Source organism: Burkholderia sp. Bp9143 (assembly GCF_003853645.1).
Classification (GTDB): domain Bacteria; phylum Pseudomonadota; class Gammaproteobacteria; order Burkholderiales; family Burkholderiaceae; genus Burkholderia.
Window position 1 is genome coordinate 57,672 of sequence record NZ_QTPO01000005.1, and the last position, 57,091, is coordinate 114,762.

At 67.1% G+C, this 57,091-nt stretch carries 52 protein-coding genes (2 of these 52 only partly in view); 21 read left to right on the forward strand and 31 right to left on the reverse strand.

The features are described 5' to 3' along the window. The 10 genes from DIE23_RS05000 to DIE23_RS05050 form a co-directional block, all read right to left on the reverse strand. Positions 1-142, reverse strand: the beginning of a protein-coding gene (locus tag DIE23_RS05000; RefSeq protein WP_124611092.1) for a chemotaxis response regulator protein-glutamate methylesterase. The gene continues 878 nt to the left of window position 1, outside the view; only the first 142 of its 1,020 coding nucleotides appear in the window; its start codon is at positions 140-142; the stop codon falls past the left edge of the window. Continuing rightward, a complete protein-coding gene (locus DIE23_RS05005) occupies positions 139-2,448 on the reverse strand; it encodes a hybrid sensor histidine kinase/response regulator (RefSeq protein ID WP_124611093.1) in 2,310 nt (769 codons plus the stop codon). The genes DIE23_RS05000 and DIE23_RS05005 overlap by 4 nt, the downstream gene beginning before the upstream one ends. Continuing rightward, a complete protein-coding gene (locus DIE23_RS05010) occupies positions 2,445-3,149 on the reverse strand; it encodes a chemotaxis protein CheW (protein WP_124611094.1) in 705 nt (234 codons plus the stop codon). Before DIE23_RS05010 ends, DIE23_RS05005 begins: the two co-directional genes overlap by 4 nt. 45 nt (positions 3,150-3,194) lie before the next feature. After that, positions 3,195-4,622 (reverse strand): protein-glutamate O-methyltransferase CheR, encoded by a 1,428-nt coding sequence (locus DIE23_RS05015; protein ID WP_124611095.1) that lies wholly within the window; start codon positions 4,620-4,622, stop codon positions 3,195-3,197. After that, positions 4,619-5,131: a chemotaxis protein CheW gene (locus tag DIE23_RS05020; RefSeq protein ID WP_124611096.1), complete on the reverse strand. Its 513-nt coding sequence runs from the start codon at positions 5,129-5,131 to the stop codon at positions 4,619-4,621. The genes DIE23_RS05015 and DIE23_RS05020 overlap by 4 nt, the downstream gene beginning before the upstream one ends. Further along, a complete protein-coding gene (locus tag DIE23_RS05025) occupies positions 5,128-6,804 on the reverse strand; it encodes a methyl-accepting chemotaxis protein (RefSeq protein WP_124611097.1) in 1,677 nt (558 codons plus the stop codon). The genes DIE23_RS05020 and DIE23_RS05025 overlap by 4 nt, the downstream gene beginning before the upstream one ends. 123 nt (positions 6,805-6,927) lie before the next feature. Next, complete coding sequence (locus DIE23_RS05035; protein WP_124611098.1) at positions 6,928-8,061, reverse strand: hybrid sensor histidine kinase/response regulator; 1,134 nt, start codon at positions 8,059-8,061, stop codon at positions 6,928-6,930. A gap of 505 nt (positions 8,062-8,566) precedes the next feature. Further along, positions 8,567-10,150, reverse strand: coding sequence for a Na+/H+ antiporter (locus DIE23_RS05040; RefSeq protein WP_124611099.1), 1,584 nt, complete (start codon positions 10,148-10,150; stop codon positions 8,567-8,569). A 243-nt stretch (positions 10,151-10,393) separates the two neighbouring features. Next, entirely contained in the window at positions 10,394-11,827 is a 1,434-nt protein-coding gene (locus tag DIE23_RS05045; protein WP_124611100.1) for an aldehyde dehydrogenase family protein, read from the reverse strand. 28 nt (positions 11,828-11,855) lie between these two features. After that, entirely contained in the window at positions 11,856-13,496 is a 1,641-nt protein-coding gene (locus tag DIE23_RS05050) for an acetolactate synthase large subunit (protein ID WP_124611101.1), read from the reverse strand. A 393-nt stretch (positions 13,497-13,889) separates the two neighbouring features. On the opposite strand from DIE23_RS05050, the gene DIE23_RS05055 reads away from it, so the two are divergent. Both DIE23_RS05055 and DIE23_RS05060 read left to right on the forward strand, forming a co-directional pair. Continuing rightward, complete coding sequence (locus DIE23_RS05055; RefSeq protein WP_124611220.1) at positions 13,890-14,207, forward strand: type II toxin-antitoxin system RelE/ParE family toxin; 318 nt, start codon at positions 13,890-13,892, stop codon at positions 14,205-14,207. A gap of 3 nt (positions 14,208-14,210) precedes the next feature. Continuing rightward, on the forward strand, positions 14,211-14,510 hold the full coding sequence (locus DIE23_RS05060) for an addiction module antidote protein (RefSeq protein WP_006750245.1): 300 nt from the start codon (positions 14,211-14,213) through the stop codon (positions 14,508-14,510). A 51-nt stretch (positions 14,511-14,561) separates the two neighbouring features. Here DIE23_RS05060 and DIE23_RS05065 read toward each other — a convergent pair whose 3' ends face one another. The 5 genes from DIE23_RS05065 to andAc form a co-directional block, all read right to left on the reverse strand. After that, positions 14,562-15,848: a DUF445 domain-containing protein gene (locus DIE23_RS05065; protein WP_124611102.1), complete on the reverse strand. Its 1,287-nt coding sequence runs from the start codon at positions 15,846-15,848 to the stop codon at positions 14,562-14,564. A 164-nt stretch (positions 15,849-16,012) separates the two neighbouring features. Beyond that, positions 16,013-17,233, reverse strand: a complete 1,221-nt coding sequence (andAa, locus tag DIE23_RS05070; RefSeq protein WP_124611103.1) for an anthranilate 1,2-dioxygenase system ferredoxin--NAD(+) reductase — start codon at positions 17,231-17,233, stop codon at positions 16,013-16,015. Continuing rightward, on the reverse strand, positions 17,223-17,549 hold the full coding sequence (andAb, locus tag DIE23_RS05075) for an anthranilate 1,2-dioxygenase ferredoxin subunit AndAb (RefSeq protein WP_124611104.1): 327 nt from the start codon (positions 17,547-17,549) through the stop codon (positions 17,223-17,225). The genes andAa and andAb overlap by 11 nt, the downstream gene beginning before the upstream one ends. Before the next feature lie 17 nt (positions 17,550-17,566). Further along, entirely contained in the window at positions 17,567-18,055 is a 489-nt protein-coding gene (gene andAd / locus DIE23_RS05080; protein WP_059601577.1) for an anthranilate 1,2-dioxygenase small subunit AndAd, read from the reverse strand. 14 nt (positions 18,056-18,069) lie between these two features. Beyond that, the gene (gene andAc, locus DIE23_RS05085; protein WP_124611105.1) at positions 18,070-19,341 is read right to left on the reverse strand and encodes an anthranilate 1,2-dioxygenase large subunit AndAc; all 1,272 of its coding nucleotides are present in this window, start codon (positions 19,339-19,341) and stop codon (positions 18,070-18,072) included. Positions 19,342-19,551: 210 nt separating this feature from the next. Between andAc and andR the strand changes: the two genes are divergently transcribed. Next, entirely contained in the window at positions 19,552-20,508 is a 957-nt protein-coding gene (gene andR / locus DIE23_RS05090; protein ID WP_124611106.1) for an anthranilate 1,2-dioxygenase regulatory protein AndR, read from the forward strand. Between the two features lie 197 nt (positions 20,509-20,705). Here andR and DIE23_RS05095 read toward each other — a convergent pair whose 3' ends face one another. After that, positions 20,706-21,596, reverse strand: a complete 891-nt coding sequence (locus tag DIE23_RS05095; RefSeq protein ID WP_124611107.1) for a LysR family transcriptional regulator — start codon at positions 21,594-21,596, stop codon at positions 20,706-20,708. 91 nt (positions 21,597-21,687) lie between these two features. On the opposite strand from DIE23_RS05095, the gene DIE23_RS05100 reads away from it, so the two are divergent. The 4 genes from DIE23_RS05100 (at position 21,688) to DIE23_RS05115 (ending at position 24,503) form a co-directional block, all read left to right on the forward strand. Further along, complete coding sequence (locus tag DIE23_RS05100; protein ID WP_124611108.1) at positions 21,688-22,821, forward strand: muconate/chloromuconate family cycloisomerase; 1,134 nt, start codon at positions 21,688-21,690, stop codon at positions 22,819-22,821. Positions 22,822-22,857: 36 nt separating this feature from the next. Further along, positions 22,858-23,760, forward strand: coding sequence for a catechol 1,2-dioxygenase (gene catA, locus DIE23_RS05105; RefSeq protein WP_124611109.1), 903 nt, complete (start codon positions 22,858-22,860; stop codon positions 23,758-23,760). 43 nt (positions 23,761-23,803) lie between these two features. After that, positions 23,804-24,094, forward strand: a complete 291-nt coding sequence (catC, locus tag DIE23_RS05110; RefSeq protein WP_014900139.1) for a muconolactone Delta-isomerase — start codon at positions 23,804-23,806, stop codon at positions 24,092-24,094. 67 nt (positions 24,095-24,161) lie between these two features. Beyond that, positions 24,162-24,503, forward strand: coding sequence for a hypothetical protein (locus DIE23_RS05115; protein WP_311767802.1), 342 nt, complete (start codon positions 24,162-24,164; stop codon positions 24,501-24,503). 9 nt (positions 24,504-24,512) lie between these two features. Here the strand turns inward: DIE23_RS05115 and DIE23_RS05120 are convergent, their stop codons facing one another. Continuing rightward, positions 24,513-25,298 carry an NAD(P)H-dependent oxidoreductase gene (locus DIE23_RS05120; protein ID WP_124611110.1) on the reverse strand — a complete coding sequence of 262 codons (786 nt, stop codon included), beginning with the start codon at positions 25,296-25,298 and terminating at the stop codon, positions 24,513-24,515. Between the two features lie 86 nt (positions 25,299-25,384). Here DIE23_RS05120 and DIE23_RS05125 point away from each other — a divergent pair, with 86 nt between their 5' ends. Then, the gene (locus DIE23_RS05125; protein ID WP_124611111.1) at positions 25,385-26,278 is read left to right on the forward strand and encodes a LysR family transcriptional regulator; all 894 of its coding nucleotides are present in this window, start codon (positions 25,385-25,387) and stop codon (positions 26,276-26,278) included. A 187-nt stretch (positions 26,279-26,465) separates the two neighbouring features. Further along, positions 26,466-26,870, forward strand: coding sequence for a DUF2471 family protein (locus DIE23_RS05130; protein ID WP_124611112.1), 405 nt, complete (start codon positions 26,466-26,468; stop codon positions 26,868-26,870). A 192-nt stretch (positions 26,871-27,062) separates the two neighbouring features. Here the strand turns inward: DIE23_RS05130 and DIE23_RS05135 are convergent, their stop codons facing one another. Continuing rightward, positions 27,063-29,096 carry an NADPH-dependent 2,4-dienoyl-CoA reductase gene (locus DIE23_RS05135; RefSeq protein ID WP_124611113.1) on the reverse strand — a complete coding sequence of 678 codons (2,034 nt, stop codon included), beginning with the start codon at positions 29,094-29,096 and terminating at the stop codon, positions 27,063-27,065. A 76-nt stretch (positions 29,097-29,172) separates the two neighbouring features. Here DIE23_RS05135 and DIE23_RS05140 point away from each other — a divergent pair, with 76 nt between their 5' ends. Together DIE23_RS05140 and DIE23_RS05145 are read left to right on the forward strand one after the other, a co-directional pair. Then, entirely contained in the window at positions 29,173-30,255 is a 1,083-nt protein-coding gene (locus DIE23_RS05140) for an AraC family transcriptional regulator (protein WP_124611114.1), read from the forward strand. Positions 30,256-30,299: 44 nt separating this feature from the next. Next, positions 30,300-30,467 (forward strand): hypothetical protein, encoded by a 168-nt coding sequence (locus DIE23_RS05145; protein ID WP_185646389.1) that lies wholly within the window; start codon positions 30,300-30,302, stop codon positions 30,465-30,467. Positions 30,468-30,487: 20 nt separating this feature from the next. Here DIE23_RS05145 and DIE23_RS05150 read toward each other — a convergent pair whose 3' ends face one another. The 3 genes from DIE23_RS05150 to DIE23_RS05160 all read right to left on the reverse strand — a co-directional run bounded on the left by DIE23_RS05150 (position 30,488) and on the right by DIE23_RS05160 (position 32,673). Next, positions 30,488-30,937 (reverse strand): aconitase X swivel domain-containing protein, encoded by a 450-nt coding sequence (locus tag DIE23_RS05150; RefSeq protein WP_124611116.1) that lies wholly within the window; start codon positions 30,935-30,937, stop codon positions 30,488-30,490. Continuing rightward, the gene (locus DIE23_RS05155; RefSeq protein WP_124611117.1) at positions 30,930-32,177 is read right to left on the reverse strand and encodes an aconitase X; all 1,248 of its coding nucleotides are present in this window, start codon (positions 32,175-32,177) and stop codon (positions 30,930-30,932) included. Before DIE23_RS05155 ends, DIE23_RS05150 begins: the two co-directional genes overlap by 8 nt. 67 nt (positions 32,178-32,244) lie before the next feature. Continuing rightward, positions 32,245-32,673, reverse strand: a complete 429-nt coding sequence (locus tag DIE23_RS05160) for a MarR family winged helix-turn-helix transcriptional regulator (RefSeq protein ID WP_124611118.1) — start codon at positions 32,671-32,673, stop codon at positions 32,245-32,247. Between the two features lie 110 nt (positions 32,674-32,783). Here DIE23_RS05160 and DIE23_RS05165 point away from each other — a divergent pair, with 110 nt between their 5' ends. The 5 genes from DIE23_RS05165 to DIE23_RS05185 all read left to right on the forward strand — a co-directional run bounded on the left by DIE23_RS05165 (position 32,784) and on the right by DIE23_RS05185 (position 38,437). Further along, positions 32,784-33,704 (forward strand): LysR family transcriptional regulator, encoded by a 921-nt coding sequence (locus DIE23_RS05165; protein WP_124611119.1) that lies wholly within the window; start codon positions 32,784-32,786, stop codon positions 33,702-33,704. A gap of 107 nt (positions 33,705-33,811) precedes the next feature. Continuing rightward, positions 33,812-34,243, forward strand: a complete 432-nt coding sequence (locus tag DIE23_RS05170; protein WP_124611120.1) for a MarR family winged helix-turn-helix transcriptional regulator — start codon at positions 33,812-33,814, stop codon at positions 34,241-34,243. Between the two features lie 64 nt (positions 34,244-34,307). Beyond that, positions 34,308-35,396 carry an HlyD family secretion protein gene (locus DIE23_RS05175; RefSeq protein ID WP_124611121.1) on the forward strand — a complete coding sequence of 363 codons (1,089 nt, stop codon included), beginning with the start codon at positions 34,308-34,310 and terminating at the stop codon, positions 35,394-35,396. Positions 35,397-35,409: 13 nt separating this feature from the next. Continuing rightward, positions 35,410-36,984 carry a DHA2 family efflux MFS transporter permease subunit gene (locus DIE23_RS05180; protein ID WP_124611122.1) on the forward strand — a complete coding sequence of 525 codons (1,575 nt, stop codon included), beginning with the start codon at positions 35,410-35,412 and terminating at the stop codon, positions 36,982-36,984. Positions 36,985-36,994: 10 nt separating this feature from the next. Next, positions 36,995-38,437, forward strand: coding sequence for an efflux transporter outer membrane subunit (locus DIE23_RS05185; RefSeq protein WP_124611123.1), 1,443 nt, complete (start codon positions 36,995-36,997; stop codon positions 38,435-38,437). A gap of 64 nt (positions 38,438-38,501) precedes the next feature. Here the strand turns inward: DIE23_RS05185 and DIE23_RS05190 are convergent, their stop codons facing one another. Further along, entirely contained in the window at positions 38,502-38,912 is a 411-nt protein-coding gene (locus tag DIE23_RS05190; protein ID WP_124611222.1) for a TIGR02594 family protein, read from the reverse strand. 191 nt (positions 38,913-39,103) lie between these two features. Here DIE23_RS05190 and DIE23_RS05195 point away from each other — a divergent pair, with 191 nt between their 5' ends. From DIE23_RS05195 to DIE23_RS05205, 3 genes are all read left to right on the forward strand, one after another. Further along, a complete protein-coding gene (locus DIE23_RS05195) occupies positions 39,104-40,015 on the forward strand; it encodes a LysR substrate-binding domain-containing protein (RefSeq protein ID WP_124611223.1) in 912 nt (303 codons plus the stop codon). Between the two features lie 123 nt (positions 40,016-40,138). Beyond that, positions 40,139-41,455: an MFS transporter gene (locus DIE23_RS05200; protein WP_124611124.1), complete on the forward strand. Its 1,317-nt coding sequence runs from the start codon at positions 40,139-40,141 to the stop codon at positions 41,453-41,455. A gap of 12 nt (positions 41,456-41,467) precedes the next feature. Then, positions 41,468-42,709: an amidohydrolase family protein gene (locus DIE23_RS05205; RefSeq protein WP_124611125.1), complete on the forward strand. Its 1,242-nt coding sequence runs from the start codon at positions 41,468-41,470 to the stop codon at positions 42,707-42,709. A gap of 46 nt (positions 42,710-42,755) precedes the next feature. Here DIE23_RS05205 and glmS read toward each other — a convergent pair whose 3' ends face one another. Both glmS and DIE23_RS05215 read right to left on the reverse strand, forming a co-directional pair. Beyond that, entirely contained in the window at positions 42,756-44,573 is a 1,818-nt protein-coding gene (gene glmS / locus DIE23_RS05210; RefSeq protein ID WP_124611126.1) for a glutamine--fructose-6-phosphate transaminase (isomerizing), read from the reverse strand. 47 nt (positions 44,574-44,620) lie between these two features. Then, positions 44,621-45,709 (reverse strand): hypothetical protein, encoded by a 1,089-nt coding sequence (locus tag DIE23_RS05215; protein WP_124611127.1) that lies wholly within the window; start codon positions 45,707-45,709, stop codon positions 44,621-44,623. Between the two features lie 1,099 nt (positions 45,710-46,808). On the opposite strand from DIE23_RS05215, the gene wecB reads away from it, so the two are divergent. Beyond that, positions 46,809-48,026 (forward strand): non-hydrolyzing UDP-N-acetylglucosamine 2-epimerase, encoded by a 1,218-nt coding sequence (wecB, locus tag DIE23_RS05220; RefSeq protein WP_124611128.1) that lies wholly within the window; start codon positions 46,809-46,811, stop codon positions 48,024-48,026. Positions 48,027-48,151: 125 nt separating this feature from the next. On the opposite strand, the gene DIE23_RS05225 is transcribed toward wecB, so the two are convergent. From DIE23_RS05225 to DIE23_RS05245, 5 genes are all read right to left on the reverse strand, one after another. Further along, complete coding sequence (locus DIE23_RS05225) at positions 48,152-48,940, reverse strand: hypothetical protein (RefSeq protein WP_124611129.1); 789 nt, start codon at positions 48,938-48,940, stop codon at positions 48,152-48,154. 101 nt (positions 48,941-49,041) lie between these two features. Beyond that, positions 49,042-50,904, reverse strand: a complete 1,863-nt coding sequence (locus DIE23_RS05230) for a methyl-accepting chemotaxis protein (RefSeq protein ID WP_124611130.1) — start codon at positions 50,902-50,904, stop codon at positions 49,042-49,044. A 155-nt stretch (positions 50,905-51,059) separates the two neighbouring features. Continuing rightward, positions 51,060-51,737 carry an OmpA family protein gene (locus tag DIE23_RS05235; RefSeq protein WP_124611131.1) on the reverse strand — a complete coding sequence of 226 codons (678 nt, stop codon included), beginning with the start codon at positions 51,735-51,737 and terminating at the stop codon, positions 51,060-51,062. A gap of 18 nt (positions 51,738-51,755) precedes the next feature. Further along, positions 51,756-52,520 carry a flagellar motor protein gene (locus DIE23_RS05240; RefSeq protein ID WP_124611132.1) on the reverse strand — a complete coding sequence of 255 codons (765 nt, stop codon included), beginning with the start codon at positions 52,518-52,520 and terminating at the stop codon, positions 51,756-51,758. A gap of 16 nt (positions 52,521-52,536) precedes the next feature. Further along, entirely contained in the window at positions 52,537-53,784 is a 1,248-nt protein-coding gene (locus DIE23_RS05245; RefSeq protein WP_124611133.1) for a cyclic nucleotide-binding domain-containing protein, read from the reverse strand. Positions 53,785-54,318: 534 nt separating this feature from the next. Here DIE23_RS05245 and DIE23_RS05250 point away from each other — a divergent pair. After that, complete coding sequence (locus DIE23_RS05250) at positions 54,319-55,221, forward strand: hypothetical protein (RefSeq protein ID WP_260435976.1); 903 nt, start codon at positions 54,319-54,321, stop codon at positions 55,219-55,221. Positions 55,222-55,261: 40 nt separating this feature from the next. Here DIE23_RS05250 and DIE23_RS05255 read toward each other — a convergent pair whose 3' ends face one another. Next, on the reverse strand, positions 55,262-56,956 hold the full coding sequence (locus DIE23_RS05255) for an NfrA family protein (protein ID WP_124611135.1): 1,695 nt from the start codon (positions 56,954-56,956) through the stop codon (positions 55,262-55,264). Then, positions 56,953-57,091, reverse strand: partial view of a glycosyl transferase family protein gene (locus tag DIE23_RS05260; protein ID WP_124611224.1) — the 3' portion only. Its footprint extends 1,820 nt past the window's final position; the window shows 139 of its 1,959 coding nt (coding positions 1,821-1,959); the start codon falls outside the window, past its right edge — the gene reads right to left on this strand; its stop codon occupies positions 56,953-56,955. The genes DIE23_RS05255 and DIE23_RS05260 overlap by 4 nt, the downstream gene beginning before the upstream one ends.

A 57,091-nucleotide genomic window follows, 5' to 3' on the forward strand; every position in this document is an offset into this window, starting at 1 on the left:
CGGGCGGATGCGCGACGCAGAAATCCACGGCCTCGTCGCCATCGGTCGCCACCCACAGCACGCGGTGGTCCGTGCGCAGCGCGATCACGCGGCGCAGCGCCTCGACGGCAAGCGGCAGATCGTTGACGATGCCGATGTTCATCCGCGCGCGTCCCCGATCAGGTCGTGCACCGCATCGAGCAGCGCCTCGTCGTGGAAACTGCTCTTCGCGAGATAGTAGTCGGCGCCGGCATCGAGCCCGCGCCGGCGATCCTCGTCGCGATCCTTGTACGACACGATCATCACCGGCACGCGCTTGAGCATCGGGTCGCCCTTGATCAGCGTGACGAGTTCGATCCCGTCCATGCGCGGCATGTCGACATCGGTGACGACCAGGTCGAACGCGTCGCTGCGCACCGCGTTCCAGCCGTCCATCCCGTCGACCGCGACGGTCACGTCGTAGCCGCGCTTTTCCAGCAGCTTGCGTTCGAGTTCGCGCACCGTCAGCGAATCGTCGACGACGAGCACGCGGCGGCGCCGGTCGGCGCGCGCGAGCTGCGGATCGCGCCTGAGCTTCGCGAGCTGGCCGCCGCGCACGAGCTTGTCGACGGAGCGGATCAGGTCCTCGACATCGACGATCAGCACCGGGTCGCCGTTCTCGAGCAATGCCCCGGCCGCGATGTTCTGGATCTTGTTCAGGCGGCTGTCGAGCGGCTGCACGACGAGCATCCGTTCGCCGAGGAAGCGGTCGACGGCGACACCGTAGAGCTCGGGTTCGCCGCCGACGACCACGACCGCCGTGCTCGTGCGCGCGACGCCGGGCTCGCCTGCATCGAGCAGCTGGTGCGCGGCGACGAGGCCCGCGCGCCGGCCGTCGAACGGAAAATGCGGCTGGCCTTCGAGCACGTCGATGTCGTCGTGCGACAGTTCGAGCGTGCGGCGCACGTGCGCGAGCGGGAACGCGTACGGCTCGCCGCCGACCTCGACCAGCAGGCTGCGGATCACCGACAGCGTGAGCGGCAGCTGCAGCACGAAGCGCATGCCCGCGCCGGGCTCGTTGAAGATGCGCACCGCGCCGCGCACGCCGCGCACCATCTCCTGCACCGCGTCGAGGCCGACGCCGCGCCCCGACACGTCGGTCACCGCATCGCGCATCGAGAAGCCCGGCAGCAGCAGGAATTCGAGCAGCTCGGGATCGGACAGCCGCGCGGCCGTCTCGTCGTCGGTCAGGCGCTGGCGCACGACGGCCGCGCGCAACGCGTCCATGTCCACGCCCGGCCCGTCGTCGATCACGCTGACGAGCAGCGAGCCGGCGCTGTGGCGCGCCTCTAGCGTCACGCTCGCCTCGGCCGGCTTGCCGCGCGCGAGGCGCGCGTCGGGCGATTCGACGCCGTGATCGATCGCGTTGCGCAGCAGGTGGCCGAGCGGCGCGTCGAGCAGGTCGAGGATGTCGCGGTCGACCTGCGTGCCTTCGCCGACGATCGAGAAGCGCACCTGCTTGCCGAGCGAGCGCGCAAGATCGCGGACGATCCGCGGATACGCGCGCGTCGCGTCGCCGAACGGCCGCATCCGGCACTGCAGCGCCTCGTCATACAGCTGCTCGGCGATGTGCGTGCTGCGCCGCTCGAAGCGGTCGAATTCGTCCATGCGCTCGGCGAGCGAGCGCTGCAGGTCGTTGAGCATGTGCCGCACTTCGCTCATCGACGCGAGCACACCCGCATCGAGATCGTCGGCAAACTGTTCGTACAACAGATCGAGCGAACGGGCCGCATCGCGCTGCGCGCGCTTCACGCGCAGCATCGACTCCGCGAACGGCTTGAGCCAGCGCGATTCGACGAGTGACTCGCCGGACAGGCTCAGCAGCCGGTTCAGCGTATCGGCCCGCACGCGGCGCATCGCACCCGCACCGGCCGCGCGGCCGGCGTGGGCCGGATCGGGCACGGGCGCCGACACGGCGAGCGGCGGCACCGCGGCGCCGGCCCCCACGGGTTCGTTCGCCGCGCCGTCGTGCTCGCGAAACGGCACGACGGACGACGGTGCCGGTGGCGGCGCGAAGGCCGATGTCGGCATCGCGTGCGCGCCGTCGGCGCCCGTCAGCGCCAGCGCGAACGCCTCGATCTCCGCCGACGACACCGGCTGCGCCTGCGGATCGGCGACGCGCACCAGCAGATCGACACCGGCGAGCAGCACATCGACATGCGTGGCCGTCAGCGCGATCGCGCCGGTCTGCGCGGCAACGAAGCATTCTTCCATGCGCCCCGCGATGTCGACGCCGAGCGGCACGCCGACGATGCGTGCGGCGCCCTTCAGCGAATGCGCGGCACGCATGCACGCCTCGAGCGCGACGGAGTCGGGCTCGCCCGATTCGAGCGCGAGCAGGCGTTCGGACAGCGCCTGGGTCTGCGTGCGCGTCTCCTCGCGATACAGCTCGAGCAGCGACAGGTGACTCAGATCGTCATCGCCGCTCATCGCATGCTCCGTGTCACGGCATCGAACAGCCGATCGTCGTCGAGCAGGCCCACCGACTTGCCGCGCCACGACAGCACGCCGCGCGACAGGCCGGCGCTCGCGCGCCCGACCGTCGCCGGCACGGGCACCCATTCGGATGCGCCGAAGCGCAGCACACCCTCGACTTCATCGACCGGAAACACCACCGGCTCGCCCTGGTGCGCGGCGACCAGCAGCCGCGTGAAACGGCCGTCCGCGCCACCCTCGGCGCCCTTGCCCGCGTCGAGGCCGAGCAGCGCGCCGATCGAGATCGCGATGCGCAACGTGCCGCGAATGTTGACCACGCCGCGCACGGCCGAATGGCGGCGATGCGGCAGCGAATGGATCGGGCGCGTGCCGGCGATCTCGCGCAGCACGCCGATCGGCAGCGCGAGCCATTCGTCGGCGACGCGAAACGCCAGCGCCGCCTGGTGCGTATCGTCGTCGCCGTGCGCGCGGGTCGCGTCGAACGCGCTGATCCGCTGCGTGGCATCGGCCATCTCGGCGATGCCGAGCGGGCGTTCGAGCAGTTTCGCCGCGTGATACGCGTAGACCGGGCAGTTCAGGCAGCGCAGGCAGTCGGCCAGCCGCTCGCACGAGCGGTCGCCGTGCGTGCCGATCCGGTTCCAGCAATCGTCGACGCCGATCGTCGTATCGTCAGTGGCAACGGTGTCGCGGTTCATTCTTTCCTCGGTCATCCCGATGTCGGCTCCCAACCCGTGTTCTCATTAACCGGCCGAGCGCCGCGCACGCTCGAGCAGCCATTGCGCACCGGCACCATCGCCGCCGACGTCGAGCAAGGTCGCGAGATGCGTCAACGCTTCGTGGTGCGTCGGCCGCAGATACAGCGCCTTCCGGTAGAAATCGCCGGCTTCCGCGACTCGCCCGCGCGCATCCGCGATCAGCCCGTTCAGGTAGAACGCGTCGGCGTGCGGCCCGGCGTGCGCGGAGAACTGCGCGAGCACGCGCTCGGCCTCGTCGAATGCGCCCGCGTTGGCCAGCGCCTGCGCTTCCTCGAGCGTCGGCGCGGCGCTGTCGGCGACCGGCGTCGCCGGCGCGGCCGTGTCGGCCACGTGGGCCGCATGGGTCAGCGAGTCAACGCGCAAGTCGGCCCGCGGCTCGAACGCCATCGGGCGCTCGGCCGGTGCAAACGCGGCACGCGACGGCGCGGCATCGATCCACGTCGACGGTACGACAGCCAGCAGCGGGCGCGTCGCAGCCGGCGGCGCCACGGCGAAGCGCTCGGTGCGCCGGTACGGCGCAACCGCCGGCACCGGTGCCGCATGGCGGGTCGCGTCCCCGTCCGCCGCGACGCCGCCGCGCACGCGATGAAACGCGAACGCCAGCGGCACGCGTGCCGAGCGCATCCCGTGCCGCATCGCGACGCCCGTTTCGGCCGGCCCGACGAACAACATCCCGTCGTCGGCGAGCGCGCTTTCGAGCGAACCGATCACGCGGTCCTGCGCGTCGCGGTCGAAATAGATCAGCACGTTGCGGCAGAACACGAAATCGTAGCGGATGCCCGTATCGATGCCCGGTTCGACCAGGTTCGCCTGGCGAAACTGCACGCACGCGCGCACGCGCTCGTCGAGCAGCCAGCCGTCGGCGGCCGGCGTGAAATAGCGGCCGCGGAACTCGGTCGCCGTGCCGCGAAACGCATTGCGCCCGTAGCAGCCGAGCCGCGCCTGTTCGATCGCGCGCGCGCTCAGGTCGATCGCGTCGATCGTGAAGCTGGCCGGTTCGAGCCCGGCGTCGAGCAGCGCCATCGCCGCCGAATACGGCTCCTCGCCGGTCGAGCACGGCGCGCTCAGCACGCGGATCACGCGCCCGGGCATCGCGGCAAGCCGCTCGGCCGCGAGCCGCGCGAGCGTCGCGAACGCCTCGCGATCGCGGAAGAACCACGTCTCCGGCACGACGAACAGTTCGATCAGCGCGCGCCGTTCGTCGGCCGACGCGTTGAGCTGCTGCCAGTAGGCATCGAGCGCTTCCGGCGTGACGGGCGGCCGCGCCGCCGACGGCAGCCGCTCGCCGTCGCCCTGCAGCGCCTGCACGCGCTCCGTCAGCGCGCGGCTCAGGAAATCGTTGCCGAGCGAATCGGGGTCGATGCCGGTCTCGCGCAGCAGCCAGCCGCGAAATCGCGAATCGGACTCTTTCATGCGGACTCCCCTCCGTGGCCCGGCAGGCCGTCGAACAGATACAGGCGCGCAACGTCGTCGATCAGGTCCGACACCGAGACCTGCTGCACGATCCCGTCGGGCGTGTTCGCGACGCGCCCGAGCCAGCGCGTGCGCGCGGTCGATACGCCGCTGGCGCGAAACGCCGTGCGGTCGATCCGCAGCGTCTGCGTCGCGCGCTCGACGATCAGGCCGATCACGCGCTCGCGGTCGCGCTGCCCGACGCGATAGCGAACCATCACCAGCCGCGTCGAACGCAGCGCATGCGCGCGCCGTTCGAGCGCGAGCATCGGCACGTCGATCACGGGCACCGGCTGGCCGCCGCGCATCAGCAGCCCGGCAATCCATGCGGGCGCGCCGGGCACGGCCTTGGTGGTCGCGAGCGGCAACACCTCGTCGATGTCGGCCGCGTCGAGCGCATAGCGCTCGCCGTCGAGCTCGAACATCAGGAACAGCGCATGCGCGCCGCCTTGCGACTCGGCGCGCGTCACGCGTCGACCTTGAAGCGCGACACGCTGGTGCGCAACTGGTTCGCGACGAGCGTCAGGTCGTCGATCGCCTGCGACGACTGGCGCAGCGATTCGGCCGTCTGCTGCGCGGCTTCCGACAGTTGCGACAGCGCCTGCGTGATCTGCTCGGCACCGTTCGCCTGCGTCTGCATCCCTTCGTTGACCATCTGGAAGCGCGGCGCGAGCGTCTGCACCTCGGCGATGATCTGCGACAGCTGCCCACCGACCTGCTGCACGTCGAGCATCCCGCGACGCACTTCCTCGGAGAACTTGTCCATCCCCATCACGCCTGCCGACACGGCCGACTGGATCTCCTTCACCGTCTGCTCGATGTCGTAGGTCGCCACGGCGGTCTGGTCGGCGAGGCGGCGGATCTCGGTCGCGACGACCGCGAAGCCGCGGCCGTACTCGCCGGCCTTCTCGGCCTCGATCGCCGCGTTCAGCGACAGCAGGTTCGTCTGGTCGGCCACCTTGGTGATCGTCGCGACGACCTGGTTGATGTTCAGCGCCTTCTCGTTGAGGATCGCGAGCTTCGCATTCACCGAACCCGCCGCATCCATCACGCTGCGCATGGTCTCGCCCATCCGCGTGAGGCCGCTCTGGCTCACGCCCGCGAGCGTCGCCGACTGCTCGGCCACGCCGGCCACCTCGTTCATCGTGCGCAGCAGGTCGCGCGACGTCGCGAAGATCTCGCGCGACGTTGCACCGATCTCGGTTGTCGTCGCCGCGGTTTCGTTCGCGGTCGCCTGCTGCTCGCGCGACGTCGCCGCGATTTCGGCGACCGACGTCGTCACCTGCAGCGACGACTGCTGCGCGCGCGCGACCAGTTCGGTCAGCTCGTCGGCCATCCGGTTGAAGCCCGTCTCGAGCGTGCCGAATTCATCGCGGCGGCGCAGGTCGAGGCGACGGGTCAGGTTGCCGGTGCGCATCACGTCGTGCACCTCGACGAGCCGCGCCATCGGCACGGTAACCGCGCGGAACAGCCCGTAGCCGAGCGCGAGCGCGGACAGCAGCACGATGCCCAGCGCGGTAGCGAGCACGATCTCGGTGTCCTGCACCGACTCGCGGATCAGCTTCGCGGACTGGTCGGCGAACTTGCGGTTCTCCTGCACCAGCGAATTCGCGTTGCGCACGACCTCGGCCCATGCCGGCTGCACCTTCGCGTACGCGGCGACGGACTCTTCGTGCGATACCCGATGCTTTTGCACGGCGTCGTTCAGGAGCGGCAGGTAGCGATCGAACGACGCGCGGAACGTCGCAAAGCGCTGACGATCGTCGTCGCGGAACGTCGTGTTCTGGTAGTCGACCGACAACGACTCGACGTCCTTCACCGCATCGCCGATCTTCGCGAGATCGCGCTGGACGGCCTCGGGATCGGTATCGACGAACGTCGCCTGCTGCAGCATCGTGAACGATTCGTTGACCGCCCCGCGCAGCGACGCCGCGAGATAGACGCCCGGCAGCGAGTCGCGTTCGATGCTGACGGCTTCGCTGTTGATCGCGCGCAGGCGCTCGTAGGACACGCCGGCCGTCACCAGCATCAGCACGAACAGCACGCCGAAGCTGAGCAGGATACGGTTGCCGAGCGTCAGCCGGGCGGCGCCGATCGTCGGGTGCAGGCTTTCATTGGTCGCGCGGGGCGTCACGGTGGCCATGTTCGTTATGGGTTTTCTATAATCAGCGTTGAAAAAAACCGCGCCCGCCTGCGCGCCGGACGGCGCGCCACGAGCGAATCGGGGTCCGCGGGCAGCGCGGCACCGGCGGGCCGCGCCGCGAAATCATCGCTCCGCTTGCGCCGGCAGCCGAAGCGCGACCATGAAGCCGCGCGCCGTATTGCGCATCAGGATCTGGCCGCGATGCCGCGCGGCTGTCGCGCGGACGAACGCAAGCCCGAGGCCGAAGCCGCCGCGCGCCGCGCCATGCGCGGATTCGAGTCGCACGAACGACTCGGTCGCGGCCGCGCGCTGCTCGGACGCGATGCCGGCGCCGGCGTCCTCGACGCCGATCAGCCAGGCACCGTCGTCGTCGCTCAGCGTGCAATGCACGTCCGTGCCGGCCGGGCCGTACTTCAGCGCGTTGTCGATCAGGTTCGCGACCGCGCGCGTGAGCATCATGCGGTCGCCCATCGTCACGCACTCGGTGTCGGGCACGTGGGCGACGACCCGGCTGCCGAATCCGGCCGCCTTCTCCCACAGCTGGTCGACGGCGTCGAGCACGATCTCGTTGAGACTCAGGACCTCGTGCGCGCGGCGTTCCGACTGCGCGCGCGTCAGGTGGATGAAGCCGTCCGCGAGCGCGAGCGCGCGCCGGGCGTGGCCGGAAATGCGCTCCATGATCGCCGGCATGTCGCCGTGCTCGGTCCGGTAGACCTCGAGCAACGCGAGGATCGACGTCTGCGGCGAGCGCATGTCGTGCGACAGGAAATCCAGCGCTTCGTCGCGCTGCCGCGACATCAGGTACGAATTCGAGTGATAGCGGATGCGCGCGGTCAGTTCCATCGCGTCCGGGAGCTTCACGAGATAGTCGTTCGCGCCGGCGATGAACGCCTCGCGCTTGACGATCGGCTCCTCCTTCGCCGACAGCACGATGATCGGCACGCGTGCGGTGCCGGCGTCCGCGCGCCACGCGCGAACGAGGTCGAGGCCGTCGATTTCCGGCATCACGAGATCCTGCAGGATGACCGTCGGCTTCACGTCGCGCGCGACCGCCATCGCCCGGTGCGCGTCGGTGCACACATGCAGGTCGATGTCGTGCTCGCCCCGCAGCGCGCGACGGATCACCTCACCGACGAACGGCTGATCGTCGACGAGCAGAACCGATAGCCCCGACTCGAGACAATCAGGCGCATTTTCACCGCTCGATTCTTTCATAAATACCGCTTCAAACGCCAAATCTCCAATTGATTCTTTCACAGGAGTTGTTTATCCGACTTGGACGCAATCTCAATTTAGTGGCTGAGTAATCCGCTTGTTATTGCCGATCTGGCCTGTCGGCATTGCCTCACGGGGCTCCGAACGCCGATTTTCCCCCGACGACGGTCGCATTACCTCCGCTTTCTTTCTCTCAATAAAGATAACCGGCTGATTCTAAATGAAATTAGAACACAGCATCTATCTCCTTCCGGTTTAGTTTTGCCAAATATGGTGAAAGAGAGGGATTCAGATAAATCAGATCATTTCCGGACGCGAAAGACGACAACGTTTGCGAAGCCGGCGCCACGAGGTTTGCATGCGCTGCAAGGCCCTCGCGTCGAACGTATCGGGGCCGGATTCCGATGCGACGGAATCGGAGAGCGGGAGGGGGAAAGTCGCGCGCCGCGACCGGATCGGCCGCGACGCGAAGGCATGGGGCGCCGCCGGCCGAACCCGGTTGGCGCGGCAAGGCGGCCGTGCGTTCACGGCCCGCCCGCGTGGCCGGTTACCCGCGCGCGTGCTGCGCGGACACTTCCTGCAGATCGAGATCGCGCTCGACCATGTGCAGCATCTCGTCGTGAATGCGGCCCGATCGGTGCAGGCTCAGCAGTTCGGCCCGCCCGGCCTTGATCCCGGCAAGGACGACGTCGTAGTGCGCGATGCGGACCTCCGCCGGATATTCAGGCTCGTCCTTCGCCCGCTCGGTCAGTTCCGCACGATACGTGTATTGCTCCAGCAGGCGCGGGTGAATCACCTTGCCGCTGTCGTCGCGCACCAGCGGCTGGATCGCCGCGAGCTGTGCTGCCTCGATATGCGCCCACGTCTGCGGCTCGGTCAGATGATGCGTGGCGCGCTCTTCGCGTTGCGGCAGGCGCAGCAGCCGGATCAGCGGCCCGATGGTCGTGCCCTGCAGCAGCACGGTGACGAGGATCACCGCGAACGACGCGACCAGGATCACGTCGCGGCCCGGCATCGCCTCCGGCAGCGACAGCGCGATCGCCAGCGTCACGACCCCGCGCATGCCGGCCCAGCTCATGACCGTCGCGGCCTTCCAGTCGGGCGCGCCGCCACGCCGCACGATCCCGCGTACCGGCCACTTCAGCACTTCTACGGCATAGACCCACACGAAGCGCGACACGATCACGGCCGCCAGCACCGCGAGCACGGCCGGCATCATCGTGCCGAGCACCTGCTCGAAACCGCCGAGCCGGTGGATCGCGCCGCGCAGCGACAGCCCGATCAGCACGAACACCAGCGCCTCGAGCAGGAACACGATGACCCGCCAGAACGCGGTGCCGCGCGTGCGCACGGCCGCCGAAAACACTTCGTGCTGGTGCCAGCCGATGATCATGCCGGCCGTGACCGTCGCGATCACACCCGACACCTCGACCATTTCGCCGGCGATGTACGCGATCCAGCCGGCGATCACCGCCACGGTGATCACCAGATAGTCGTCGTCGAGCAGCTTCAGGAACCACACGACGAGCTTGCCGACCAGGAAGCCGACCACGACGCCGCCGAGCCCGAGTTCCGCGAAGCGCACGACCGCGTGCTCGAAGCTGAACGCGCCCGTCAGCGCGGCGGCGACCGCGAAGCGGAACAGCACCAGGCCCGCCGCGTCGTTCAGCAGGCTCTCCCCTTCGAGCAGCACCATCAGGCGGCGCGGCAGCGCGACGCGTTCGAGCACCGCCTTCGCGGCCACCGCATCGGGCGGCGACACGATCGCGCCGAGCGCGAAGCACGCGGCCCACGGCAGCGACGGCACGACCCAGTGCACGGCGAAGCCGACCGCGAATGTCGTGAACACCACGGCGCCGATCGCGAGCAGCAGGATGCCGCCCACGTTGTGCTTGAACTCCTCCCACACCGTGAAATACGCGCCGTCCATCAGCAGCGGCGGCAGGAACACGAGCAGCACGAGTTCCGGATCGAGGTTGATCGGCGGCAGGCCGGGAATGAACGCGATGCCGATGCCGCCGATCAGCAGCGCGGCCGCAGGCGGCAACCGCAGCCGCTTGGCGATGCATTCGAGCGCGACGATCGCGAGGAATGACAACAGAATCAGCTTGAATGCCGAGACGGGGGACATGAATCGACCTCGTGAGGAATGAATGCGCATGCCAGCCGGTGTCGTACCCTGGTTGGCTATTTCGCGCGATTACATCACGATGCGACGCGTGCAGTCGAGCGTGTTCGGCCGGCGCGACACGCGGTGCCGCCACGATGGCGCACGGCGCGAGTCGCCGCACCCGTCGGTGTGCGCCGAAACGAAAACGGCACGCGGGCCGGCGCGATCGCCCGCCCGCGTGCCGTCATGCCGCCTCCCCTCGCGCTAGCGGCGCCGCACGACCATCAGCCGCGGCTCGGTCATGTCCTCGATCGCGTAGCGGATCCCTTCGCGGCCGAGCCCCGAATCCTTCACGCCGCCATACGGCATGTTGTCGACGCGGAACGACGGCACATCGTTGATCACGACGCCGCCCACCTCCAGTTCGTCCCATGCGCGCTGCGCATGCGCGAGCGAATCGGTGAACACGCCGGCCTGCAGCCCGAAGTCGCTGTCGTTGACGCGCGTGAGCGCATCGTCGAAGCGCTCGAACTTCTCGAGGATCGCGACCGGACCGAATGCCTCCTTGCGGTAGAGATCCTGTTCGCGGCCCACGTTTTCCAGCAGCGTCGCCTCGAACATCGCGCCGTCGACCTTGCCGCCCGCGACGATCTTCGCGCCCGCCGCAACGGCTGCGTCCATCCAGCCCGACAGCCGGCGCGATTCGGATTCGGAGATCATCGGGCCGACGAACGTTGACGGATCCTTCGGATCGCCCATCTTCAGCGAACGTGTCTTCGCGACCAGCTTGTCGCGCAGTGCGTCGTACAGGTCCGCATGCACGAGGATCCGCTGCACGCCGATGCAGCTCTGGCCCGACTGGTAATACGCACCGAACGCGAGGCGATCGACCACGTAGTCGAGCTGATCACGCTGATCCGCGTCGACGATCGCCGCCGCGTTGCCGCCGAGTTCGAGCACGACTTTCTTCTTGCCGGCCTTCTCTTTCAGCGCCCAGCCCACGGCCGGCGAGCCCGTGAACGACAGCAGCTTGAAGCGCTCGTCGGTCGTGAACAGGTCGGCGCCGTCGCGATGCGCGGGCAGCACCGAAAACGCGCCCTTCGGCAGGTCGGTTTCCGCGAGCACCTCGCCGATGATCAGCGCGCCGATCGGCGTGCGGCTCGCGGGCTTCAGCACGAATGGACAGCCCGCGGCCAGCGCGGGTGCGACCTTGTGCGCGGCGAGGTTCAGCGGGAAGTTGAACGGCGAGATGAACGAGCACGGGCCGATCGGCACGCGCCGCGTATAGCCGGTATAGCCTTGCGCGCGCGCCGAGATCTCGAGGTTGATCACTTCGCCGTCGATGCGCACCGACTCCTCGGACGCGACGCGGAATGTATCGATCAGCCGCGTCACCTCGCCCTTCGAATCGTTGATCGGCTTGCCGGCCTCGATGCACAGCGCCTCGGCCAGCTCGTCGAAGCGCTCGCGAAAGCGCGCGACGCAGTGGTCGAGCACCGCCTGCCGCTTGTAGGCCGGCAACTCGCGCATCGGCTTCGCGGCGTCGACCGCCGCGCCGATGGCCGCATCGATCGCCTTCGCGTCGGCCAGCGCGACACGCGTCGCGACCTTGCCGCTGAACTTGTCGGTCACTTCCAGATCGGTGTTCGCGTAGACGGCCTCGTTGGCCAGATAGTACGGATAGGTATCCTTCAGCATGGAATGCTCCTTCCGGTGAACTGCGGATTCAGAGTTGCGCCGACAGGCGCTTGATTTCGCGGTTGAGCACGCGCTCGTTGTCCGAATAGTCGATCGGCACATCGATCACGTGCACGCCCGGCGTCGCGAAGCAATCGCGCAGCAACGGTTCGAGATCGTCGGCCGCCTCGACGCGATGCCCGTGCGCGCCGTAGCTTTGCGCATACGACACGAAATCGGGATTCTTCAGCGTCATCGCGAAATCGGGGAAGTTCATGTTTTCCTGCTTCCAGCGGATCATCCCGAACGCATCGTCGCGCAGGATCATCACGACGATGTCGAGCTTCAGCCGCACGGCCGTTTCAAGTTCCTGCGAATTCATCATGAAGCCGCCGTCGCCGCATACGGCGATCACCTTGCGCTGCGGATGCACGATCTTCGTCGCGATCGCCGACGGCAGGCCCGCGCCCATCGACGCGAGCGCGTTGTCGAGCAGCAGCGAGTTCGGTTCGTGGGCACGCCAGTAGCGCGCGAACCAGATCTTGTACATCCCGTTGTCGAGACAGACGATCCCGTCGACCGGCAGCGCGTTGTACAGGTCGTTGACGATCCGCACCGGATACATCGGGAAGCGCGGGTCGTGCTGGCCCTTCTCCAGGTGCGCGTCGAAATGCGCCTTGATCATCGCGAAGCGCTCGAAATCCCAGTGCGGCTGCGGCGTCACCGCTTCCTTCATCTGCCATACCGCGTTCGCGATGTCGCCGACCACCTCGATCTGCGGGAAGTAGACGGGATCGACCTGCGCGCCGAGGAAGTTCACGTGGATCACGATCTTGTCGTCCGTGCGCATGAAGAACGGCGGCTTCTCGATCACGTCGTGGCCGACGTTGATGATGCAGTCCGCATGCTCGATCGCGCGGTGCACGAAGTCGCCGTCGGACAGCGTCGCGTTGCCGAGCCACAGTGGATGCGTTTCGTCGATCACACCCTTGCCCATCTGCGTCGTGAAGAACGGGATGCCCGTCTTGTCGACGAATTCGAGCAGCATCTTGCAGGTCGTCTTGCGGTTGCCGCCCGCACCGATCATCAACAGCGGATGACGCGCGGCCTGGATCGCGTCGATCGCGTGCGCGACCGCCTTCTCCTCGGCCACCGGCCGCCGGCTGTAGCTGCGCGGAATCGGCTTGCCGTCGCCCTCCTCGTGCGCGATGTCCTCCGGGAGTTCGAGGTGCGCGGCGCCCGGGCGCTCCTCCTCCGCGCGGCGGAATGCCTCGCGCACCGCCGACGGAATGTTGCCGATCGACACGATCTGCCGCGTGAACTTCGTGAGCGGCTGCATCATGTCGACGACGTCGACGATCTGGAAGTGGCCCTGCTTGCTGGACTTGATCGGCTTCTGCCCTGTGATCATCAGCATCGGCATGCCGCCGAGCTGCGCATACGCGGCGGCCGTCACGAAGTTGGTCGCGCCTGGCCCGAGCGTCGCGAGGCACACGCCGGTGCGGCCGGTCAGGCGGCCGTAGGTGGCGGCCATGAACCCGGCCGCCTGCTCGTGCCGGGTCAGCACGAGCTTGATCTTCGATCGCCGCAGCGATTCGAGCAGATCGAGGTTTTCCTCGCCGGGAATGCCGAACACGTACTCGACGCCTTCGGCTTCCAGCGCCTTCACGAACAGATCCGATGCTTTCATGGGGGACTCTCGGTTGATGCCGCCTGCCCGGCTTACAGGCGCGCGGCGTTCAGAACCCGCGCCGGCCTACGGCACGCGGACGCTTACCTACTGGACACTGACCACGGTGTTGCCCGCCGTGCGAAGCAACGTGTGCAACGCGCGGCGGCGCCTCCGTATGCAGGAGGACAAACGGATCCGCCCGCGCGCGGCAAGCACGTGCGGGCGGCAAGGACGTTTTTGATTGTAGACGGATTCGCGGAATTCCGACTTCGACCGAATGGCCGGGTCCGGCCTCGCGACAGGGTCGGCCTGACGGCCAATTCGGCGTCAAACGGCGCGCGTGGCCCTACTGTAGGAGCAATCGAATTCCATTCATCGAACCTGTGAACCATGGTTGACATACTGCTATCCATGCCCTACAGTGCGCCTACATTCAGCATCCGGACCACCGACGTCTTCGACACGTGGTTTGCCGGCCTGCAGGATCGCGTCGCCCGGCGACGCATCCAGGCGCGCATCGACCGCCTGTCGATGGGCAATCCGGGCGACTGGAAATCCGCCGGCTCCCCCGTCGTCGAAATGCGTATCGACCACGGCCCCGGCTATCGCGTCTATTACGTCAGGCGCGGAACGATATGGGTGATCCTGCTCTGCGGCGGCGACAAGTCGACGCAACGGGCGGACATCCGCGCCGCGCACGCGATGCTCGAGCGGCTCGACCTGGAGTGACCGATGGACAAGATCAAGACCCGGCCGTGGGATTCGGCCGAACACCTGAAAACCGACGACGACATGGCCGACTACTTCGAGGCCTGCCTGCAGGAAGCCGGCGACGACCCGGCCTTCATCGCGCATGCGCTCGGCGTGATCGCCCGCGCGCGCGGCATGTCGCAGGTCGCGCGCGACGCGGGCCTGTCCCGCGAAGGGCTGTACAAGGCACTGTCGCACGACGGGAACCCGAGCTTCGGCACGATCCTGAAGGTGATCAAGGCGCTCGGCCTGCAACTGCACGGCGCGAAGGCGCACGCGTGATTCAACGGCGCGCGGCGGCGCGCCATCATGTGTACGATGGCCGCGGCCGCGTCAATGCAGCCATGCGCCCGCCCAGCGCGGCACCAGCGATACCAGATACAGCCCGAGCCCGATCAGCCCGCCGACCAGCGTGCCGTTGATGCGGATGTACTGCAGGTCCTTGCCGATGTTCAGCTCGATCTGCCGCGACATCTCGCGCGCATCCCAGTTGCGCACCGTATCGCGGATGTGGCGCATCAGGAAATCCGCGAAATCCGGCGCCATCTCGTGCACGGCCTTCTCGATGTGCTCGTTCAGCGACGCACGCAGCGCCGGGCTCTCGGCGAGCCGCGCGCCGAGCCAGCCGCCGAGCGTCGCGGCCTGCCGGTGCAGCGCCGAATCCGGTTGCGCGAGATCGGCCTTCAGCCAGGCGCGCAACTGGTCCCACAGATCACGCACATAGTCGTTGAACGCGTCGCCGTCGCGGATGTAGCGCTTGATCTCGTCGCCTTTCGCGATGAACGCGGGATCGTACTTCAGCCGCTCGGTCAGCCGGACGACCGTGCGGTCGAAGCGCTGCCGCAGCTCGTGTTCGGGATCGGCCGCCACGCTCTCGAGCACGCGGCTCACCGCGCTGGCCAGCATGCGCGCGCCGTTCTCGCCGAACCACTGCGTCGGCATGATCTTCTCGACCTTCGGGTATTGCGTCTTCAGCCACTCGACGATGAAGCCCGCGATCACCTCACGGTTCTCTTCCTTGTCGAGCACGTCGACCACCTGTTCGATCGCGTCGTCGAGCAGCGCCTGGTGGCGGCCGTCCTTCGTCAGCGTATCGAGGATCGCGCCGGCCGATTGCGACAGGTCGATCCGGTCGATCACCGCGCGGAACGCGTCGTGGACGAACGACTGGATCCGCGCGTCGTCGGTCATGTCGAGCGCGAAGCTCATCAGCTTCGTCACGTAACCGCCGAGCGCGTCGGTGTTCGCGGGCTCGCCGAGCCATGCACCGAGTTTCCGCGCGGGATCGTGCTGGCGGATCTGCGCGGCGAGCGCGTCGGGGCCGAGGAATTTCTCGCGCACGAACACCGCGAGGTTGTCGGCGATCTTGTCCTTGTTCTTCGGGATGATCTCGGTGTGGCGCGACACGAACGGAATCGGCACGCGGCGGAACAGCGCGACGACCGCGAACCAGTCGGCGAGCGCGCCGACCATCGCGGCCTCGGCCACCGCCTTGAAGCCATCGACCCACGGGCCGCGCGGCAACAGGATCGTCGTGACGAACACCGCGACGGCGGCCAGCAGCAGCCACAGCGCGCGGCGCTTGCTGCGTTTCAGTTCGAGGGCTTTGTCTGGCGTCATGGGCGACCGGTGAAACGGCAATGCCGCTAATATGCACCGATCGCCGGCCCGCGACAAACCTGTGTGCATTGCACGCGCCGGAAAGGTTGTCCGGAACAGGACTCTTTCCACGTTCCAGCTACCCGGCGCGAACACGGCCTGGTGGGCCGCGTTCGCGCGTTGCCTCAGAGAAACGTTTTCAGGTTCACCGCCGGATCGGCGAGCTTCGCCGGATCGGGCACGGCGCCTGCCGCGATCAACCGCCGCGATGCACCGATGTCACGCCCCAGGTTCGCCGCGGCCACCGCTGCAATCTTCCCGTCGTCGCCCAGCCCGAACACCGTGAACGGCCCGCCCGCGGGATCGCCGCGCACGACGGTCATCCGCTCGCTGCCGAACAGCCCGAGCATCTGCAGGTTGCAGTCGTACTGATCGGACCACAGCCACGGCAGTTCGGCATAGGTTTCGTCCGCACCGAGCAGGTTCGCGGCCGCGACGGCCGGCTGGTTTTCCGCGACCTGCCACGACTCGATCCGCACGTGGCGCCCGAGCAGCGGATTGAAGTGCATCGTGACCTCGCCCGCCGCGAAGATCGCGCGATCGGTCGTGCGGCAGCCCGCATCGACACGGATCCCGTTGTCGACCTCGAGGCCGGCCGCCTGTGCGAGCTCGACGTTGGGCACGACGCCGATCCCGACCACGACGATATCGGCCTGCACGTCGCCGCGATCGGTCTCGACGATCGCGCCGCCGCCCGGTGCGCGGCGAATCGCGCGCGGCAGCGTCGCCATCTGGAAGATCACGCCGCGTGCGTCATGCAGTTGCCGCGCATACGCGCCGACGACTTCCGGCAACGCACGCTGCAGCAAGCGCGGAGCCGGGTCGATCACCGTCACGTCGCACCCGAGCTGGCGTGCCGCGGCCGCCACTTCGAGGCCGATGAAGCCGCCGCCGAGCACCGCCACGCGGCGCCCCGGCGCGAGCCGCGCGCGCAACGCACGCGCGTCGGCCACGGTGCGCACGTAATGCGGAACCACGCCTTCGTCGACCGGGCCGCCGAACGCGCGCACCCGCGAACCCGTCGCGAGCACGAGCCGTGCGTACGGCAACGTCGCGCCGTCGTCGAGCCGCACACGCTGCGCGTCGCGCTCGATCGCATCGACGCGCGTGCCGAGCCGCAACTCGATGCGCTGCGCGTCGTACCACGCGGCATCGCGGATGAACGCGCGCTGCTCGCCGCCGTCGCTCAGCAGCGCGTCCTTCGACAGCGCGGGCCGGTCGTACGGCAGCTCGCGCTCCGCGCCGATCATCACGATGCGTGCATCGGCGTCGCGCGCACGCAGCGCCTCGGCCGTGCGCCGCGCCGCGTGGCCGGCGCCGACGATCACGAACGGGTCAGCCGACATTGACTTCCACCTGCCCGTCGACGATCCGGATCGGATAGGTCCGCACCGGCTCGGTGATCGGCGCGCATTTCGGCGCACCCGTGCGAATGTCGATCAGCCCCTGGTGCAGCGGGCACTCGACGCAGCCGTCCTCCACATAGCCTTCGGACAAGCGCGCGTGACCATGCGAACAGAGGTCGTGCATCGCGAACAGTTCGTCGCCGATCCGGAACACCGCGATCGGCTTCTGGCCGGCGACGCGCGCCGCCGGTTCGTCTTCGGAGAATTCGTCGAATGCGCCCAGCAGATGCCATTCGGCGAGCGTTGCTTCAGTCATGTCGATTCCTTGCTTCGTCAGATCGGGGTCGCGAGCAGCGTCTGCACGCGCGACGTGTCGTAGATCACGCGCTTGGTCTTGTAGCGCAGCCCGTCGGGCGTGCGCACGACCGTGTCGTAGTACTTGCCGGCCTGGTACACGTTCGATTCGCCGTTGCTGCGCGTCTGCACGACCACGTAGTTGCTCTCGGTATCGATCTCGCCGTCGCGCTCCGCGACGATCGTGAGACCCGACGTCATGTGCCGGTACGTATGCTCTTCAAAGATGTTCGCGTGCCGCAGCGACACCACGCGGTCGCGCAGCATCCGCTGGTTCGTGCAGTGGACGATCCCGACCGGCAGCCCGAGATCCGCGTTCTCCTTCGGCACGATCTCGTACGTGCAGTCCTCGGTGAACATTTCCGGCCAGTGTTCGAGCCGGTCGTTGTCGAGGTGGCCGATGTAGCGGTTCTGCAGCATGTAAATCTCGAACCACGTCTTCATGTCTTCAGTCAGGTTTTCCATCATTCCGTGCTCCCGCTTCAATAGCCCATCAGCTTCTGGTAGCCGACCCAGAACTTGCGGATCAGGCTTTCGGTGATCACCGTGTCCTGCTGGTCCGGATTGCCGCGCGACATCTCGATCACCGACGTCGCGTCGGCGTCGCGCACCGTGCCGCGCTGCACCAGTTCGGTCGCCTCCGTGTCCTCCATCGAGATATAGCCGGCCGGCCCGACGAGGTTCGCCTGCTTGATGCGCAGCGCGCGCAGCTCGGGCGTGTCGTCCGCATAGCCGAAGAAGTGGAAGATCAGCTCGAAGTTGTCCGGCCCCTTCGGCAGGATCTGGCGCGCGACCAGCGTGTTGTGGATCTGCTGGATCACGAGCTGCGGGAAGATCGGCTGGATATGGTTCGTGCAGTCCTCGTCGTATTCCGACACGAGATCGAGGATCGACTCGTCTTCCAGATGGAAGCCTTCGTCGAACGAACGGATGTTCTGCTGCTTGTACGCGGCCGACGTATCGTCGCCCGTCTTCGTCACCGTGATGATGCTGTGCAGCCCGTGGTTCGCATCCGGAATCGAGCGCGCCTTCATCCCGACGCGGAAGATGTTGAAGGTCGTATGGAACAGGTGCAGCATGCTCGCGTGATACGGGTCCTTCACGTTCTCCATGTACAGCTTCCAGTTCGACTTCGAATACTGGCGCGTGCAGCCGAGATACTCGATCGGCTTGTGGAAGATCCGGTCGATCCACGGACGCATCTGCTCGCCGAGATAGTCGGGCAGCGGCCCCACTTCATCGCTGAAGGTCGCGAACACGAGCCCGCGATAGCTGTCGACGCGCAGCTTGCGCAGCCCGTGCTGCTTCGGGTCGAAGTCGGCCGGCATCCCGGTCATCCCCTTCTGGCCGCGCCGGAACGGCACGCCGAGCAGGTTGCCCTGGTTGTCGAAGCTCCATTGGTGGTAGACGCACGTGTGCGAGCTCGCGTTGCCGCGCGACTTGCGGCAGACCTGCGCGCCGCGGTGCGCGCAGCGGTTCACCCACGCGGACAGCGTGCCGTCCTCGGTGCGCGTGACGACGACCGGCGTATCGCCGACGAACGTGCTCTTGAAGTCGCCGGCGTTCGGGATTTCCGCTTCCAGCGCGACGAAGTTCCACGTCGGCCCGCGGAAGATGCGTTCCTGCTCGCGATCGTAGACCGCGCGCGAGCTGAATACTTTGTACGGCACGCGCGAGCCGTCGTCGTGCGGAAAGTGCACATCGGACGCGTCGTCGCGCGCGGCGAATACGACGGGCGATTCAGTCTGCTCCATGTCGGACTCCTTGTGGTTCCGTTTCGTTGATTGCATGGAGCCCATTTTTGAAAAGCTAATATTCGGCGTCTATCCGGAAAGTGCGATTGCGGCGGCGCAATATCCACTTTCGGCGGATTTCTGCGCTAGCATGGCGACACACGCGACCGTGCGCACGATCGAGACCCATTCGTCGGATCGAAGCGCGCGTCCACACCAAGGCCGATGCCCATGTCCCCAACGTCGTTCGAGCCGCTTGCGCTGCGCGCGCACCGGCTGTTCGAATCCTGCGATCTCGACGAGACGCGCGAGCGGATCTCGCGCGTGATGCAGCCGCACGCACTGCTGCCGAGCGGCCGCGTGCAAGGCGCATCGCATATGGATTTCGTCCGGCTCGGCGGCCTCGGAATCGGCACCATCGCGTTCGGCGACGCGATGCGCGTGCAGGTCGACGCCGTCGACGGCTATTACCTGCTGATGTTCTGCCTGTCCGGGCAGGCGGAAGTCCATGCGATGGGGCGTCGCCTCGGCGTCGACGGGCAGACGGGCGTGCTGTGCGCACCCGGCGAGCGCTTCGACGCGGTGCTGTCCGCCGACTGCGAGCAGTTCGTGCTGCGCATCGACGCGGCGACCGTCGGTTCGCTGACCGGCGACCCGCGCGCGACGCTCGACCCCGTGCTGCATATCAGCGATGCCGCGCTTGCCGCGTGGCGCCAGCAGTTGATGCTCGTCGCCCGCTCGCCGGAGCTGCTGGAACGCGCCAATGCCAATCCGCGCGTCGCGTCGCAACTCGAGCACCTGCTGATCGATTTGCTGATCGAGGGCCACCCGCCGTCGGTACCGAGCGCACGCAACGATCCGGCGCCGGGCTTCGTGCGGCGCGCGCAGGAGTTCGTGAACGCGCATTACGCGCAGCCGCTGCAGCTCGCCGATATCGTCCAGGCCGCCAACGTGCCGGAACGGACGCTGCGCGACGCGTTCCTGCAGTTCCGCGGGATGAGCCCGATGCAATACCTGCGCGCGACGCGGCTCGTGCATGCGCGGGAGTTGCTGCGCGGGTCGGCGTCCGAACGACGGATCGCCGATATCGCGCTCGATTGCGGGTTCACGCACCTCGGGCGGTTCGCGATCGCGTATCGGGAGAAGTTCGGCGAATCGCCTTCGGAGACGCTCGACGCCAAGCGGTAGGCGGGCGCCGCCTTCGCCTTGCCGCCTTGCCGCCTTGCCGACCTTGCCGACCTGCCGGCTTGGTCAGCTTGCCGGCTCGCTGTCCGCCTGTGCCAACGGCAGATACCATCGCATCGCATCGCGACGCCCTCTCCGCATTCGGCCAAGCGCGTCGAAATTGACCGTTAGTTGCGATCGATACGCAAACGGCCCCGCCCTTACCCGGTCGACACGATCATCTCCCGCGCGATCGCGCAGAACGCGGTCGTCGCGGCGCTTTCGCCGTGCAGCCGGCGGCTCATGATGATCGGCGACGTCGCCGTGGGTTCCGGCAGCCGCCGGTAGACGACGCCCTTCACGCGCACGCCCTCCACGCTTTCCGGCACCAGCGACACGCCCACCTGCGCGGCAACGAGCCCGAGCGCCGTCTGCAGTTCGCGCACCTCGTGCACGGCCGCCGGCACGAGCGCGCCGTCGCGCAGCGCGGACAGCTGCTGGTCCGCGAAGCTCGGCCGCGGCGTGCTCGGATAGACGATCAGCGTCTCGTTCGCGATGTCCGCGAGCGTCAGCGGCCGGTCCGGATCCGCGAGCGGATGCCCGACCGGCAGCGCCGCGATCAGCTTTTCCTCGATCAGCGCCTCGCGCACGAGCTGGTCGTCGTCGAAGCGCAGGCGGCCGAACCCGACGTCGATCCGCCCGCCCTTCAGCGCGCCGAGCTGCTCGAGCGTGAACATTTCGATCAGCGACAGTTCGACTTCCGGGTGCGCCTCGCGAAACGCGCGAATCACGTCCGGCAGCGCGCCATAGAGCGTCGACGGCACGAAGCCGATCACGATCCGCTCCGACAACTGCGCGAGCCGCCGCGTCAGCGGGCCGAGCTCATCGGCCTGTTCGACGACACGCGTCGCCTGCGCATAGAACACGCGCCCCGCATCGGTCAGTTTCAGCGGCCGCGCGCCGCGCTCGAACAGCGGCAGCCCGACCTCGTCCTCGATCGCCTGGAGCTGGCGGCTCAGCGGCGGCTGCGTCATGTGCAGCCGCTCCGCGGCCCGCGTGATGTTCATTTCTTCCGCGACGGCGATGAAGTACCGGAGCTGGCGCAATTCCATTTCATGCCTCAAAGGTATGGAAGTAGTCGGAAAGAGTGTTGGACGACGCCGGGCGGGAATTCCTACCATGTGTACCAACAGGAGGAATCGCATGATAGCAACTACCGCCACCATCGAACGCATCGAGACGTTGCTCGTCGACGTGCCGACGATCAGGCCCCACAAACTGTCGGTCGCCACGATGAATTGCCAGACACTCGTGCTGGTCCGCGTTCGATGCACGGACGGTATCGAAGGCGTCGGCGAGGCGACCACGATCGGCGGTCTCGCGTATGGCGAGGAGAGCCCCGAGAGCATCAAGGTCAACATCGACACCTACTTCGCGCCGCTGCTGCAAGGCATGGACGCGACGCGCCCGGGCGCTGCGATGGCGCGTGCGCGCAAGCTGTTCCAGGGCAACCGGTTCGCGAAGTGCGCGATCGAAACCGCACTGTTCGACGCGCAGGCGCGCCGCCTCGGCGTGCCGCTGTCCGAGTTGTTCGGCGGCCGCACGACCGACGCGGTCGACGTTGCATGGACGCTCGCGAGCGGCGATACGCAGCGCGACATCGCGGAAGCCGAGGCGATGCTGGAAGCGCGCCGCCATCGCGCATTCAAGCTGAAGATCGGGTCGAACGCGGTCGACGACGACGTCGCGCACGTGATCGCGATCAAGCGCGCGCTCGGCGAGCGCGGCGACGTCCGCGTCGACGTGAACCAGGCATGGACCGAAACCGACGCGATCCGGGCCGGCGCACGACTCGCGGACGCCGGCGTGAGCCTCGTCGAGCAGCCGATTGCCGCGACCAATCGCGCGGGGCTGAAGCGCCTCACGCAGCTCGCGCAGATTCCGATCATGGCCGACGAAGCGCTGCACGGCCCCGTCGATGCGTTCGCGCTCGCGCAGGACCGCGCGGCCGACGTATTCGCGGTGAAGATCGCGCAGTCGGGCGGCCTGCTCGCCGCGGCGAGCGTCGCATCGATCGCGTCGGCGGCTGGCATCGACCTGTACGGTGGCACGATGCTCGAGGGCGCCGCCGGCACGATGGCGTCCGCGCAACTGTTCAGCACGTTCGGCTCGCTGAAATGGGGCACCGAGCTGTTCGGCCCGCTGCTGCTCACCGAGGAGATCCTCGTCGAGCCGTTGCGCTACCAGGATTTCAAGCTGCACTTGCCGGCTGCGCCCGGCCTCGGCATCACCTTCGACTGGGCCCGCATCGAACGGATGCGACGCGACGCCCGCTGATCCCACACGACACGACAACCGAAACCGGAGACACAGATGAACAAGCAAGCCATCGACGCCCTGCTGAAGACCTTCGACGACGCCGCGGAAAAGCCCGGCAACCCGCGCGTGCGCGCGATCGTCAACCGGATCGTGAAGGACATCTGCTACACGATCGAGGACTTCGACGTGCAGCCGAGCGAGTTCTGGACCGCGCTCAACTACCTGAACGAAGCCGGCCGTGAATTCGGGCTGATCGCCGCGGGCCTCGGCCTCGAGCGCTTCCTCGACGTGCGCATGGACGAGGCCGAGGAGAAGGCCGGCTTCCACGGCGGCACGCCGCGCACGATCGAAGGGCCGCTGTATGTCGCGGGCGCACCGGAATCGGTCGGCCATGCGCGTCTCGACGACGGCACCGATCCGGGCCAGACGCTGATCATGCGCGGCCAGGTGCTCGGCCAGGACGGCGCGCCGCTCGCCAATGCGCTCGTCGAGGTGTGGCACGCGAACCATCTCGGCTGCTACTCGTACTTCGACCAGTCGCAACCGGCGTTCAACCTGCGCCGCTCGATCCGCACCGATGCCGAGGGCCGCTACAGCTTCCGCAGCGTGCTGCCGGTCGGCTACAGCGTGCCGCCGGGCAGCAAGACCGAGCAGCTGCTCGACCAGCTCGGCCGCCACGGCCATCGTCCTGCGCACATCCACTTCTTCGTTTCCGCGGACGGATATCGTAAGCTGACGACGCAGATCAACATTGAAGGCGATCCGCACATCTGGGACGACTTCGCCTTCGCGACCCGCGAAGGGCTGATCCCGAAGGTCAAGCAGGCCGAGGGCGCGGAAGGCAAGCCGTATGGCGTCGACGGGCAGTTCGCGCTGATCGACTTCGATTTCTCGCTGCTCAAGGACAAGCAGGACGTGCCGGCGAGCGAAGTCGAGCGGGCGCGGGCGCAGGCCTGAGCGGCCGTCCCGTTCGACGAACCGACAACGCAAGGAGTGCAGGATGCTGTTTCATGTGGAAATGACCGTCCGTCTGCCGGCGGACATGGATCCGGTCAAGGCGGCCACGCTGAAGGCCGAAGAGAAGGCGATGTGCCAGCGGCTGATGAACGAAGGCATCTGGCGGCATCTGTGGCGGATCGCGGGGCAGTATGCGAACGTCAGTATCTTCGACGTCGAGAGCGTGCAGCAACTGCATGACCTGTTGAGTCAGCTGCCGTTGTTTCCGTATATGGAGATGGAGGTGCGGGCGCTGTGCCGGCATCCTTCTTCGGTGCGGGAAGACGATCGGTAATGCCTGTGTGGCCCATGCACCGGTTATCCGGGGCATGGGTCGCAGGACATGGCATCGTGGTGACGCCATGCACGCCTGCATTTACGACTATTCGACTCTCGGCAGCGACCGGGAAAACTCGAAGCCGTCGCCAATCTGGTCCAGCGTCCAGCTGCCCGACCTCTCGAACATCTACAAGGCACTGCCCGCATCGTCGCACTTGCTCAAGCAGCAGATGGAAGCCACGCTACTGAAATTCGAGCCGCGCATCCGTTCGATCGACGTCGGGATCGTCGACAACCGTGATCCCGGCATCCTGGTCAGCTTCGAGATGACATGCCATCTGAAGAACGCCGGGCTCGTGCGCTTCGGCACCTACTTTGAACCGCCGGGCCGCCTGCGCGTCGAACGGCGCATCGACCGGTCGTGATCCACACCCTCACTGCCCGTGCGCCAGATGCGCCGCAAACCCTACCTTCTCCGACGCGATCTCCGCCTTCAGCGTCAGTGCCGGAATCTCGTAGTCCCCCGCATTCTGCCGCCGGAACGGGATCGGCCGCGCAGTCCACAGTTCGTCGAGACGCTTGCCGAGCGCCGCACGCGTTTCGTCGAAACGCACGTCGTTCATCCTTCCCGTCCGGTAGATCACGAACGGCGGCAGCACGTCGAGCCCCGGGTAATACAGGATCCCGTGCTGGATCGGGAACAGCACGTCGTCGATCGGCCCGTTGATGCCGCGCGCGCTGTAGTGCGACTCCCAGCCGCCCGTCGTGACGATCACCATCGCGCGCTTGCCCGCGAGCGAACCTTCGCCGTAACGGTCGCCCCAATGCTGGTCGGAATGCTCGCCGACGCCATACGCGAAGCCGTACGCATACACACGCTCGACCCAGCCCTTCATGATCGCCGGCATCGAAAACCACCACAGCGGAAACTGCAGGATCACCGCGTCGGCCCACTTCAGCTTGTCCTGTTCGCGCGCGATGTCGTCGCGCTGCGTGCCCGACTCGAACGCGCGCTTCGAATCGAGCGCGGGATCGAAACGCGCGTCGTGCGCCCGGTCGGTCACGTCGTTCGCGTCGAACGCGGCCTTCCAGTTCATCGCATACAGATCGGTCACCTGCACGGCATGGCCTGCCGCTTCGAGATGCTCGACCGCGAAATCGCGCAGCGCACCGTTCAGCGAGCGCGGTTCGGGATGGGCATAGACGATCAGCACGTTCATGTTCACTGCTCCGTTGATTGAATGACTGCAGGATGCCGTCGCCGAAGGTATATTGGAAATGAATTCCCGATATTCCAGGTATAGTCATGAACCATCTCAGACGACTGGATCTGAACCTGCTGGTCACGCTCGACGTGCTGCTCGCCGAGCACAACGTCACGCGGGCGGCCGAAAAACTGAACATGTCGCAGCCGTCGGTCAGCGTGCAGTTGCAGAAACTGCGCGACCTGTTCGGCGATCCGCTGCTGCTGCCGGGGCCGCGCGGGATGCGGCCGACCGCGCGGGCGGAAACGCTGCGCGAGCCGCTGCGTGACGCGCTCGACGCGGTCGAGCGCGCGGTGCTGACGGCCACGCCGTTCGATCCGGCAACCGCGACGAATACCTGGCGCGTGGCCGCGACCGACTATGGCGAATCGACGATCGTCCTGCCCGCGTTGAACACGCTGCGTTCGGCCGCGCCCGCCACGCGGCTTGCCGTCGTCGAGCTCGTACCGCCGCGCATCGAGCAGGACGCGGAACGAAACGGCATCGACCTGGCCTTCCACACGACCGAGGGTTCGCCGGAAGGGATGCGACGCCTGCCGCTGTTCGTCGAGCGATACGTGCTCGTCGGCCGCGCGGGTCATCCGAAACTGAAGCGGCGTCCGACGCTCGCGCAGTTCGGCGCGCTGGAACACGTGATCGTGTCGCCCGACGGCGGCGGCTTCTTCGGCGTGACGGACGAAGCGCTCGCGAAAGCGGGTGCCGCGCGGCGTGTCGTGCTGTCCGTTCCGCATTTCCTGTTCGTGATGTCGGCCGTCGCCAGCACGGACCTCGTCGCGATGCTGCCCGAGCGGCTGGTGCGCGGTACGCCCGCGTTGCGCGTGGTCGACGCGCCGGTCGAGGTCCCCGGCTACGAAATGTCGATGCTGTGGCACGAACGCGTGCATCGCGACCCGGCGCATCGGTGGTTGCGAGAGACGATCGCCGCGTCGGTGTGAGTCGCTCGCGGAAACGGCACGGTTGCACGCGTCGGCCGCCATCGCTCCCCCGCTCGAACCCGGGTCGACGAATACCGATGCATTCAGGACTTGAAACCGCCTCGAACACTGTATATATTTACAGTGCTTTTGCACCATTTGACCCGAATTCCGTCACTCATGACGGACGGACTTTTGTGAGGCGACCATGTTCCAGTCATCCGCATTCGATCCCGAGCAACCCGGCTTCAACCCCGTCCACTTCGAACGTGCCGCGCAGCGGGCGGTCGTCGACCTGCAGCGTGTCGTCGGCGGCCCTGCGCAACGCGCGCTCGGCCTGCGACGCCGCACCCATCCGGCCGCGGTCCGCACGATGAGCTGGGAGGCGCTGCTGAACGTCGAGGAACTCGCGTTCTCGAATACCGGTTTCCTGAGCCGCAACGATCCGACGGTCGTCGACGCGTTCATCCGCCTGCGCGACAGCCGGCTGGTCGCCGCGGACGTCGAGGAGCCGGTCGACTGGCGTCGCGACGACGACGACCTGCCGGCCGTCTACCTGATCGTCAAGGCGATGCTGGAAGCGGAAGAGGAAGAGCGGGCCGAAGCGGCCTGACGTACGCCGGCCGGTAGCGGATGTCGTTCCGCCGGAATCGCGTCGCCACGTTGCATGGCGACGCTGTACATCCGCTCCGCGCTGCCCGCGTGCACCGGATGCCGAATCATCGACCGGAAAGTCAGGCGCCGTCGCGCAGGCAAGCCACCGCCGCGCGACGCACGCCGTGTCGAAACCCGAGGCGGCTGCCCGTCACAACCGCGCCGCGAGCCGCGAGCCCTGATCGATCGCACGCTTCGCATCGAGTTCGGCCGCCAGTTCCGCGCCGCCGATCAGGTGCACCGAGCGTCCGGCCGCCTGCAGCGGCGCGAGCAGCGCGCGCTGCGGTTCCTGCCCCGTGCACAGCACGATCGTGTCGGCTTCGATCAGTTCGTGATCGGTACGCTGTTCGCCGTACGACACGTGCAGCCCGCGTGCATCGATCAATTCGTAGTTCACGCCGCCGATCATCTTCACCTGCTTCATCTTCAGCGTCGCGCGGTGAATCCAGCCGGTCGTCTTGCCGAGCCCCTTGCCGAGCGGCGCCGCCTTGCGCTGCAGCAGCGTCACTTCGCGCGCCGGCGCGGCGACCTGCGCGCGCGTCACGCCGCCGCGCGTCGCGGCCGGATCGGTCACGCCCCACTCCGCTTTCCACTCTTCCAGATCGAGCGTCGGCGACTCGCCGTCCTGCACCAGATACTCGGCGACATCGAAGCCGATGCCGCCGGCGCCAACCACCGCGACACGCCGGCCGACCGGCTGCCTGCCGGCGAGCACGTCGATATAGCTGAGCACGTTCGGCCCGTCCTGCCCGGGAATCTTCGGGTCGCGCGGCGCCACGCCGGTCGCGAGCACGATCTCGTCGTAACCGCCCGCGATCAGGTCGCTCGCGTCGACGCGACGGTTCAGGTGCAGGTTCACGCCGGTCAGCTCGACCTGACGGCCGAAGTAACGCAGCGCTTCGTCGAACTCCTCCTTGCCCGGAATCCGCTTCGCCATGTTGAACTGGCCGCCGATCTCCGACGCCGCGTCGAACAGGTCGACGTGGTGCCCACGCTGCGCGAGCACGGTCGAGCATGCAAGCCCGGCCGGCCCTGCGCCGACCACCGCGATGCGCTTCGGCTGCCGCACGCGCGTATAGGTCAGCTCCGTCTCGTGGCATGCACGCGGGTTCAGCAGGCACGAAGCGATCTCGTTCTTGAACGCGTGATCGAGACACGCCTGGTTGCAGCCGATGCAGGTGTTGATCTCGTCGGCGCGACCCTGTGCGGCCTTGACGACGAACTCGGCGTCGGCGAGCAGCGGGCGCGCCATCGACACCATGTCCGCGCAGCCGTCCGCGAGAATCTGCTCGGCCACTTCGGGCCGGTTGATCCGGTTGGTCGTCACGAGCGGGATGCCGACCTCGCCCTTCATCTTCTTCGTCACCCACGCGAACGCGCCGCGCGGCACCGACGTCGCGATCGTCGGCACGCGTGCCTCATGCCAGCCGATACCCGTGTTGATGATCGTCGCACCCGCGCGCTCGACGGCCTTCGCGAGCTGCACGGTCTCGCTCCAGTCGCTGCCGTCCGGAATCAGGTCGAGCATCGACAGCCGATAGATCAGGATGAAATCGCGCCCGACCGCTTCGCGCGTGCGCTCGATGATCTCGATCGGCAGGCGGATCCGGTTCTCGTACGAACCGCCCCACTGGTCGGTGCGCTTGTTCGTATGCATCGAGATGAACTGGTTGATCAGGTAGCCCTCGGAGCCCATGATCTCGACGCCGTCGTAACCGGCCTCGCGCGCGAGCTGCGCGCAGCGGACGAACGCGCGGATCTGACGCTCGACGCCGCGCGCGCTGAGCTCGTGCGGCGCGAACGGCGAGATCGGCGACTTGATCTTCGACGGCGCGACCGCGAACGGATGGTAGCCGTAGCGGCCCGTATGCAGGATCTGCAGCGCGATCTTGCCGTCGTCCGCATGCACGGCGTCGGTGATCACACGATGGCGCCGCGCGCCGGCGGACGTCATCAGCGTGCCGCCGAACGGCTTGGTCCAGCCGGCCACGTTCGGCGCGAAGCCGCCGGTCACGATCAGGCCGACGCCGCCGCGCGCGCGCTCGGCGAAATAGTCGGCGAGCCGCGGCAGCGTCTTGCGGCTGTCCTCGAGGCCCGTGTGCATCGAGCCCATCAGCACGCGATTCTTCAGCGTGGTGAAGCCGAGGTCGAGCGGCGCGAGCAGGTGGGGAAAGGGGGTCGTCATGATCGTTCTGCGGTTAAGCGATGAATGCCATCGTAGGCCGCGCGCCGCCTTGAACGTGAGGGGGCAAACAGCCATAATGCTTGTCATTTCCGGCCAAATCGACATGACCTCCCCGTCACGCAAGGACCACCTCGGGCTACGCCGGCCGACGATTCCGGTCGCCTATACGCGCCTGCTGCTGCAGGCGCTGGCCGCACGCGGCGTCGATCTGGCCGCCGTGCGCGCCGGCACCGGGCTGCGCGATGCGGTGTTGGCCGAACCGGACGCGCGCGTCGCGCCGTCGCAATGGGGCCGGCTCGTGCTCAACGCGATCGAGATCGGTGGCGATCCGGGCATCGGGCTCGCGTTCGGGCTGCTGCTGAAGCCGACCGTGCACGGCTTCCTCGGCTATGCGACGCTGACCGCGCGGGACATCCGCGACGCGCTGATCGTCACGCAGCGCTACTTCCGGATGCGCAATCGCCAATATCGGCTGACCTATGCGGAGGACGAGCACGGCGCGACGCTCGAGCTGCACGGCGTGCAGGCGAGCCCCGTGCTGCAGCATCACGTGATGTTCGAGTTCGTGCTGACGGGGCTCGCGCAGAACATCGCGCAGTGGTCCGGGCGGGCGTCGCCGCCGATTGCGCTGCGGTTCACGTGGCCCGAGCCCGGTTATTTCGCGCGCTATCGCGACCAGTTGCCGCCGGTCGAATTCGGCTGCCCGGCGAATGCGCTGTGGATCGCGCGCGACGTGCTCGACTGGCCGCTGCCGCTGGCCGATGAAGTCGCGCACCGGCAAGCGCTCGTGCAGGTCGAGCGCGAGTATGCGCAGGTGCGCCAGGAGGAAGGCGATCTCGTCGAGCGCGTGCGCGCGGAACTGGCGCGCACGGCCGGCGACTATTCGAGCCCTGAGGCACTCGCCGACGCGCTGCTCGTGTCGACGCGCACGCTGCGGCGCCGGCTCGAGGACGCCGGATCGAGCTATCGGCAACTGCTCGACGAAGCGCGGTTTCGCGACGCGAAGCAGTTGCTCGCCGCGTCGGACCTCGACCTGAAGACGATCGCCGAGCGGCTGCAATTCACCGACCCGGCGAATTTCACACGGGCGTTCCGGCGCTGGGCCGGGCAAACGCCGAGTGCGTACCGGGAAGCGGCGGCGGGAACGGCGCGCGAATGATGCGGAAACGCGGGAGATGCGCCCGCCCGGGCGTCGGCGCAGCCGTGATCGGCTTCTTCGTGGCGAGCACGATCCTGCGTTCGGTGTTCGGTCTGATCGTGTGGCCCGAAATCCGACGGCTCAAGCAACCGGGCGGCAAACGCGAGATGAATGCCGCCAGGAACGCACTGTCGCTCACGCCGGAGGATATGCCGCGCATCCGCTTCATCTGAGCCGGCGTGGGCGAGACGCTTCAGCCGCCAACGTCGATCCGCGCGCCACCGTCCCCCTCGCCTGCCTCGATCCGCACCTCGCCGGTCGCGGCGACGATCGCGTCATACACGTCGTCCGTCACGCACACCACCGGCACCGCGATCGCATAGAGCTCAGCAGCCACGATCGCGCCGATCGAGATGATCAGGTCGCGCTCCTTCAGCACGATCCCGACCGGGCCCGTGCCGTTGCGCACCGCTTCCGCGAGCACGCTGCTGCTCGAACTCGAACCCTTCGCGTGCGGCATCACCATGATCCGGCCGGCCAGGCTCACGCCCGCCTGCGGATGCCCGCGATCGACGATCCGCCCCGCGCCCGAGTCGTAGCCGCCCCAGAAGCTGAGCGGTTTGTCGAGCACGATCGTCCTTGCGCATGCGCTGCCCGGCACGAGCGTGTCGCCCGTCAGTTTCCCGATCCTTGCGTCAGTCATCGAATCGCACCTTTCCTTCGAACGCGGACCGCACGCACTCGCGCATGCTGCCGTACGCCACCGTGACGCCGATGTTCGCGGGCGCATACGACGCCCACTTCCCCGAGTTGGTCATCACCAGACCCGACAACTGCTTCATCACCGGCGTGATGTACGTGCAGGTGTCGACGACGATCTGGATGCCGCGCGCGTCGAACTTGTCGGCAAGCCCGAGCTCGCCGAGCTCCCACAGGATGAAGCGGCTCGTATTCACGTAGAAATCGCACTTCGGCTTGCCGCCGAACTGATCGAGCAGCGCGTCGAGCGTGCGGAATTCGGCCAGCGAGAAGTGCGGCGTGCCGAGCGCGACCGCGACGAGCGCATCGCCGTCCGCGCCGTGGTTCAGCGTGCGGCGGATCTCGTCGAGATCGGCCATCGCGACGTCGACCGTTCGCTGCGCCGCCTGCCCGTGCAACGCGGCGTCGAGCGTCGGCGCCTCGGGCGTGACGCCCACCGCATGGAACAGCGCGACCGCCCCGCTCGATTCGGCGGCCGCGCCGAGCGCCTTGAGTTCGTCTTCGGTAGTGTCCGCGGGCAGCCCGACGATCGCCGGCACGGTCGCGCCGGCAATCCTGCCGATCAGCAATCCGAGCGCCGCGAAATGGATGTCGCGCGACGGACGGTGGCCGAAGTCCGGCGCGTTGAACACGATCCGCGCCGCGCGATTCGATTCGACGTGCAGGCCCGCATACGGCGCGCGTCCGGTGATCGCGGCGGCCAGGTCGAGAAAGTCGCCATAGCGGCTGGTGCGTGCCCCGAGCACCGAATTGGCGAACACGATCGCATTGGACTCGGCCCATGCGATCTGCTCGCCGAGGCGCGGACGATGCTTCAGCTGATACGGCGCGCACGTGAAGCTCGATTCGCAGCCGAGCTGCAGGTGTGCATCCATCAGGCGTTGCGCGTCGCGCTGGATCGTGCGGTCGCCGTGATACAGCTCGGGATGGATCAGGTCGAGCGACCCGACGTTCAGGGTGGTCGGCACCGCGACCCGCGCGCGGGTGTCGACGAAATACTCGACGAAGTCGAGGCTGGTCTGGCCGTGATAAAGACAGCCGTCGATATGCGCGGACGTGATGTCGATCAGGTGCGGCGCCGACATGACCTCCGCCGTGCGCGCGACGATCCGCATCGCGCGCGCGACGCCGTCGCCGAATGCGCCGCGCAACATCGCGTCGTCGCGCTCGCTCAACTTCAGCATGGGGTGCTCCTCGTGTCTCGTCCGGTGGATCCGGATCGCTTTCGTCATACTACCGCGCGCGTTGCCCCTATCGCTGCGCCGTCAGGCTGAAGAGTTCGTCGCGCAGCGCCTTGGCCCGGCCGCGGCCGAACTGCGTCTCGAACTCGTCCTGCGCGGCCTGCCACGCGACTTTCGCCTGCGCGTAGGTACGCTCGCCGAGTTTCGTCAGGCTGAGCGCGTGCGCGCGCGCGTCCTGCTCCGACGCGGCCGCGGCGACGAATCCGTCTCGCTGCAGCGGCTTCAGCGCGCGCAACAGCGTCGTGCGATCCATCACCAGCCGATCGGCGAGTTCGCTCATCACCAGGCCGGGCCGGTGCGACAGGTTCGCCATGATCGAGAACTGCGCGGGCGTGACGCCGACCGGGGCCAGATGCCGCTCGTAAAGTTGCGTGACGAAGCGCGCCGCCTGACGCAGCGCGAGGCAATTGCAGGCCTGGGCCATCTGGATATCGTTCATGACGGGCAATTTATATGTGCATATGCATAAAGTCAATGTACACTCCGCCGTAACATGGCCGGGCCGGCCGTGTGCATCGGGCGCCTCGCCATCGCCTCGAGGAGACGAACATGGACTACATCGACAAGCTGCGGATCTTCCGGTCGGTGGTGGAAACGCGCAGCTTCACGCGCGCCGCCGACATGCACGGCCTCGCGCGGCCGGTCGTGTCGCGGGCGGTCGCGGATCTGGAGGCGCGCTTCGGCAGCCGCCTGCTGCACCGGACCACGCGCCAGGTCTCGCTGACCGAAACCGCCGAGCGCATCTACGAACGCTGCACGGCCGTGCTCGACGAACTCGACGCGCTGGAAGCGCAGGCACAGTCGCATACGCGCGAGCCCGAGGGACTGCTGCGCCTCGTTGCGCACACGACAGCCGCGCTGAACCGGCTCGTGCCGCTGATCGCCGGCTTCAAGGCCGCGCATCCGAAGGTGCGCCTCGACGTCACGCTGACCGAGCGCCCCGTCGATCTCGTCGGCGAAGGCTACGACATCGGCATCGTCGTGCCGTACATGCTGACGAGCGAGACGACCGTCGTGCGGCTCATCGAACGCATTCCGGTGGTGATCGTCGCGACGCCCGCGTATCTGCGCGCGCATCCGCGTCCCGAGACGCCGGCCGAACTCGCCGGTCATGCGTTCGTGCCGATGTCGCCGTCGCTGCGCCGGCCCGCGCTGTCGTTCCGCGTCGACGGCGACACGCTGACCGTGCCGTTGAGCTTCGACATCTCGTCGAACAGCCCCGTCTTCAACCGCGAAATGGTGATGCACGACTTCGGCATCGGCGTGGTGCCGAGAACGCTCGTCGAAGCCGAACTCGCATCGGGCGCGCTCGTGCAGCTGCTCGAAGACGCCGACCTCGTCGACGCGTTCGTGGAAATCAAGCTCGCTTACGCGAACCGCGCACTGCTGCCCGCGAAGGTCAAGGCGTTCATCGACTACACGGCCGCGTACTGCGACCGCGCAGGCTGGATTGTTCCGGCCGCGGCCTGATCCGGCGCGAGAACGCGCCGTTCGGCCACCGATTGGTACAGCCACGACACCAATCTGATCCTGCCCCGCCCCTCGCTTCAGGCCGCCCTGCCGCCTAACATGTGCACATGCACAAGACCACGCTTACCGATGACGATTGCTTCGCGGTCCGGCAAGCCGCCCGGCGAATCTCGCAGTTCTATGAGCGCTACCTGTCGCGGGCGGGCGTCACGCCGTCGCAGTACAGCATTCTCGCGCTGCTGCGGGAGCGCCCGGGCCTGACGATGGCGACGCTGTCGGCGGTGCTGGTGATCGAGCGCACGGCGCTTCTGCGTGCGCTCAAGCCGCTCGTCGGCGCGGCGCTGGTCGCGGGCCGGATCGAGCCGCGTTGCCGCCGCCAGACGTTCGCGCTGACCGCGCACGGCGAAACGAAGATCGCCGACGCGCATGTGTACTGGCTCGCCGCCCAGGAAGCGTTCGAGCGGCGGTTCGGGCCGGCCCGGGCGGCCCGCCTCAGAGACGAATTGTTCCGGATCACGCACGACCTGCCAGAACGCTAACCCCTTCCCCGATCGGCGACGCGTCGTCGGTCGTTTCAATTAGTGCATATACATAGGTGAATCGATGGAAACGACCCAAGCCGCTGCCTCGCGCGAGGCAGCCACAATCGACCGGCCGGCAAGGCAGCGCCGCGTGCCGTGGATGCGGATCGCGGTGGCCGCCGTCGTCGTCGCGGTCGCGGCCGCGGCGCTCGACTGGCTGTTCGTGCTGCGCTTCCAGGAAAGCACCGACGATGCGTACGTCGGCGGCGACGTCACGGTGCTCGCGCCGAAGGTGAACGGGTTCGTCGACCGGATTCTCGTGACCGACAACCAGCGCGTGAAGGTCGGCGACGTGCTCGTGCGGCTCGATGCGCGCGACTACGATGCGAAGCTCGCGCAGGCGAGCGCGGAAGTCGACAGCGCGCGCTCCGCGGTGGCCGAACTCGAAGCGAAGCAGCAACTTCAATACGCGGTGATCGGCCAGCATGCGGCGGACAGGAATGCGTCGTCGGCCGAGCTCACGCGTGCGTCGTCCGACCGCGTGCGCTACCGCGAGCTCGTGAAATCCGATGCGGTGTCGAACCAGATCGTCGAACGCGCGGACGCCGACTATTCGAAGGCGGATGCGGCCGTCGCGCGCAGCGACGCCGCCTTGCTCGCGTCCAAGCGGCAACTCGACGTGCTCGGCGCGCAGCTCGCCGATGCGCGTGCCCGCGTGAACACGGCGCTTGCCGCGCAACGCGTCGCGGCGCTCAACGTCGAGTACACGACGATCCGCTCGCCGGTCGACGGTTACGTCGGCAACCGCACGGGCCGCGTCGGGATGCTCGCGAACGTCGGCGTGCCGCTGCTGACGGTCGTGCCCGCGTCGGGGCTGTGGATCGATGCGAACTTCAAGGAGGACCAGTTGCGCAAGATGCGGGCGGGCGATCGCGTCGACGTCGCGCTCGATGCGTCGAGCACGCGCCTGCATGGCCGCGTCGACAGCCTCGCGCCGGCAACCGGCGCGACCTTCAGCGTGCTGCCGCCCGAGAACGCGACCGGCAACTTCACGAAGATCGTCCAGCGCGTGCCGGTGCGCGTGCATCTCGATCCGCAACCGGGCATCGAGCACGTGCTGCGCCCGGGCCTCTCCGCGGTCGTGATCGTGCACACCGACCACGCGAACTGAACGGGAGCCGACGATGACCACCGCGTTTTCCGGCGACCCCGCGTCGCAACCGACGAAGCAGCGCGTCTTCGCGTTCGCGCTGATGTGCGTCGGCTTCTTCATGGCGACGCTCGACATTCAGATCGTCGCGTCGTCGCTGCGCGACATCGGCGGCGGCCTGTCCGCCAGCCAGGACGAGCTGTCGTGGGTGCAGACGGCCTACCTGATCGCCGAGATCATCGTGATCCCGATGTCGGGCTGGCTGTCGAAGGTGATGTCGACGCGCTGGCTGTTCGTCGCGTCGGCCGTCGGCTTCACGATCACGAGCATGCTGTGCGGGCTCGCGTGGGACATCAACTCGATGATCCTGTTCCGCGGGCTGCAGGGCGCGCTGGGCGCGGCGATGATCCCGACCGTGTTCACGACCGCGTTCGTGCTGTTCCCGGGCAAGCAGCGGCTGATCGCGTCGACGACGATCGGTGCGCTGGCGTCGCTCGCGCCGGCGATCGGGCCGGTGATCGGCGGCTGGATCACCGATCAATGGTCGTGGCACTGGCTGTTCTACCTGAACCTCGTGCCGGGCATCGCGGTGGCCGTGCTGGTGCCGCGCTACGTACACATCGACGAGCCGGACCTGAGCCTCATCAAGCGCGGCGACTATCTCGGCATCGCGCTGATGTCGGGCTTCCTCGGCTGCCTCGAATACGTGCTGGAGGAAGGCCCGCGCAAGAACTGGTTCAGCGACGACGCGATCGTCATCTGCGCGTGGATCTCCGGCATCTGCGGCTTCCTGTTCATCGTGCATGCACTGACCGCCGACGATCCGGTCGTCGACCTGCGCGCACTCGCCGTGCGCAACTTCGGGATCGGCAGCCTGCTGTCGTTCGTGACGGGCATCGGGATCTTCGTGACGGTGTTCCTCACGCCGCTGTTTCTTGCCCAGGTGCGTGCCTTCAGTTCGCTGCAGATCGGCATCGCGCTGCTGTCGGTCGGCGCGTTCCAGCTGCTCGCGCTCTGCGCGTATGCCTTCGCCGCGCGCTACTTCAGCATGCGAGCGCTGCTCGTGTTCGGGCTCATCTGCTTCGGCCTCGGCTGCTACCTGTACACGCCGATCACGCACGACTGGGGCTGGCGGGAACTGCTGCTGCCGCAGGCGCTGCGCGGCATCGGCCAGCAGTTCAGCGTGCCGCCGATCGTGACGATGGCGCTCGGCTCGCTGCCGCAGTCGCGGCTGAAATCGGCGAGCGGCCTGTTCAACCTGATGCGCAACCTCGGCGGTGCGATCGGCATCGCGGTGAGCGCGACGATGCTCAACGACCGGCTGAACTTCCACTACCTGCGCCTGAACGAGCACGTGAGCGCCGGCGAGCCGCAAGTCGCGTCGCTGCTCGACCGCCAGGCCGCGTACTGGACCTCGGTGGCCGGCGACACGCTGGATACCGCGCAGGCCGGCCTCGCGAACCTGCACCGCCTGATCTATCGCGAAGCGCTGACGCTCACCTACGCGGATGCGTACTACGCGCTGTCGCTGTGCTTCGTCGTCGCACTGATCGCCGTCGCGTTTTCCCGCCCCATCACCCTGAACGCGCCGCCGCCGGACGCGCACTGAGACCCTCATCATGAAAAAGCTACTCGTCGCCCTCGCCGTCAGCGCGTTCGCCGCCGGCTGCGCGGTGCAGCCCGCGCAACATCCCGCGCTGCACGATTCCGTTCAATCGCTCGCGCCGGCCGCATGGGACACCGACGTGCCGCGCGCGGACATTGACGCCGCCGCATGGTGGGCGCAGTTCCACGATCCCGTGCTCGACCGGCTGATCGCGACCGTGCTCGACGGCAACCTCGATCTGCAGGCCGCCGCCGAACGCGTGAAGCAGGCGCAGGCGCTGACCGTGCAGAAGCGCGCGGTGCTGCTGCCCGAACTCGACGCGACCGCGCATGCGGCCGACGCGCGCCAGAACACGCCGCCGCCGCTCGGCTATGTGCGGCAGGCCGGCGCGGGGCTCGCGCTAAGCTGGTCGCCGGACGTGTTCGGCGGCGAACGGCTCGACCTGCTGGCCGCGCAGGCCGAGCTGGTCGGGCAACAGCATGCGGAAGACGCGATGCGGCTCGCGCTCGCGGCCGATGCGGCCTCCGCCTATGTCGACCTGCGCTGGGCGCAGCAGGAACTTAAAATCCTGCAGGACAACGCGGCGATCCGTCAGCATGCACTCGAACTCACGCGCAAGCGGCAGGCGTTCGGGCTGTCGACGGAACTCGACGTCACGCGCGCGCAGAACCAGCTCGATGCGCTCGAAGCGCGGATTCCGCCGACGCAGGCGCAGATCGCGCATCAGCTCAACCTGATCGCCGTGTATTCGGGACGCACGCCCGAGTCGGTCGACCGGCTCGTGCTCGCGCAGGCCGGCGCGATTCCGGCGCCGCCGGCCGGGTCGCCCGCCACGCTGCCTTCGCAGGCGCTGCTGCGGCGGCCGGACGTGCTGACCGCTTACGCACAGGTCGAGCGGCGCGCGGCGCAGGTCGGTGTCGCGAAGGCCGAGCGGTATCCGAAGTTCTCGCTGAACCTGACGGACGGGATTCTGGCAGCGTCGTATCTCGGGTTGCCGACGCTGACCGACAACCTGTTCAGCGCGGCGCTGAGCGCGGCGAGCCCGATCTTCAACGCGGGGCGGATCACGGCCGACATCACCCAGAGCGAAAGCCGGATGCGCGAGTCGGAACTCGGGTTGCGGCAGACGATGCTGCAGGCGCTGCGGGAAGTCGAGGATGCGCGTGCGAACCTCGTCAGCAGCGATGAAGCGACGCGGCGGCTCGACAGCGCGCTCGCGGCATCGGACAAGGCGCTCGGGCTGGCGAACCAGCTCTACAAGGGCGGCGCGACGGATTTTCTCGACGTGCTGTCGGCGCAGGAGGTGTATCTGCGGGATTCGGATGCGCTCAATCAGGTCAAGCGCGAGCATGCGCTGGCGGCGGTCGCGTTGTATCGGTCGCTCGGGGGTGGGTGGAGCAGGAACGACGCGGCGGGCGGGACGGAGGCCGTGGCTGTCGCTGCCGCGAAGAACTGACTGCGGCCGCCATGCGACGCCGGCTCCATTGTCCGTGTGTACAGGGCGCCCGCGTACGGCTCGGTCAGCCGGCGTCGGGCCAGCGGTATCCGATCACCTCGCTCACCGGATACGCGAGTTCGCGCACCTCTTCAAGCTGATTGCCGCCGAACAGGTGCACGTGGTCGTCGTCGTGACGCAGATAGAACCCGACGTGCCCCTTCCAGCTCGCGGGGTCGTCGCGCGTCAGGATCGCGATACAGCCGTACTCCGGACGCGCCAGCGGCCGCCCCCATTCGAGCCACGAACGCGCGAGCGCCGAGCCCGTGCCGCGGATGCCCGCATGCGCCATGCACCAGTTGACGAACGACGAGCACCACGAAATCTTGTCGTCGTAGCCGACGAGATTCGTGTGGTTGTTGTATTCGACGATGCGCGGATTGATGCTGCCGTGCGGGAAGCGGCGAATGCCCAGTTCGGCCAGTGCGACGGGCATCCACGGCGGAAGGCCGGCTGGCGGGTTGCCCTCGGGGTTCGATCGGATCACGACGGTCTCGATGGAATGCGGGTGGAATGTCACTCAATCTTCGCACGAATACGGCCAGCCGGCAGTGCCTTTTCCGGCATGCGATCTCGGGCTCGTACGCCCGTATCATGTCGGCAGCGACCTCGACCTTTACGCCCGCCATGCGCATCACGCCCCTGCCGCCCCTTCAGTGCCTCGTCGCGTTCGAAGCCGCCGTGCGGCATGCGAGCTTCACGAAGGCCGCCGCCGAACTGCACCTGACGCAAAGCGCGATCAGCCGCCAGATCCAGCAGCTCGAGGAATTCCTCGGCCGCTCGCTGTTCGTCCGCGAACACCGCTCGCTGCGGCTGACGATCGCCGGCGAGCAATACGCGGCGCAGGTTCATCACCTGCTCACCCAATGCGCGGAAGCCACGCACGACGTGATGAAGCCGTACGGCGATCTCGAACTGACGATCGCCTGCTCGTCCGGTGTCGCGCTGCTGTGGCTCACGCCGCGCCTGCCGGCGTTCCGCGCCGCGTATCCGAACATCAAGCTGCGCCTGATCGTGCGCGACGGCCTGGCGTCGATGTCGCCCGCGGAATTCGACGTCGGCGTCTACTACGTGCGCCAGCAGGCGCCGGCCGAATACACGGCGCGCCGCCTGTTCGACGAGGAAGTCTTCCCCGTCTGCGCGCCGGGCTACCTGGCCGGCCGCGCGCTGAGCGCGGCCGACCTCGCCAACGAGACGCTGCTGCGCCTCGAGGACGGCCAGCGCCAGTGGATGTCGTGGTCCGAATGGTTCGACATGAACGACGTCGACCGGCAGAAGGCGCAGCCGCAGGACATCACGATCAACTCGTATCCGCAGATCGTGCAGATGACCATCCTCGGCCAGGGCGTGTCGCTCGGCTGGCGCTACATGATCGACGCGTGCATCGAGGCCGGCCTGCTCGTGCGCGTGACGGAGGCGTCCGCGAGCCACGGCGGCGGCTACTACGTGATCTCGCCGAACGACCGCGCGCAGAACCAGGCGGCGCGGCTGTTTTCGCGCTGGCTGTTCGAACAGGCGGACCAGCAGACCGCGCCGTAAACACGATGCATGCGCTGGGCGCATGCGTGCATGCAAATCTTTCGTTTCAGAAAAAAAACCGGTCGTCCTTAGCATGGGGTTCACGCGGGACACCCGTCCCGTCTTCTGACAAAGGAAGAGACCATGCAAGGAACGCTTTCCCCGCGCGCCGCGCATTCCGTCGATGCGGCCACGCAGCAGCGCCGCCGCGCCATCGTCGCGACCGTGATCGGCAACGGCCTCGAATGGTTCGACTTCACCGTCTACAGCTTCTTCGCGGTGATCATCGCGAAGCTGTTCTTCCCGACCGGCAACGAGCTGACGTCGGTGCTGCTCACCGTCGCGACGTTCGGCGTCGGCTTCTTCATGCGGCCGGTGGGCGGCATCGTGCTCGGCGTCTACGCGGACAAGGTCGGGCGCAAGGCCGCGCTGTCGCTGACGATCCTGTTGATGGCGTTCGGCACCGCGCTGATCGGGCTCGCGCCGACCTACGAGCAGGCCGGCATCGCCGCGCCGCTGCTGATCGTCGTCGCGCGGCTGCTGCAAGGCTTCTCCGCCGGCGGCGAAATGGGCGGCGCAACCGCCTTCCTCACCGAATACGCGCCGCCGGAGAAGCGCGCGTACTACTCGAGCTGGATCCAGTCGAGCATCGGCTTCGCGGTGCTGCTCGGTGCCGCGACCGGCACGTTCGTCACGACGTCGCTCGACGCGCAGGCGCTGCACACCTGGGGCTGGCGCGTGCCGTTCCTGCTCGGCATCGTCGTCGGGCCGGTCGGCTATTTCATCCGCAGCCATCTCGACGAAACGCCCGCGTTCAGCGCCGTCGAGGCGCAGGTGAAGGAGAGCTCGCCGCTGAAGGAAGTGCTGTCCGCCTACCCGCGCGAGACGTTCGCAAGCTTCTCGATGGTGATCCTGTGGACGGTCTGCACGTACGTGCTGCTGTTCTACATGCCGACCTATTCGGTGCGTACGCTGCACCTGCCGCAGTCGACCGGCTTCGCGGCCGGCATGGTCGGCGGGCTGATGATCATGTGCTGCTCGCCGATCGTCGGCAAGCTCGCCGACGCGTGGGGCCGGCGCGTGTTCCTGTCCGGTTCGGCGCTCGCGATCCTGGTGCTCGCGTGGCCGATGTTCGCGTGGATCAACCACGCGCCCGGCTTCACGTCGCTGATCGTGTTCCAGGCGGTGTTCGGCATGCTGATCGCCACCTATACCGGGCCGATTCTCGCGGCGTTCGCCGAGCTGTTTCCGACCAAGGTGCTGTCGACCGGATTGTCCGTCGCGTACAACTTCGCGGTCACGATCTTCGGCGGGTTCGCGCCGTTCCTCATGACGTGGCTCATCGCCCGCACGGGCAGCAACATGGCGCCCGCGCTCTACGTGACCATCGCGGCCGCGGTCAGCCTCGTCGGCACGCGCTTCGTGAAGGACGCGCGACGCAACGCGTCAACGACTCGATAAGGATATTTCTCCATGACCATTACCGTGCTTCAGGGCGGCAACGTGCTCGACCTCGAACGGGGCGTGCTGCTCGACCATCATCACGTCGTGATCGATGGCGAGCGCATCGTCGAAGTCACCGATCGGCCGGTCGATTTTCCGAATGCACGGGTGATCGACGTGCGCGGCAAGACCGTGATGCCGGGGTTCATCGATTGCCACGTCCACGTGCTCGCGTCGAATGCGAACCTGGGCGCCAACGCGACGCAGCCGAACATTCTCGCGGCCATTCGCGCGTTGCCGATTCTCGACGCGATGCTGGCGCGCGGCTTTACCAGCGTGCGGGACGCGGGCGGCGCGGACTGGAGCCTGATGCAGGCGGTCGAGACGGGGCTGGTTTCGGGACCGCGCATCTTTCCGTCAGGAAAGGCGTTGTCGCAAACCGGCGGGCACGGCGATTTCCGGCCGCGCGGGGATCTGCTGGAACCCTGTTCATGCTGCTTTCGCACCGGGGCGATCGCCCGTGTCGTCGACGGCGTCGACGGCGTGCGGCTCGCGGTGCGTGAGGAGATCCAGAAAGGCGCGACGCAGATCAAGATCATGGCGTCGGGCGGGGTCGCTTCGCCGACCGACCCGATCGCGAACACGCAGTATTCGGAAGACGAGATCCGGGCGATCGTCGATGAAGCCGACGCCGCGAATACCTACGTGATGGCGCATGCCTACACGGGGCGCGCGATCGCACGCGCGGTGCGATGCGGCGTGCGGACCATCGAGCATGGCAATCTCGTCGACGAGGCGGCGGCGAAGCTCATGCATGAGCGCGGCGCGTTCGTCGTGCCCACGCTCGTCACGTACGACGCGCTTGCCCAGCACGGTGCGCAGTTCGGGATGCCGGCGGAATCGGTGGCCAAGGTGGCTTCCGTGCAGCGGAAAGGACGCGAGTCGCTGGAAATTTATGCGAACGCCGGCGTGAAGATGGGCTTCGGATCCGACCTGCTTGGCGAAATGCATGCGTTTCAGTGCGGGGAGTTCCGGATCCGGGCCGACGTGCTGGGCAATCTCGAAGCGCTCCGGTCGGCGACGACGGTGGCGGCCGAGATCGTCAACATGCCGGGGCAACTGGGTGTGATCGCCGCAGGCGCGATCGCGGACGTCGTCGTGCTCGACGGGAATCCGCTCGACGATATCGGCATCGTCGCGGGATCAGGCGAAGGCGTCGCCTACGTACTGCAGCGAGGAAAAGTCGTGAAGGCTCGGGCGGGCTCGCGTTGACCGCGTGCGCGGGTCGGCCGGCGACCCGCGACCGGCCCCCTTTCCGTCACTCCACCGTCACCGATTTCGCCAGGTTCCGTGGCTTGTCGATATCCGCGCCGCGCAGGCACGCGGCGTGATACGCGAGCAGCTGCAACGGCACGACGTGCAGGATCGGCGACAGCAGCCCGTAGTAATCGGGCATCCGCAGCACCGACACGCCTTCGCCGTTGTCGATCCGCGTATCGGCATCGGCGAATACATACAGTTGCCCGCCCCGCGCGCGCACTTCCTGCATGTTCGACTTGAGCTTTTCGAGCAGCGTATCGTTCGGCGCGATCGTCGCGACCGGCATCGCGTCGGTCACGAGCGCGAGCGGCCCGTGCTTCAGCTCGCCCGCGGGATACGCTTCCGCATGGATATACGAAATCTCCTTGAGCTTCAACGCCCCTTCGAGCGCGATCGGGTAATGCAGCCCGCGCCCGAGAAACAGCGCATTCTCGCGCCGCGAGAATTCCGCCGCCCAGCGCTCGATCTGCGGCTCCAGCCCGAGCACGTCCTCGAGCGCGGCCGGCAGCCGCCGCAGTTGCGTCGCATAGCGCGCGAGCTGTGCATCGTCGACGTAGCCGCGCAGCCGGCCGAGCGTCACGGCGAGAATGAACAGCGCGACGAGCTGCGTCGTGAACGCCTTGGTCGACGCGACGCCGATTTCCGGGCCGGCCCGCGTCAGGAACCGCAGGCCGGTCTGGCGCATCATCGCGCTGGTCGGCACATTGCAGATCGCCAGCGTATCGATATAACCGAGCGCCTGCGCGTACTTGAGCGCGGCGAGCGTGTCGGCGGTCTCGCCCGATTGCGACACGCTGACCACCAGCGTATTCGGCAGCGCGAGCGCATCGCTGTAGCGGTATTCGCTCGCGATCTCGACCTGCGCGGGCAGGCGTGCGATCGTCTCGAGCCAGCGGCGGGCGGTCAGGCCGGAATAGTGGCTGGTGCCGCACGCGAGGATCAGCACGTTGTCGATCTGCTCGAACGCCCGTGCGGCGTCCGGGCCGAACGTCGCGGGATCGAACAGCCCCGCATCGGGGATGGTCGCGGCCACGGCCTGCGGTTGCTCGAAAATTTCCTTCTGCATGAAATGCCGGTATGGCCCGAGCTCGACCGTGCCTTGGGTCGACGAGACGGTCTGGATCGGGCGATCGACCGGCGTGCCGCCGCGTTCGAGAATCCGCACGCCGCCCGGCGTCAGCTCGACGATGTCGCCTTCCTCGAGAAAGATGAAGCGATCGGTGATGCCCGCGAGCGCAAGCGCGTCGGACGCGAGAAAGCATTCGTCGTCCTTCAGGCCGACGACGAGCGGCGAGCCCGCCCGCGCGCCGATCAACCGCTGCGGCTCGTGCTTGCTGAACACCGCGATCGCGTAGGCGCCGTGCAGCTGCGACGTCGCATCGCGCACGGCGGCGAGCAGATCGCCGCGGTACTTGCTGTGGATCAGGTGGGCGACGACCTCGGTGTCGGTCTGGCCGTCGAACTTGTAATTGTCTTCAGACAGTTGCCTGCGCAACGCTTCGTGATTCTCGATGATGCCGTTATGCACGAGCGCGATTTCGTCGCGCGAGAAAATCGGATGCGCGTTGCAGGTTGCGGGCGCGCCATGCGTCGCCCAGCGGGTGTGCGCGATGCCGGTGCTGCCGGACAGCCCGGCGCGGCGCACGTGCGCGTCGAGATCGGCGACGCGCGACACACTGCGTTCGCGGCGCGCCTGACCATCGACGACCGTCGCGACCCCGCACGAATCGTAGCCGCGATATTCGAGGCGCCGCAAACCCTCAATCAGAATCGGAACGATGTTCCGCTGCGCGACCGCGCCGACGATGCCACACATGACACGTCTCCTTCCGTTTGTTCAGCCATGACCCGCGCGCCGTTGCGTCAGCGCGAGCGGGGCACCGTTGCCGCCGCCGTCGTGACTCCGCATTGAGCGGGGGCGAGCGGACCGGCCATCCGGCTTTCGAATGCCAGGTACAGCGACTCCTCCAGTACGTTCCAGTGCGTGCCGTGACGGTATGGGCCCGAGCGGGCATACCAGCAGGCGACGGTGCTCCAGTCGTTCATCCTGAATGCGACCAGCGCGATCACCCCCCACGGAAAATCGGAGCCGGCGAGTTGCATCCAGGTCTTGCCGTACTTCTGCATCCACTGCGCATAGATCGTCTCGTTCGACTGGTCCGGCACCTGTATGCCCGACAGGATCGGGAAGATCTGCGCGACTTTCGCCGGGTAGAAGCTCGTGTCGTTGATTTTCTGCGTGCTCGCGCGAAAACCGGATTGCGAGCCGCGCCAGAACACCTTCACGATCGCCGACGACAGCCGGTCGGCGCGCTGGCTCCACGGCCCCGCATGCGCGTAATCGGCCCGGCGCACGTAATACGCGGCGAGCGCCTGAAACGCGCTGTGCACCTCGACGTTGTCCATCAGCAGTGCAACGTGCTGCGACGACGAGATCTGATAGACGCCGCTCGCCTGGTCGAGCAACGTGTCGAGGTGCGCGCCCGCTCGGTTCAGGCTGAGTTCCCATGCGGCCGGCATCCCGTCGGATGGCGCAAAGCGTGCGAGCAGTTCGGTCCAGGTCGCCATCATCGCGTCGTCCGCGTCGGCTTCCGCGCACGGGTTGATCTGGCCGCTCTTCACGCAGTAGCGGTCGAAGCCGCCGTCCGGACGCTGGCGCGGCAACGCCCATGCGATCCACGCGAGTGCCGCGTGGCGGGCGTCCATCTGGGTGTCGGCAGCGGCGAGCAAGGCCTTCGCAGCGAAATAAGGATCGACGCCGGCGCCGTTCAGGCGCACGGTGATCGCGCCGTCCGGGCGTTGATACAGCCCGTTGAGATGGAGTTCGCCGGCACCCGCGTGCAGCACGGAGCAGCACGCGACGACGCAGCAGGCAACCCGCCACGAATGGCACAGCCTGACGGTAGCCGCCACGCATGTGCGTGCGGCCGGGAAAAGCGCGGGCCGGTTCATGATCGGAGGCTCCTGCGCGGTCGTCCTGCGCAATCGTCGCCGAGCGCGGCGTTGGCCGCGTCGCGCCTGGCGAACGTGTCGACGATATGGCTCAGTGCACCTTGGCGCGGGTGAACCTGAATCGAAATCGGAATAATGCGTCGCGTCCGTCCGTCGTCGTTCAAACGCGTGGGGACACGCCTGTCCTCCTGAAACAAGCAAGTGGTGAGCCATGGATCGCCTCGCCCCGTGCGGCAACGGCCTGCGAGTGCACAATCCCCCCACCCCGTGCACGAATCGCGTATTTTTGATTCAACGGCGAATCAGTGTTCACCCGCCCTCCACGCAGCGGATTGCATGGCCCCTGTTCGGCACGGACGCATGCCCATCACGGCGCGCATCGACTGGCCGCCGCGCGGATATGGCCAGCCCGTCCCGGACGTGCGTTTCAGATGCGCAACATTTCACACCAGCCGAACCGGACGATGCGCAACACGGTGCATCCGGAAAATCCTCGGTGCGGGAACGGAGAATCGACGACGTCCCGCTCATCGCACCCATACAAAATTCGCATATCGAAACAGTCCAAGCCGACTGGAACGGCTCATGCGATTCGATCGACCGTGCGCACGGCACCCGTCGCCATGCTTCGAATGACGTGACCGAATCGATGGTGTGGATTGTCGGACGTCCCTCTGCATCGCGGCAGCACGCCGCTGTCGGGTTCGTAGCAATTGTGAAACGTTCCATGTCGATCCGCATGCGCGAGGCGCATCGGACCCGGTCGCAGGGCCGCTGGTTTGAATATTGCTCTATCGAAGACAGGAACCAATGCGGGCGCGCGGCAATGCGGCGACCACGCAGTCAACCCGACGGGCGAGGCGGACGATCCAGCGAGGAACGCTCATGACGTGACTGATCAGGTGACAGGGGACACCCGGAGTCCGACGATCGCGTGGACGGGAACCACGCGGACAATAAGCAGTGCGATCACCCCGCCACCCCGCTGCATGTCGCGCGCCCGGCGTGACGCAAGCGGGCACGGGACGAATCGCCTGCATACAGGTTTGGTTTCAGGTGCCGGGTTCTTCCGGCGCAAAGATGTTGAACGAGGCTCACGATGAAAAAGATCTTGCTTGTGTTCGGGACTCGGCCGGAAGCCATCAAGATGGCCCCGCTCGTCCGCGCACTGAAGGCGCGCAGGGATGTCGACGCCAGGGTGTGCGTCACGGCCCAGCATCGGGAAATGCTCGATCAGGTCCTCACGTTGTTCGACATCAAGCCCGACTACGATCTCAATCTGATGCGACAGAGTCAGACGCTGACCGACGTGACGACCGGCATTCTTCAGGCGATCGGGGTGGTCTTCGACGACTTGCGGCCGGACATCGTCCTGGTGCACGGCGATACGACGACGACGCTGGCCGTCAGTCTGGCCGCGTTCTACCGCTATCTGCCGGTCGGGCACGTGGAAGCAGGCTTGCGCAGCGGCGACATCTGGTCGCCGTGGCCGGAGGAATTGAATCGCCGCGTGACCGACGCGGTGTCGTCGTGGCATTTCGTGCCGACCAGCCAGGCGCGCGACAACCTGTTCAGCGAAGGCGTGCCGGTGGACGGGGTCGTGATGACCGGCAACACCGTGATCGATGCGCTGCACGACGTCAAACGGATGCTCGACCACAATACCGAGCTCAACGACAAGGTCGCCGCCCGGTTCCCGTTCCTCGATCCGTCGCGGCGCGTCGTGCTGATCACCGGCCATCGCCGCGAGAGCTTCGGCGAGCCGTTCCGGCATTTCTGCGAGGCGCTCCGCACGCTCGCGAACCGCTACCGCGATGCGCAGTTCGTCTATCCGCTGCACATGAATCCGAACGTGCGCGAGCCGGCGCGCGCGCTGCTCGGCAGCGTACCGAACATTTACCTGATCGAACCCCAGGAGTATCTTTCCTTCGTATTCCTGATGTCACGCTCGTACTTCATCATCACGGATTCGGGCGGCATTCAGGAGGAAGGGCCGGCGCTCGGCAAACCGGTGCTCGTCACGCGTGACACGACCGAGCGACCCGAAGCGATCCGGGCCGGCACGGCACGGCTCGTCGGCACGGACCCGGAGCGAATCGTCCGGGAGGCATCGCGGCTGTTCGACAGCGAGCTGGCGTATGAGGAAATGGCACGCGCGAGCAATCCCTATGGCGACGGCCATGCGAGCGAGCGGATCGTCCACGCGCTGATGCACACGCCGGGGGCAACCGCGAACGCGACGAGCTTCTCGATGGGGGCCGCGGAGATGCCGTTCAACGCACTCACGCTGGGGTTGCAGGCGTTGCGGTCGCCTTGAATTCGATCGTCTTGCGGCATGCGGGCGGGGGGGCGACACGCGATGTCGCTACCCGCCATGCGTCGGACGCACGCACACCCGTCGCCAGCGAATCGCACCATGCGATCGATCGCCGCGGCCAGCTGCTAGCGAACCACGGCGTCCGCCATCGATTGCGCCTGCGCGATCAACCGCGGATAAATCCGCTGGGAAACCATCTGTTTGGCGAAACACGCCTGCCGCGCCTCCTCGGGCACGCGCGCGGCGCTGCACGCCGCGATCGGCCGAAGCGTCACGTTCTTCCACAGGATATAAACCCGCTGGCCCTGCCGGACCGACACGGCCAGCGTGTTCGGCCCATCCGGTACGCCGTCCTGGCTTTCGCCCAGCAGCCACGCCTTCACCGCGCCGTCGGCCGGCTGCCGCTTGACGGGCAACTCGGCGAAGCGAAACGCCGCGGCGTCGTCGCCGAACACGTTCGTGTAAAGCACTTCGTTGTCGAACATCGCGGCGACATCGTCCGTCGGCCTGATTCCCGCATCCGCCGTGCGCGCCCATGCCTTCAGCAGCGCAACGGTCGTCACGACGAGATTCGTCTTCCCGTCGCCCGATTTGAAGGACAACCCGTCCGGCCCCGGCGGCGTCCCGTCGTCGGCGACGACGCTTTGCACGGTGCTCTCCGCATTCGCGGCAAATCCTTTCGCCCTGACCGTGCCAACCAGCTTCGCCAGCCGCGCATTGACGTCGGCCGTGTACTGCCTGTCGAGGTTCGCCCGATCCTCCATCCGGGCCGCGGCGACCGCATCCGCCGCTTTCTTCCGGTAGGCGAGATACGAATCCGCCGGCGATGCGATCACCTTCGCCCCGACCGCGGCGAGCACCGCCGCGAGCACCACCGCCCCCACCCCGAGCTTCAATCTTGATATGCGCTTCATTTTTATGACGTCACCGATTCCCGCGCCGACAAGTAAAACGGCTGCCGAGCGCTCGCTGCAGCCGTCCTTCCGATACGCGTCATTCTAACGTCGCGCGGACCTCATTCGTCCACCTTGAACGCGGATACCAGGCGCGTCAGTTCCGCCGCCTGCTGCCTCAGGCTCTCCGCGGCCGCCGCACTTTCCTCGACCAGCGCCGCGTTCTGCTGCGTCATCTGGTCGAGCGACTGCACCGCGTCGCCGATCTGGTCGATGCCGGCGCTCTGCTCGAGGCTCGCCTCGGCGATCTCGCTCATCATCGCGCTGACGCCCTGCACCTGCGACACGACATCGCTCATCACCTTCCCGGCCTCGCCGACGAGCCGCGCCCCGGTGTTCACCGTGCCCGCGCTGTGCTCGATCAACGCCTTGATCTCCTTCGCCGCCTGCGCGCTGCGCTGCGCGAGATTGCGCACTTCCGACGCGACGACCGCGAACCCGCGCCCCTGCTCCCCCGCGCGTGCCGCTTCGACCGCCGCATTCAGCGCGAGAATGTTCGTCTGGAACGAGATGCTGTCGATCATCACGATGATCTCGGAGATTCGCTGCGACGCGTCGCTGATCTGCTCCATCGTCGTCACGACCTCGCCGACGACCTGCCCGCCGCGCGTCGCCGTATCGGATGCGCCGGTGATCAGCTTCGCGGCCGTCGTCGCGGTTTCGGTGTTGTTGCGCACGACCGCCGTGATTTCCTCCATCGACGAAGCCGTCCGCTCGAGGTTGCTCGACTGCCCTTCGGTCCGCTCGCTCAAGTCCGCATTGCCCGACGCGATCTGCGCGGACCCGGTCGCGATCGACGCGGACGCCGCGCGGATCCGATGGACGAGCGTCGACAACGACGACACGAAGCGGTTGAACGCGTCCGACAGCTGGCCGATCTCGTCCTGGCTCTCGACCGTCATCCGGCGCGTCAGGTCGCCCTGGCCGCTCGCGATGTCCGACAGCAGCATCGCCGCGCGACGGATCGGCGCCGCGATCGCGCGCCCGACCAGCCAGATCACGACCAGCGCGACGCCGAGGCCCGTGATCGCGGCGACCAGCGCCGCACTGCGAATCGCGCGCGTCACCGGACCGAGCAGTTCGGCCTGCGGCACTTCGACGACCACGTACGCATTCAGCTCCGGAATGAACGACGTCGCGACGAAGCGCGCGCCGCCGTCGCCGTCGTAGCTCAGGTACGCGTACGGCTTGCCGGCCAGCAGCGTCGACGATGCGTCGCCAGGCAGGCCCGGATCGTCCTTCAGAAAGTGCTTGCCGTCGATCAGCGACGCATCGCGATGCATCATGATCGCGCCGTCCGGCCGCACGAGATACGCGAACCCGGTGTCGCCGATCCGGTAGGCGGCGATCCCCGTCGCGAGCGCGTCGACGGACAGGCTCATGCTGGCCGCGCCGATCGGCGCGCCGTCGAGCTCCACGCGGCTGTTGATGAACATCATGTAACCGCCGACCGTGACCTCGCGATCCATGTTCACATCGTAGGCCTTGCCCGACGCGAGGAAGGTCGTCAGCCACCGATCCTGATCGGTGACCTTCCGCTGCAGGCCGGCTTCGTTGTAGTAGTTGCCGCTCTTCACCGACACCCACTGCACGGACGCCGCCTTCTGCTCGTCCTTCACGCTCTTCGCCAGCCGGATCCAGTTGCGCGTGCCGGCGTCGGGCTCGCCGTCGGCCTCCCATTGCAGCAGGAATGCATCGCGCGCGAGGATGCGCGACGCGGCGATCGGCCCGGCCATCTGCCGCTGCACGTCCGCGCGGATGCCGCTCACGGCCGTCGGCAGCGCTTCGCGAACGACGCGATCGCGCACGGCGTTGCCGATCAGGCGGACGCTCAACCCGCTCGAAATCGCGACGAACACGAGCAGGCAGCTCGTCATGCTGAGAATCAGCTTGTTCTGAATGGAAAGCTTGCGCCAGAAATGCATGGGGAACCCTCGATAACCATGACCGCTCGGTCTGAGCCAGCTTGGGTTATCGGCAGGCACGCGCGGAATCGCATCGCCGGTTTCACATGTTCGTCATGCGAGATCGGATATGTCGTCGACGGGCGGGCGTCGCGCGCCCGTCGAGGCGCGCTCGATCAGTACGCGACGAATATCGTCACGCGCCGGTTGCGCGCCCGTGCCGCCGCATCGTCGCCCGCGACGAGCGGCTGCGTATCGGCCCGTCCGATCGCCGCGAGCCGGTGCGGCGCGACACCGCGCTCGGCCAGATAGCGCACGACGCTGCCGGCCCGCGCGGACGAAAGCTCCCAGTTCGATTCGTATTTCGCGTTCGCGATCGGCACGTTGTCGGTATGCCCTTCGACGAGGATGTCGCCGGTCGCATGCTCGCTCAGCGCCCGCGCGATCTGGGTCAGCACGGGCGCGGCGTCGGACAGCAGGCGCGCATCGCCGACGTTGAACAGGATCTTCGCGTCGATGCCGATCTCGATGCCGTGCGGCGCACGCACGAGCGAGATGCGGCCGTTCGTCTTCAGCGCGTCCAGCGATGCGAGCCAGGCGGGCGCACGGTCAGGCACGGCATCCCCGGTGCTCGCGGTGCCGCTGTCGTGCCTTGCAAGCGTCTGATAGCGCGCATCGAGCGCGTTGTATTTCGCGAGCTGCAGCACGTACAGCGCGAGAAACAGCACCATCAGCGTCGTGATGAGGTCCGCGTAGGAAATCAGCCAGCGTCCGGACTGCGTGCCCTCGGCTTCATCGTCGTCGCGATCGGCGGCGGCCGGGCCGGCCCGCGCCGCGTCAGTTCGAGCCGTCATGTCGAAGCTCCCGGTGCGTCATGCGAGCGACTCGGCCGCGCGGCCGCGCACGTCGCCGGTCAGCCGCGTTTCGATCGTATGCGGCGATTCCTTGCGCGAGATCGCGAGCAAGCCGTCGAGATACAGCTTGCGAAAACGCAGCTCGCTGTCGATCTGCGCGCGCAGCTTGCCGTACAGCGGCAGAAACACGAGGTTCGCGAACGCCAGGCCGTAAAGCGTCGCGATGAACGCGACCGCGATGCCCGGGCCGAGCTGCGCCGGCTCGAGAATGTGGCTCGTCACCTGCACCAGCCCGAGCACCGAGCCGAGGATGCCGAACGTCGGCGCATAGCCGCCGGCCTGCTGCCACACGCGCGCGGCCGCCAGACGGCTGCGCTCGTACGCGTCGAGATCGCGCTGCAGCGCGTCCTCGAGCACCGCGGTCGACACGCCGTTCGCGAGCAGTTCGAGCCCGCGTCGCGCGAACGGATGAATGCCGCTCACGTCCATCGATTCGAATGCGAGCAGCCCTTCGAGCTTCGCGCGATCGCCCCATTCGAGCAGGTCGGTCAGGTGCTTGCGGTCGACCTCCTGCGCACGCACGAATGCGAGCCGCAACTGCTTCACCGCGTCGAAGAATCGCGCCCACGTGTTCTGGATCATCACCGCGCCGAGCGTGCCGCCGAGCACGATCACGAGCGCTTCGAACTGGAACAGCGTCGAAAAATGCCCGCCTTCCAGTGCGAAGCCGAACACGATCGCCGCGCCACCGAGCAGCACGCCGGCCAGGGTCAACAGGTCCATATGCGTCTCCGTCGGGTTACGCGTCGGATGAAGCCAGCGGCACGGAGGCCGCGCCTGCGACCGGTGCCTTGGCCGCGCGAACGGCATCCAGCACGCGCCGCTCGATCTCCTCGATCTCGAGCGGATCGAGCTTGAGCTCGCGACGCATCACCCACGACACCTCGTTGCGCCGCGCTTCCGTCATCACGGAGAACAGCTTGTCGGCCACCGCGCGATCGTCGAGGCTCGCGATCAGCTTCGCGAGATCGTACGTGTCGAATGCACTGATCACGTCGAACAGCGTGCGCTGGTCGACCCCCACGATATCCTCGAGCGCGTGCACGTCGCCGCCGGCGCGTCGGTTGCGCCGCGAAAAATACGCGACACCCTTCTGCTCGACGTAACCGAGCACCTTCGACTTGCGGAACGCGAACACCTCTTCCGCGATCTCGCCGTGCGACAGCTTGTTGAGCAGGAGTTGCCGGTCGACACCGATCAGCGCCTCGAGATCGGCGAGCTCGATCAGCTCCAGCTCGCTGTTGATCGACACGTCGAGATCGTGATCGGCAACCTGCTGCGCGCGATCGATCACGCGCGCGGCATCGAACGTGACGACCTGGCGCGCATCCGACGACGCCGTGTAATCGGCCGCGCCACCGGCATGGTCGGCCGGCGCGGCCTCGATCGTGACGAGATTGAGCTTCTCCATGCGGCGCAGCATCGCGAGCACGTGCGGACGCGAATGGCCGGCGATCGCGCGGCAGCGGCGGATCACGTCGGCGAGCGGCACCGACGTCTCCGCCGCGTGCGCCTGCATCGGCCGCCGCGACCACGCGTCGTCCGAGCCGCGCGTCTCGGCGCCCGCCATCAGCGACAGCACATGCGCGTACGACAGCACGCCCGGCATGAAATCCGCATGCGTGTAGGTCGCCAGCTGGTCGTCCTTGCGCTTCACGCGCCGGATCATCGTGCGCACGATATGACGGAGCAGCGCGGACACGTGCTCGATTTCCTCGTCGAGCAGCGCGGCCGGCACGACCGTGAACTGACAGAACGACAGCGCCTTCGCGGTATGCGCGCGCGGCTCGGACGCGAGCAGCGCGGATTCGCCGAAGAATTCGCCGCGCCCGAGCGTCGCGACGACGACGCGCTTGTCGTCGCAGCGCGTCGACAGCTCGACCTTGCCGTCGGCGATCAGAAAAATGACGGGCTCTCCGGCGAAGCCCTCCGAGTAGACGATCTCGCCGGGCGCGGCCGTACGCGTCCACGATTGCTGACGATTCAAGTTGATTCCCCTGCTGCGCTGGTTATTGCGGACCGCGTCGCATGTCGCAGGCATGCGATCGTCGGTCATCCCCGTGCCCGTCTTAACGTCATCGGCACAGGCATCCTTTAGGAAAATCGAACTCGTTTCGATCGAAAATCAAGGTGAAACGTTTGCGGATCTCCGGACATCCTTGGAAGATTCGATTCGATACATCCGTGCATCGCCCGAGCGAAAACTCGGGCATGCGCGGGCGACCCAATCGCCCCCTTCCCCGGCTCCCTGCGATGAACCGGAAGCGACGCGCCGAAGCCGTCGCACCGGCCGATACCGCCGGCGTTCATTTCGGAATGCTGCGTTTATCTCGGCGGTGTCCCGAAGCGACGTCCCCGGAGCTATCCGGCCCCGTTACTTCACATATCGTCCGATAATTTGCTTTTATTTTCATCTAAAATCCCGCTTCCTCTTACTTTAGGATGGAAGACCGTTTTGTTTAAACCGACGAAAACCATCTCGCGTACGGCCATTGCCGCATGCGTTGCTTATGCCGGGCTCATGCCTTTATCCCGGCCCGCCAATGCCCAGGTCGAACCGCTGAAGAATCCGGTCTACGGCGTGACGCTCGACGACCTGACCAAACTGGATGCGATCATCGCGTCGCTGCAGAACCTGCCGTACCGGCCGACCGTGCGTGTCGTGTTCGACCCGGGCACGTCGGCCGCCGACTACTACGCACCGTTGCTGCGCCTGCACTCGGTCGCGTACGTGATGGGCGAAGTCTACGATTCCTACTATTTCCCGACGGATCTCACGACGTACAAGGCGCGAACGCAGGAACTGGTGTCGCAGTTGAAAAACACCGTCGACGTGTGGGAGATCGCCAACGAAATCAACGGCGAATGGCTGCGTAATGATCCGAGCGGCACGAACACCGTGGTCAATTCGGAAGAGCAGCAAATCGGCCAGATGGTTGCCGCGGCCAACACGATCGTCAAATCGAACGGCGGGAAGACCGCGATCACGCTGTACTACAACGACGACAGCAAGGGCAACAACTGCTGGGAGAAGCCGCAGGACTACTGGAAGACCTGGCCGACGAACTTCCTGCCGTCGACGGTTCGCCAACAGGCCGACTACGCGCTGTTCAGCTACTACCCGTATCAGGATTGCCCGGGGCTGAATCCGTCGTGGAACAACGATTTCGCGGCGCTGGAAAGCATCTTCCCGAACGCGAAGGTCGGTTTCGGCGAAATCGGGACATCGGACATCTCCGCGCCGACGTCGGTCCAGCAAAACCTGATCAAGACCTATTACCCGATGGTCAACAGCATGACCGATCCGCGTTTCATCGGCGGATTCTTCTGGTGGAACTACGTGGAAGAGATGCTCCCCTATTCGACGAGCACCTACTTCCAGTTGTTGCGTCAAACGATCCTCCCGCTGAAGTCGCCCAACTGATCGCCCCGTCCGCAGGCAGTTCCAGCGTCAGCGCAGTCGCTCAGAACCACAATGTCGCGCGCACCACGAGACCACGTGCGCGGGCCGCTGACGTCAATGGAAACCGGTATTGCACCGTCACGTCGAGATAGCTTGCCGGCGCGGTATACCTGCCTTCGCGAAACCAGTACCGGAACTGGACGCCGGGCCCTACACCGATTGCCGTCCTGTCCGCCTGACGATTGTCGTGATCGCCGGCCACCGCGACGTGCGGGTAGACGGTCAGCCGATCGCTGAGCATCGGCAAACGCCACGTGTGCCCGTAACGCAGTTCCGAATAGATGATGTATCGGCCGGCTTTGATGAAGTACGCCCCTTCGACATAGGCCTGCCAGCTGCGCCAGCTCGGTTCGGTGACCCGCAGGTCGGTGCCCGCTTCCGACGAATAGCCCAGACGCATCAGCCAGTCCGCCATCGACAGGCTGCCGATATGAAACAGCCGCTCGGCGGTCACCACCACGTTCTGGTCGGGTATCGGCTTGTAGCGCGCTCCCACCGACCCTTGCACGGTCGGCATGCCGGTCACGTTGCCGTTGCCGTCGTAGGCCGTGCCGTATCCGCGCACGAAGAACTGGAGGATGCGGCCGTTCTGATAGCCGATCTTCGGGGGCTGCCAGTACGCCTCGACACCCGGCTGGAGCACGCTGATGGTGCCTTGCGGGCCGAATGCGGCCGACTGGTATGGCGCGCTCAGCACGAAACCCCAGGTGCGCTCCAGTTGTTCGACTTCCCGCCGATAGCCGAACTTGCGCTGCGTGTCGAACGCGTGCTCGTTTTCATCGGCGTCGAGACTGTGTTCGAACAACTGGACGGACTGCTCGTTCAATCCGATCCGCTTCGCGGTATAGCCCGCGTCCGCGTAGTTCATCGCGTTGCCGGCGCCGCCGGCGAAACCCTCCTGAAATGCGTCGAGCGCCTCGCGATCCTTGTGTTCGCGCAGGAGGTCATAGGCCTGCTGCAACTTCTGTGTCGCGCTATCGTCGACCGGCGCCAGCGGCGGCTGATCGACTTGCCGTGCTTGCGCCGCGATCGACGCGGCCATGTTCCGCTCGGTGTCCGTCGATGCGTCGCTGGCCGCCAGGTCCGCCATGCGGATAGCACTTTCGCGGTCACCGGCCTGCAAGCTCAGTTGCGCGATACGCACCTGGATCACGGCCGATTTTTCATCGGCCAGCGGCGCCAGCGCAACACCGGCCTCATGCGGGCGATTTGCCGCGAGCGCGCTGTCCGACCATGCGAGACGCAGGTTGCGCTGCTGGTCCTTGCTCCATTTCCCGGTCGCGACGGCGGCCGAGAAATCGCGACACGCGACGTCGTAATGCATCTGCCGCTGCGCCAGGTAGCCATGCTGCGCCAGTACGGCCGCGCTTTTCGGAAAGCGAACGCTCAGCGATTCCAGCATCGCGTCCGCTTCGTCAACTTTTCCTTCCCGCCGGTATATGTCCGCGAGCAGCAGCCCGAGCTGCTCGCTTCCAGGCTGAGTCCTGACGGCACGCAGCGCGTACTCCTCCGCGCGGGGCAGATCGCCTGCGTTGATCGCCTTGTATGCGCCGTCGGCGAGCCGATAGGCCTTGGGTGTCAGTTGCCGGGCGGCCGATGCCGGAGCCTGCCAGGCCAGCGACATGGCGATCGCCAGGGCACTCAGCCGTGCGCAGCGCTTGAGACCAGCCGCGATCGGGCGTGTCGAGCGCTTCATCGCTGTTCTCCCGACGGCTTGTTCACCTGAAAGGCCTGCAGCGTCGCATCATTGTCGTCGCGTACCCGTGCGAGCTCGACGAAGCGCGAGTGCCGGGCGAGTTCGGCAGCGATCTCCGTATCGCTGGCGATGAAA

Bases quoted from the DNA above. Each gene is read 5' to 3' on its own strand.
- DIE23_RS05120 (WP_124611110.1), bottom strand. From the start codon at position 25,298: ATGAACGTGCTGATCGTCTATGCCCATCCCGAACCGCGCTCGCTGAAC.
- DIE23_RS05190 (WP_124611222.1), bottom strand. From the start codon at position 38,912: ATGCCCGTCGCACTGGCCGAACTGGGCATTCGCCGCTTCCCGCACGGC.
- DIE23_RS05115 (WP_311767802.1), top strand. From the start codon at position 24,162: ATGCACGCCTGCATTTACGACTATTCGACTCTCGGCAGCGACCGGGAA.
- DIE23_RS05140 (WP_124611114.1), top strand. From the start codon at position 29,173: ATGCTTGTCATTTCCGGCCAAATCGACATGACCTCCCCGTCACGCAAG.
- andAb (WP_124611104.1), bottom strand. From the start codon at position 17,549: ATGACTGAAGCAACGCTCGCCGAATGGCATCTGCTGGGCGCATTCGAC.
- DIE23_RS05125 (WP_124611111.1), top strand. From the start codon at position 25,385: ATGAACCATCTCAGACGACTGGATCTGAACCTGCTGGTCACGCTCGAC.
- DIE23_RS05065 (WP_124611102.1), bottom strand. From the start codon at position 15,848: ATGACGCCAGACAAAGCCCTCGAACTGAAACGCAGCAAGCGCCGCGCG.
- DIE23_RS05240 (WP_124611132.1), bottom strand. From the start codon at position 52,520: ATGGACCTGTTGACCCTGGCCGGCGTGCTGCTCGGTGGCGCGGCGATC.
- DIE23_RS05165 (WP_124611119.1), top strand. From the start codon at position 32,784: ATGGACTACATCGACAAGCTGCGGATCTTCCGGTCGGTGGTGGAAACG.
- wecB (WP_124611128.1), top strand. From the start codon at position 46,809: ATGAAAAAGATCTTGCTTGTGTTCGGGACTCGGCCGGAAGCCATCAAG.
- DIE23_RS05185 (WP_124611123.1), top strand. From the start codon at position 36,995: ATGAAAAAGCTACTCGTCGCCCTCGCCGTCAGCGCGTTCGCCGCCGGC.
- catC (WP_014900139.1), top strand. From the start codon at position 23,804: ATGCTGTTTCATGTGGAAATGACCGTCCGTCTGCCGGCGGACATGGAT.
- catA (WP_124611109.1), top strand. From the start codon at position 22,858: ATGAACAAGCAAGCCATCGACGCCCTGCTGAAGACCTTCGACGACGCC.
- glmS (WP_124611126.1), bottom strand. From the start codon at position 44,573: ATGTGTGGCATCGTCGGCGCGGTCGCGCAGCGGAACATCGTTCCGATT.
- DIE23_RS05045 (WP_124611100.1), bottom strand. From the start codon at position 11,827: ATGCTGAAGGATACCTATCCGTACTATCTGGCCAACGAGGCCGTCTAC.
- DIE23_RS05215 (WP_124611127.1), bottom strand. From the start codon at position 45,709: ATGAACCGGCCCGCGCTTTTCCCGGCCGCACGCACATGCGTGGCGGCT.
- DIE23_RS05230 (WP_124611130.1), bottom strand. From the start codon at position 50,904: ATGCATTTCTGGCGCAAGCTTTCCATTCAGAACAAGCTGATTCTCAGC.
- DIE23_RS05175 (WP_124611121.1), top strand. From the start codon at position 34,308: ATGGAAACGACCCAAGCCGCTGCCTCGCGCGAGGCAGCCACAATCGAC.
- DIE23_RS05025 (WP_124611097.1), bottom strand. From the start codon at position 6,804: ATGGCCACCGTGACGCCCCGCGCGACCAATGAAAGCCTGCACCCGACG.
- DIE23_RS05010 (WP_124611094.1), bottom strand. From the start codon at position 3,149: ATGAACCGCGACACCGTTGCCACTGACGATACGACGATCGGCGTCGAC.
- DIE23_RS05195 (WP_124611223.1), top strand. From the start codon at position 39,104: ATGCGCATCACGCCCCTGCCGCCCCTTCAGTGCCTCGTCGCGTTCGAA.
- andAc (WP_124611105.1), bottom strand. From the start codon at position 19,341: ATGGAGCAGACTGAATCGCCCGTCGTATTCGCCGCGCGCGACGACGCG.
- DIE23_RS05135 (WP_124611113.1), bottom strand. From the start codon at position 29,096: ATGACGACCCCCTTTCCCCACCTGCTCGCGCCGCTCGACCTCGGCTTC.
- DIE23_RS05225 (WP_124611129.1), bottom strand. From the start codon at position 48,940: ATGAAGCGCATATCAAGATTGAAGCTCGGGGTGGGGGCGGTGGTGCTC.
- DIE23_RS05250 (WP_260435976.1), top strand. From the start codon at position 54,319: ATGCCTTTATCCCGGCCCGCCAATGCCCAGGTCGAACCGCTGAAGAAT.
- DIE23_RS05255 (WP_124611135.1), bottom strand. From the start codon at position 56,956: ATGAAGCGCTCGACACGCCCGATCGCGGCTGGTCTCAAGCGCTGCGCA.
- DIE23_RS05095 (WP_124611107.1), bottom strand. From the start codon at position 21,596: ATGGAATTGCGCCAGCTCCGGTACTTCATCGCCGTCGCGGAAGAAATG.
- DIE23_RS05150 (WP_124611116.1), bottom strand. From the start codon at position 30,937: ATGACTGACGCAAGGATCGGGAAACTGACGGGCGACACGCTCGTGCCG.
- DIE23_RS05155 (WP_124611117.1), bottom strand. From the start codon at position 32,177: ATGCTGAAGTTGAGCGAGCGCGACGACGCGATGTTGCGCGGCGCATTC.
- DIE23_RS05040 (WP_124611099.1), bottom strand. From the start codon at position 10,150: ATGTCCCCCGTCTCGGCATTCAAGCTGATTCTGTTGTCATTCCTCGCG.
- DIE23_RS05060 (WP_006750245.1), top strand. From the start codon at position 14,211: ATGGACAAGATCAAGACCCGGCCGTGGGATTCGGCCGAACACCTGAAA.
- DIE23_RS05100 (WP_124611108.1), top strand. From the start codon at position 21,688: ATGATAGCAACTACCGCCACCATCGAACGCATCGAGACGTTGCTCGTC.
- DIE23_RS05130 (WP_124611112.1), top strand. From the start codon at position 26,466: ATGTTCCAGTCATCCGCATTCGATCCCGAGCAACCCGGCTTCAACCCC.
- DIE23_RS05055 (WP_124611220.1), top strand. From the start codon at position 13,890: ATGCCCTACAGTGCGCCTACATTCAGCATCCGGACCACCGACGTCTTC.
- DIE23_RS05015 (WP_124611095.1), bottom strand. From the start codon at position 4,622: ATGAAAGAGTCCGATTCGCGATTTCGCGGCTGGCTGCTGCGCGAGACC.
- DIE23_RS05200 (WP_124611124.1), top strand. From the start codon at position 40,139: ATGCAAGGAACGCTTTCCCCGCGCGCCGCGCATTCCGTCGATGCGGCC.
- DIE23_RS05005 (WP_124611093.1), bottom strand. From the start codon at position 2,448: ATGAGCGGCGATGACGATCTGAGTCACCTGTCGCTGCTCGAGCTGTAT.
- DIE23_RS05170 (WP_124611120.1), top strand. From the start codon at position 33,812: ATGCACAAGACCACGCTTACCGATGACGATTGCTTCGCGGTCCGGCAA.
- DIE23_RS05205 (WP_124611125.1), top strand. From the start codon at position 41,468: ATGACCATTACCGTGCTTCAGGGCGGCAACGTGCTCGACCTCGAACGG.
- DIE23_RS05160 (WP_124611118.1), bottom strand. From the start codon at position 32,673: ATGAACGATATCCAGATGGCCCAGGCCTGCAATTGCCTCGCGCTGCGT.
- DIE23_RS05050 (WP_124611101.1), bottom strand. From the start codon at position 13,496: ATGAAAGCATCGGATCTGTTCGTGAAGGCGCTGGAAGCCGAAGGCGTC.
- andAd (WP_059601577.1), bottom strand. From the start codon at position 18,055: ATGATGGAAAACCTGACTGAAGACATGAAGACGTGGTTCGAGATTTAC.
- andR (WP_124611106.1), top strand. From the start codon at position 19,552: ATGTCCCCAACGTCGTTCGAGCCGCTTGCGCTGCGCGCGCACCGGCTG.
- DIE23_RS05235 (WP_124611131.1), bottom strand. From the start codon at position 51,737: ATGACGGCTCGAACTGACGCGGCGCGGGCCGGCCCGGCCGCCGCCGAT.
- DIE23_RS05180 (WP_124611122.1), top strand. From the start codon at position 35,410: ATGACCACCGCGTTTTCCGGCGACCCCGCGTCGCAACCGACGAAGCAG.
- andAa (WP_124611103.1), bottom strand. From the start codon at position 17,233: ATGTCGGCTGACCCGTTCGTGATCGTCGGCGCCGGCCACGCGGCGCGG.